Below are 57,671 nucleotides of genomic sequence, written 5' to 3'. Positions count from 1 at the left end.
CGATGGCGGAGCCGGTGTACGGCGCCAGGTACTTGAAGCCGGCCGGGTCGGACGCCGGGGCGGCGACGATCGTCGTGTACTCGAGCGCGCCGGCCTCTTCCAGGGCGCCGCGAACGGACGCGATGGTCGAGCCCTTCTGGCCGACGGCGACGTAGATGCAGCGAACCTGCTTGTTCACGTCGCCCGAGCGCCAGTTGTCGCGCTGGTTGATGATCGTGTCGACACACAGCGCGGTCTTGCCGGTCTGACGGTCACCGATGATCAGCTGACGCTGACCACGGCCGACCGGCGTCATGGCGTCGACGGCCTTGTAGCCGGTCTCCATCGGCTCGTGCACCGACTTACGGGCCATAACGCCCGGGGCCTGCAGCTCGAGGGCGCGGCGGCCCTCGGTCGCGATCTCGCCGAGACCGTCGATCGGGTTGCCGAGCGGGTCGACAACGCGGCCGAGGTAGCCCTCACCGACACCGACGGAGAGGACCTCGCCGGTGCGCTGCACCGACTGTCCCTCCTCGATACCGCTGAACTCGCCGAGGACGATCGCACCGATCTCGCGCTCTTCGAGGTTCAGCGCGAGGCCGAGGGTGCCGTCCTCGAACTTCAGCAGCTCGTTCGCCATGGCCGAGGGAAGACCCTCGACCTTCGCGATGCCGTCACCGGCCAGGCTGACCGTGCCGACCTCCTCGCGCGAGGCCGCGTCCGGCTGGTACGACTGGACAAAGTTCTCCAGTGCGTCCCGGATCTCCTCCGGCCGGATCGTGAGCTCCGCCATCTGGGTTCCCTGCTCTCCTTGTTGGGCCCGAAGTTTCTTAAGGGGTCTGGGGGCCGACCCCCAGGAATCTTCTGCAATCTCTGCACGGCCCAACCGGGCCGCTGGTGATGCTGTGATGCTTTTTGCTGTGGTGGCTACAGCCGTCAGCCGGCCAGTCGCCGGGTCGCCTCGCCGAGGCGCTCCGCGATGGATCCGTTGATGACCTCGTCGCCGACCTGCACCGTGATCCCGCCGAGGACCGCCGGGTCCACGTCCAGGTTCAGGTGCATCTCCCGGCCGTACAGCTTGGCCAGGACGGCACCGAGTCGCTGCTTCTGCTGGTCGGACAGCGGCACCGCCGAGGTGACGACGGCGACCATCCGGTTCCGGCGCGCCGCGGCGAGCTTGGAGAGGGACTCGAGTCCCGCTTCCAGGCTACGTCCCCGGGGCTGGGTCACCAGACGGACGACCAGACGCTCGGTGGTCGCGTTGGCCTTGCCGCCGAGCAGGCTGCGGAGCAGCTCGCCCTTGGCGGTGGCCGTGGCGGCCTTGTCCGTCAGCGCCGAGCGGAGCTCGGGGCTGGAGGACACGATCCGGCCGAACCGGAACAGCTCGTCCTCGACGCCGTCGAGCGCGCCCGCCTTCTGCGCCGCGGTGAGGTCGGCGATGTTCGCCAGTTCCTCGGCCGCATCGACCAGGTCGCGCGAGGACGACCAGCGGTTGCGCACCATGCCCGAGACCAGGTCGACGGTCTCGCCGCCCACCTGACCGGTCAGGAGTCGCTGCGCGAGCTCGGCCTTGGCCTCGCCCGACTGCGCGGGGTCGGTCAGGACACGGCGCAGCGACACCTCGCGGTCGAGGAGCGCGGTGACGGCGGCCAGCTCGTCCGAGAGCTTCTTCGCGTCGACCGAGGTGTTGTCGGTCAGCGCGTCGAGGGACTCGCGGGCGGCGGACAGTGCCTCGCGGCTCGCTCCGTTCATCGGACGGCCTCCGCCTTCTCCTCGAGCTCGTCGAGGAAGCGGTCGATCGTCCGGCTCTGGCGGGCGACGTCCTCGAGGGACTCGCCGACCAGCTTGCCGGCCAGGTCGGTGGCGAGCTTGCCCACGTCCTGACGCAGCGACGCGGACGCGGCCTTGCGGTCGGCCTCGATCTGCGAGTGGCCGGCCGCGATGATCTCCTCGCGCTGGCGCTGGCCTTCCGCCTTCATCTCCTGGATGATCGCGGTGCCCTGCTCCGTCGCCTCCTGGCGAAGACGCGCGGCCTCGTGGCGGGCCTCGGCGAGCTGGGCCTTGTACTGCTCCAGCACACTCTGAGCCTCGATCTGGGCCGACTCGGCCTTCTCGATGCCGCCCTCGATGGCCTCGCGACGCTCGTCCAGAACCTTGTTGATGTTCGGGAGGAGCTTCTTGGCGAGGAAGCCGAAGACGATGACGAAGGCGATCAGGCCGATGACGAGCTCGTCAAGATGCGGGATCAGAGGAGGCTGGGGCTCCTCCGCCTGCGCAAGAAGCAGCGCGTTCACATCAGTGCCTTCCGTAAAAGAATCGGGCTGTCGGTCCGGCTTACTGGTAGACGAAGCCCATGACGATGCCGATGAGGGCGAGCGCCTCACAGAAGGCGAAGCCCATGATCTGGTTGGTGCGGATCAGACCGGCGGCCTCGGGCTGGCGGGCGAGGGCCTGCGTACCGTTACCGAAGATGATGCCGACGCCGACGCCGGGGCCGATCGCGGCGAGGCCGTAACCGATCGAGGCGACGTTGCCGACGACGTTCTCCTTGGCGCCGGCGGCGAGGTTGACCATGTCGAGAGCAGCGGACATGCCGTTACTTCCTTCTCTTTCAATGACCCGGTGGGGGTTGGCCACCGGACGACTGTTGGTTTCGGGGGTGGAGCTACGGGGCCGGAACGGCTCAGTGGTGCTCGGAGAGCGCGCCCTGGATGTAGCTGCAGGCCAGGAGGACGAAGACGTACGCCTGGACGGCCTGGATGAAGAGCTCGAAGGCGGTCATCACGAGGACCATCACGAAGGAGGCGCCGGCGTAGACGAAGCCGAGGCCGTTCATGAGGTACCAGGTGGCCAGCGAGAACATCACGATCAGCAGGTGACCGGCGAACATGTTCGCGAACAGTCGCACCGCGTGCGTGAAGGGCCGGATCAGGAGGTTCGAGAAGAACTCGAGGACGACGACCATCGGGAGGATGGCACCGAGGGACTTGTCGTAACCGACGATGTTCTTCCAGCCGCCCACGAAGCCGTGCTTCTTGAAAGTGAGCGAGATCCACATGACGTAGACGATCAGCGCGAGACCGGCCGGGAAGGCGATCAGCGAGGTGACCGGGAACTGGGCGAGCGGAATGATCGACCAGAGGTTCATGATCCAGACGAAGAAGAACAGCGACACCATGAAGGGGACGTACTTCTCGCCGTCCTTCTTGCCGATGATCTCGTAGACGATGCCGCGGCGCACGAAGTCGTAACCGGCCTCGCCGACCATCTGCATCTTGCCGGGGATCAGCTTGGGCTTGGCGAAGGCGGCCCAGAAGAACCCGACGACCACGATCGACCCGAGCACCGCGAGCAGCATCGGCTTCGTGATCTCGATGCCGGCCACCGTGGCGATGGGCTCGTACATGAACGTGTGCAGGCCCGGCGCCGGGAAGCCGCATCCACTGAAGATGTGGCAATCCGGGTCGAAGGCAAGCGTCTGGTCAGCACTCACCGCGGGCTCCTTCAGCGTGGCGCATAGGTACGGCAACCTCGTTGTGTCGGCGCGGCACGCAGCCGCGGGTCGGCACTGGACTGGTCTTACGGATAAGGGGGCGGCGGTTCGGCATCGAGCCTCGCGCTGGGACAGGCGTCTCGGATGCCCGCGCCCGCAGTGCCGCAGTTGGCACCGGACGATAGCAGGAAGCCGAACGCGGCTTTATCCCGGCCCTACCCTTCACGACTTCGACCCCGTGTTTCCGGGGTCGATGTAGTTGATCTTGGCCTTCATGTAGGCACGGGCCTGTGCGGCAACCCACACCACGGTCGTCGCGAGCAGCGTGAAGGCGAAGGCCTTGAAGTCGAACAGCGTGGTGTTCTTGAGCAAGGCGAGAAAGATGAACAGCACCAGCAACTGGGCCGTGTAGAGCATGAGCCCCATGGCCTGGAAGAGGTGCGGAAGCGACTTCGCCGTCCGCTGCAGAACCAATTGCCCGATGCCCATGAAGAGGATCACGACCAGGGTGCCGACGACGGCGCCGATCGCTCCCTTGCCACCGGCGACGACGCCACTGATGACCGTGGCGACTGCGCCGACGACAGCGGTGGGAACGGCGGTGTGCAGAAGGATGCGTGCGTCGTTGGACGGCATGGCGGTGTCTCCGCTTGCTGGAGGGGGCGATGGTGTCGTCGAGGACGAGCGTAAGCCCGGTCCGAGGTGGGTCTCGGGGCCAACAGACCGTCGCACTACGGTCTTTCGGCACTGTCGCCGGGTCTCGTGAACGGTATCACAAACTATTTGAGTAGTTCTTTACCCGTAGGGTGTGCCAACTGTCACACATGAGAGTTACTCCGCGCGTGTGTGCACGACACCGGGGTGACTTGTCTGGTAATGGCCGCCGAAGCGGCTTTCGTCAACTCGGCGTTCCGGCCTTCCGCCGATCGGTGAAGCGCTCCCGGTTGCCGATGGCGGTGGCCCCGTGGAGCCCCGCGGGCACCGGCACCCGTTCTTCTGTCAGGTCCGCGCCCACGCCCTCCGGCACCGGGGCCGGCTTGCGGCGGCGGTAGCGCGGCGGGACGACGGCCTGCGCCCAGCGGGGTGCGCGCGGCGTGAAGCGCGGCAGCAGGAGCAGGACGAGGCCGATGGCGCTCAGCACGGTGATGCCGAGGACGATCCACATCGAGGCCGAGTGGACCGAGTACGCCAGCGTCCCGAAGGCGATCAGCGCCGACCAGAAGTACATGATCAGGACGGCCCGGCTGTGCGAGTGGCCGATCTCCAGGAGCCGGTGGTGCAGGTGCCCGCGGTCGGCCGCGAACGGCGACTGGCCCTTCCACGTACGGCGCACGATCGCGAGGATCAGGTCCGCCATCGGGATCGCGATGATCGTGAGCGGCAGCACCAGCGGGATGAAGACGGGCAGGGCCGCGTGGGTGGCCTCACGGGTCGAGCCCTCGAAGATCTTCAGCGCGTCGGGGTCGACCTGGCCGGTGATCGAGATGGCCGAGGCGGCCAGGATCAGGCCGATCAGCATCGAGCCGGAGTCGCCCATGAAGATCCGCGCCGGGTGCATGTTGTGCGGCAGGAAGCCCAGGCACATGCCCATGAGGATGGCGGTGAAGAGCGTCGCGGGGGCGGCCGCCTCGATCGTGTAGCCGTACCAGAGCCGGTAGGCGTACAGGAAGAAGGCCGCGGCGGCGATGCAGACCATGCCGGCGGCGAGGCCGTCGAGGCCGTCGACGAAGTTGACGGCGTTGATGGTGACGACGACCAGGGCGACCGTCAGGAGCGTGCCCTGCCCGGGGGTCAGGGAGACGACGCCGACGCCGGGGATCGGCAGCCACAGGATCGTCAGACCCTGCGCGACCATCACGCCCGCCGAGATCATCTGCGCGCCCAGCTTGATGAGCGCGTCCAGCTCGAACTTGTCGTCGAGGACGCCGATCAGCCAGATCAGCGCGGCGCCGGAGAGCAGCGCGCGCGGTTCGTTGGACAGCTCGAAGACGCTGCTCAGGTTCTGCAGGTGGTCGGCGACGAGCAGACCCGTGCACAGCCCGAAGAACATGGCGATGCCACCGAGCCGCGGAGTCGGTTCTCGGTGTACGTCGCGGGCGCGGATCTCCGGCATCGCCCCGGTCGCGATGGCGAACTTCCGCACCGGACCGGTGAGCAGATAGGTCACCGCGGCCGTGACACAGAGCGTCAGCAGGTAATCACGCACGGGCTGCCCCACAGGAATCGCTGGCCATCTCAGCCCCACACCCTAGCCGTGCCGTCCATGTGCTTGGAGACACGCGGGCCGCCCGAACGGTTGCGCTCGGACTTTCCTCAGCGTCCATACGGGGGAAATCGGCCGGTCAGGGCACGTACTTCCGCCCTCACACGGGCCGTCTCGGCGGGATCGTCACGCAGCGCGGAGGTGAACAGTGCGGCAATTCTCGCCATCTCCGGGGCGCCCATGCCCTGGGTCGTGACGGCGGCCGTCCCGAGTCGGATGCCGCGCCCCTCCCCGTAGGGCAGGGCGCAGGTGTCGAGCACCAGGCCGGCGGCGGCCAGCCGGGCGCGGGCGGTGCGGCCGTCGACGCCGAGGGGTGCGGGGTCCGCGGTGATGAGGTGGGTGTCGGTGCCGCCGGTCGTGAGGGCGAAGCCCTCTGCGGCGAGCGCGGCGGCGAGCACCCGTGCGTGTTCCACCACCTGATGGGCGTACGTGGCGTACGCCGGAGTGGACGCCTCGCCGAAAGCCACCGCCTTGGCCGCGATCGTGTGCATCTGGGCGCCGCCCTGGGTGAACGGGAACACCGCCCGGTCGATCCGGCCCGCGAGCTCCGCACCGCACAGGACCATGCCGCCGCGCGGTCCGCGCAGGACCTTGTGGGTGGTGGCGCAGACGACGTCGGCGTACGGGACGGGGCTGGGGGCCGCTCCCCCGGCCACCAGGCCGATGGGGTGGGCCGCGTCGGCGATCAGGTACGCGCCGACCTCGTCGGCGATCTCGCGGAACAGCCGGTAGTCGAGGTGGCGGGGGTAGGAGATGGAGCCGCAGACGATCGCCTTGGGGCGGTGGTGCCGCGCGAGGGCGGCGACCTGCTCGTAGTCGACGAGTCCGGTCTCGGCGTCGACCCCGTACGGCACGAAGTCGAACCACCGGCCGGAGAAGTTGGCGGGTGAGCCGTGCGTGAGGTGCCCGCCGTGCTCCAGGCCCATGGCGAGGACGGTGTCCCCGGGCCTCAGGAGGGCCGCGTAGGCCGCCAGGACGGCCGAGGAGCCCGAGTGCGCCTGGACGTTCGCGTGATCGGCTCCGAAGAGCGCGGTGGCCCGTTCCACGGCGATCCGCTCGGCGGCGTCGGCGTACTCGCAGCCGCCGTGGTGGCGGGCGCCGGGGTAGCCCTCGGCGTACTTGTTCGCGAGCGGGGAGCCGAGGGCGGCGAGGACGGCGGGCGAGGCGAAGTTCTCGGCCGCGATGAGCTGCAGGCTGTCGCTCTGCCGCCGCACCTCGCCGAGCAGCACGTCGGCGATCTCCGGGTCCTGCCGGCGCAGGACGTCGAGATCCTCATCGGGGGGCGCGGTGACCGGCATGCCACCAATGTAGGCACGCACCCCGGACGGCGCGCGCCGACGGCGCGGCCGGATGCGGCCACGCGGCCGCGTGGCCGATGCGGGCGCGGCCGCGCCCCGTCAGTCGCGGGCGGCCACGCCCGTCAGGGCCGTCACGACGGCGTCCAGGGCCTGGTCGAGCCCCGCTCCCGATGCGCCCCTCGCACCCCTCGGCCCCGAGGGGCCTCCGGGGCTTCGGGTCGCCGCGGCGGCCTCCGACCGCCGGACGGTGCCGGAGCCGGGCACGCTCGCGTGCGTTCAGTCGCGGGCGGCCACGCCCGTCAGGGCCGTCACGACGGGGTCCAGGGCCTGGTTGATCTCGTCGCCGATCGAGCGGAAGAAGGTGATCGGGGCGCCGTACGGGTCGTTGACCTCGTCCGCGTCCACCGAGGGGGCGAGGAGCCACCCGCGTAGAGCCGCGGCAGCGCGGACCAGGGCGCGGGCGCGTTCGACCATGCCCTCGTCGCGCGGGTCCGGGAGCGTGGCGGGGTCGATCGCGCGGACCAGGCGGGTGAACTCCTTCAGCGTGAAGGTGCGCAGGCCCGCCGAGTGGCCCATCGAGATGACCTGCGCCCGGTGGTCACGGGTCGCCGTGAGGACGAGGTCGGCCCGGATGACGTGCTCGTCGAGGAGCTCGCGGCCCACGAAGCCGCTGTAGTCCGCGCCGAAGTCCGCGAGGACCAGTTCGGCGTTGGCCTCCATGGGGGCGCCCTCGTGCCCCCAGGTGCCGGCGCTCTCCACGACCAGGCCGCCGCCGAGAGGGTCGCCGAGGCGGTCGCACAGGGCATGGCGGGTCAGCCGCTCGGTGATCGGCGAGCGGCAGACGTTGCCGGTGCTGACGTGGAGGATGCGGAAGGTGCTGCTGTCGTCGAACCCCGCTATGCCACGCCCCTCAGGGGCGGTCAATGTGCCACCTCGAGGTCGGGTACGACCTTCCGGAGCTCCTCCGGGGAGAGCGCGCCCTCGCGGAGCAGCACCGGCACCTTGCCCGTGACGTCGACGATGGAGGACGGGACGATGCCGGGGGTCGGGCCGCCGTCGAGGTAGACGGAGACGGAGTCGCCGAGCATCTGCTGGGCCGCGTCGCAGTCCTCCGGCGACGGGTGGCCGGTGAGGTTGGCCGAGGAGACGGCCATGGGGCCGACCTCGGTGAGCAGCTCGATCGCGACCGGGTGCAGCGGCATGCGGATGGCGACGGTGCCGCGGGTGTCGCCCAGGTCCCACTGGAGGGACGGCTGGTGCTTGGCGACGAGGGTCAGGGCGCCGGGCCAGAAGGCGTCGACGAGCTCCCAGGCGTGCTCGGAGAAGTCCGTGACCAGGCCGTGGAGGGTGTTCGGGGAGCCGATGAGCACGGGCGTGGGCATGTTGCGGCCCCGGCCCTTGGCGGCCAGCAGGTCCGCGACGGCCTCGCTGCTGAAGGCGTCCGCCCCGATCCCGTACACGGTGTCGGTGGGCAGCACGACCAGCTCGCCCCGGCGGACGGCGGACGCGGCCTCGCGCAGGCCCGTCACACGATCGGTGGCCTCGTTGCAGTCGTATCGCCGTGCCATCAGTTCCCGGCCTCCTCGTTCGCGTGGTTCGTCGTCGCAGTCATGGCGGTCATGGCATTGCCTTGCGGGCGGTCGCGAAGCGCGGCCGGTTGTTCAGGTCCGGGTGGTCGGCGGCGTCGGCCCAGCCGGCCTCTTCGTTGAAGATCCACGGCACCTGTCCGCCCTGGGTGTCCGCGTGCTCGATGACGACGAGGCCACCGGGGCGCAGCAGCCGGTGGGCGGTGCGCTCGATGCCGCGGATGGTGTCGAGGCCGTCCTCGCCGGAGAAGAGGGCCATCTCCGGGTCGTGGTCGCGGGCCTCGGGTGCCACGTACTCCCACTCGGTGAGCGGGATGTAGGGCGGGTTGGAGATGACCAGGTCGACCTGGCCGTCCAGCTCCGGGAGGGCGGTCAGCGCGTCGCCCTGGTGGACGGTGACGCGGGAGCCCTCGGCGTTCTTCCGGGTCCAGACGAGGGCGTCGTCGGAGAGCTCCACCGCGTGCACGCGCGAGCGCGGCACCTCCTGCGCCATGGCGAGGGCGATGGCCCCGGAGCCGGTGCAGAGGTCGACGATGAGCGGTTCGACGACGTCCATGGCGCGTACGGCGTCTATGGCCCAGCCGACGACCGACTCGGTCTCGGGGCGGGGCACGAAGACGCCGGGCCCCACCTGGAGCTCCAGGAAGCGGAAGAACGCCCGGCCGGTGATGTGCTGGAGCGGTTCACGGGCCTCGCGGCGGGCGATCGTCTCCCAGTAGCGGGCGTCGAAGTCCGCGTCCTTGACGTTGTGCAGCTCCCCCCGCTTGACGCCGTGCACGAACGCGGCGAGCTCCTCCGCGTCGAAACGCGGTGAGGGAACGCCGGCGTCGGCCAGCCGCTGGGTGGCCTGGGCCACCTCGGCAAGCAGCAGGTTCACGCTGGTCCTCCGTGGTGCGGGGTGGGGCTTACGGAACTTACGCCACTCAGGCCGCGGCGAGCTTGGCGGCCGAGTCGGCGTCGACGCACGCCTGGATCATCGCGTCCAGGTCGCCGTCGAGCACCTGGTCGAGGTTGTACGCCTTGAAGCCGACGCGGTGGTCCGAGATGCGGTTCTCCGGGAAGTTGTACGTCCGGATCTTCTCGGAGCGGTCGACGGTGCGGACCTGGCTGCGGCGGGCGTCGGCGGCCTCGGCCTCGGCCTTCTCCTGGGCGGCCGCGAGGAGCCGGGAGCGCAGGATGCGCATGGCCTGCTCCTTGTTCTGGAGCTGGCTCTTCTCGTTCTGGCAGGAGGCGACGATGCCGGTCGGCAGGTGGGTGATGCGGACGGCGGAGTCGGTGGTGTTGACCGACTGGCCGCCGGGGCCCGAGGAGCGGTAGACGTCGATGCGCAGGTCGTTGGCGAGGATCTCGACCTCGACCTCCTCGGCCTCGGGCGTGACGAGCACGCCGGCGGCGGAGGTGTGGATGCGGCCCTGCGACTCGGTGGCGGGGACGCGCTGCACGCGGTGGACGCCGCCCTCGTACTTGAGGCGGGCCCAGACGCCCTGGCCGGGCTCGGTGGCGCCGTTGCCGCCCTTGGTCTTCACGGCGACCTGGACGTCCTTGTAGCCGCCGAGCTCGGACTCGGTGGCGTCGATGATCTCGGTCTTCCAGCCGACGCGCTCGGCGTACCGGAGGTACATGCGGAGCAGGTCGCCGGCGAAGAGCGCGGACTCGTCGCCGCCCGCGCCCGCCTTGATCTCCAGGATGACGTCCTTGTCGTCGCTGGGGTCGCGCGGGACGAGGAGCAGGCGGAGCTTCTCGGTGAGCCCCTCCCGGTCCTTCTCCAGCTGCTTGACCTCGGCGGCGAAGTCGGGGTCGTCCTGTGCCAGCTCGCGGGCGGTCTCGATGTCGTCACCGGTCTGCTTCCAGGAGCGGTAGGTGGCGACGATCGGGGTCAGCTCGGCGTAGCGCTTGTTCAGCTTGCGCGCGTTCGCCTGATCGGCGTGGACCGAAGGGTCTGCGAGCTTCGTCTCCAGGTCGGCGTGCTCGCCGACCAGGTCCTCGACCGCCTCGAACATCGGGGGCTCCTGGGTCTTTCGTCAGTTGCTACGGGGACGGCAAAGCGCCGGTCCCGGCCACCCGCGCGGGGCGACCGTGGACCGGCGCAGGGGCTCGCTACTTGGCGGAGCCGGCCTTGCCGAAGCGGGCCTCGAAGCGGGCCACGCGGCCGCCGGTGTCGAGGATCTTCTGCTTGCCCGTGTAGAACGGGTGGCACTCGGAGCAGACCTCGGCACGGATGGTGCCCTCGGTCAGGGTGCTACGAGTGGTGAACGACGCACCGCAGGTGCAGCTGACCTGGGTCTCGACGTACTCGGGGTGAATCTCGCGCTTCAAGGTGTCTCCTAGTTTCGGGAGGGCTCCGGGTCGCCGCCGCGGTGTTGCGGACAGCGTGAACCGGGGCCGACGTACCAGTCTGCCAGGACCGGCCGCATCTCCCCAAACCGGGGTGCGGCCGGAAGTATTCCCCGGCTGTCCCGGCAGCTACTTCACGACCCCTTCGGCCTTGCCCGTGGCCGCGTCCTTCGTCGCCGAGGCCGGGATCGGCCGGTCCGTCTTCAGGGCCTTCCAGACCTGCTGGGACTGGGCCTCCAGCGGGACGACGCGGTTGGGGTCGGCGGGGTCGTACTCGACCGGCAGCGTGATCATGTGGACCTTCTCGGGGCCGATGCCGGAGAGGCCCTTGGCGAAGCCCATGAGCTCCTGGACGGAGTCGAGCTCGGAGTCCGGGGTGATGGCCTTGGTGGCCGCGTCGGCGAGGTCGAGGAGCTTCGTCGGGCTGGTGAAGACGCCGACGTCCTTGACCTGGTCGATGAAGGCCTTCATGAAGGCCTGCTGGAGCTGGATGCGGCCGAGGTCGCTGCCGTCGCCGACGCTCTTGCGGGTGCGGACGAGGCCGAGGGACTGCTCGCCGTCGAGGGTGTGGGTGCCCGGGCCGAGGTCGAGGTGGCTCTTGGAGTCCTTGATCGGCTGGGTGGTGGTGATCTCCACGCCGCCGAGTTCGTCGATGAGCTTCTTGAAGCCCGTGAAGTCGACCTCGATGTAGTGGTCCATGCGGATGCCGGACATCGCCTCGACGGTCTTGACGGCACAGGCCGGGCCCCCGACCTCGTACGCGGTGTTGAACATCGCGCGCTTCTCGCCGGGGACGGACGTGCCCTTGCTGTCGGCGCACTTCGGCCGGTCGACGAGGGTGTCGCGGGGGATGGAGACCACACTGGCCTTCTTGTGGCCCTCGTAGACGTGGACGACCATCGCGGTGTCGGAGCGGGCGCCGCCCTCGTCCTCGCCGTACGCGGCGTTGTCGCCGGCGCGGGAGTCGGAGCCGAGGACGAGGATGTCCATGGAGCCGTTGTCGACGTCGTCGGGGCGCTCGGTGCCGAGCTGGGCGTTGATGTCGACGCCCTCGATGTTGCCGTCGAGCTTGACGTACACGTATCCCAGACCGGCCCCGCCCAGCACGAGGACCGCGGCGGCCCCGGACAGGAGGATCGTCAGGCGGCGTCGTCCCTTGGCGGGCGGCTTGCGGCGGCGGCCGCTGCCCGCGCCAGGGGGTCCCCCCACGCCCCAGGGGCGTCGGGGGCGTATTCGGCCGCTGCTGTTCTGCTCGGTCATCGTCATCCCTCGGGCCCTCGGTTCACCATATGTGACGGTGAAGCGCCCGAAAGAGTTGCATATGGACCTGTGAGGTTTGGACGGGCGAGGCACCGGCGACGCACCGCGCCCACCGTGCGGGGCACGGTGGGCGCGGTGGTTTACGCAGGTCACGACAGGGTTACGAGACCGAGGCCTCGCTCCGGCGGCGTGACCGATGCGTGACGCAGGTCACACATCAGTCGTCGTTCTTGCCGCCCGGCGTCGTCTTCTGGATCTGGAGCAGGAACTCGCCGTTCGACTTCGTCTGCTTCATCTTGTCGAGGAGCAGCTCGATCGCCTGCTGCTGGTCGAGCGCGTGCAGCACGCGGCGCAGCTTCCAGGTGACGGCGAGCTCGTCGGCGCCGAGCAGGATCTCTTCCTTACGCGTACCCGAGGCGTCGACGTCGACGGCCGGGAAGATGCGCTTGTCGGCGAGCTTCCGGTCGAGCTTGAGCTCCATGTTGCCGGTGCCCTTGAACTCCTCGAAGATCACCTCGTCCATGCGCGAACCGGTGTCGACGAGCGCGGTCGCGAGGATGGTCAGCGAGCCGCCGTCCTCGATGTTGCGCGCCGCACCGAAGAAGCGCTTCGGCGGGTAGAGCGCGGTCGAGTCGACACCACCGGACAGGATGCGGCCGGAGGCCGGCGCCGCGAGGTTGTACGCGCGACCCAGGCGGGTGATCGAGTCGAGCAGGACGACGACATCGTGACCCAGCTCCACGAGGCGCTTGGCGCGCTCGATGGCGAGCTCGGCGACCGTGGTGTGGTCCTCGGCCGGACGGTCGAAGGTCGAGGAGATGACCTCGCCCTTGACCGACCGCTGCATGTCGGTGACCTCTTCCGGACGCTCGTCGACCAGGACGACCATCAGGTGGCACTCGGGGTTGTTGTGCGTGATCGCGTTGGCGATCGCCTGCATGATCATGGTCTTGCCGGTCTTCGGCGGGGCCACGATCAGACCGCGCTGGCCCTTGCCGATCGGCGACACGAGGTCGATGATCCGCGTGGTCAGCACGCCCGGGTCGGTCTCCAGGCGGAGCCGGTCCTGCGGGTAGAGCGGGGTCAGCTTGTTGAACTCCGGGCGGCCACGGCCGGAGTCGGCCGCCATGCCGTTCGCGGAGTCCAGGCGGACCAGCGCGTTGAACTTCTCGCGGCGCTCGCCGTCCTTCGGCTGGCGCACGGCACCGGTGACGTGGTCACCCTTGCGCAGGCCGTTCTTGCGGACCTGGGCGAGGGAGACGTACACGTCGTTCGGGCCGGGCAGGTAGCCGGAGGTCCGGATGAACGCGTAGTTGTCGAGGATGTCGAGGATGCCCGCGACGGGGATCAGGACGTCGTCGTCGGAGACCTGCGGCTCGCCGGCCTGGAAGTCGTCACGGCCACGGCGGCCACGACGGTCGCGGTAGCGACCGCGACGGCCGCGACGGCCGCCCTCGGCGTCGTCGTAGTCGTCCTGCGGACCGGCCTGCTGGCCGCCCTGCTGACCCTGGCTCTGGCCCTGACCCTGCTGGCCCTGACCCTGGCCCTGGCCGCCCTGGCGCTGACGCTGACCGCCCTGGCCCCCGCCCTGCTGCTCGTCGCCCTTGCCGCGCTCGCGCTGACGGTCACGGCGGTCACGGCGGTCGCCGCGCTCCCCGCGCTCGCCGCGGTCGCGACGGCCACGGCCCTCGGCGCCGTCGACGGCGGCCTCGGCCTTGGCGTCGGCCTGCGTGTCGGCCTTGGCCTCGGTACGGGTCTCGGTGCGCGCCTCGGCCTTGACGGCCTGGGCGGCCTCGGCCTTGGCCTCGCCCTCCGGCGAACCGGCGGGGGCGGTGGCCCGACGACGACGGCGCTCACCGGCCGGCTGGTCGTCGGAGGCCGGCTGGCCCGGGATGTCGATCTGCTGCTGGGCGACGGCCTTCTCGGCCTTCTCCGCCTGGGGCGCGGCGGCCTCGGCCGCGGTCTCGCCCGTACGGGTCTTGGCGGTGGCGCGGCGCTTCGGCTTGGTCTCGACGGCCTCGGCGGCCTTGGCGGCCTTGGCGGGCGCGGCGGTTCCGCCGCCGGCCTGCGCCTCCTTGATGACCTCGATCAGCTGGCTCTTGCGCATCCGCGCAGTGCCCCTGATGCCGAGGCCGGACGCGACCTGCTGCAGCTCGGCCAGGACCATGCCGTCGAGGCCGGTGCCGGAGCGGCGGCGCCGTGCGGTGCCGCCGGTGGCAGCACCTGCGGCGGGCGCGGCGGCGTCGACACTGCTGTCGGCAGTCACGCCCATCAGATCGGTGGTGTCGCTCACGAAGGGTCCTTCCCTGGAGCGGACGTCGGCCATCTGGCTCGGCGACCGGTTGTGCTGTCCGGACAGGGTCCTGGCTTGTGGACCGTGTCCGGGGCGGTGGTCCCGCCGGGTACGGCGGAGAGAGAAACGTGCTGTGGGTCCGGCCCGAGGCCCCCTGCTCGGCCCTCACCGGAAAAAGCGAGGGGTGTCGCGCCGGTTCCGGAGCGTGCTCAAAACTGCTCAGGCAGGCTGCTCAGGCAGTTGAGGAGGCTCCCGGAAGAATGGTGGTCCCTGATGGGGACACTCCGCACCGCTCCACAAAGAGGTCGGGTGCAGACTTGAGGTTAACACTACCGGCTCCAACAAACATTCCCCCTCTCCCTCACCGGCAATCTCTTGTCCGGCTGTCGTCCGCGGCGCCGCGCCGTTCGGAGCGCCGCGTGGACCGGAACCGCGGAAGGGGGGCGCTGCCCGGCGCCCCCCGCCGCCGCGGCGCGCCCTAGGGCGCCAGCGGCAGCACGCTCGCTCCGGGCGCGTCGAGGTCGAGCCGGTTCGCGGCCCAGCCCTCGCCCGCCAGTCGGGCGACCTTGTCGGCCGTCCCGTGTTCGGCCAGCGCGAGCACCGTGGGGCCCGCGCCGGAGATGACCGCGGGGACGCCGTCCGCGCGCAGTCGGTTCACAAGGGCGATGCTCTCCGGCATCGCGGGGGCCCGGTACTCCTGGTGCAGCCGGTCCTCGGTGGCCGCGAGCAGCAGCTCGGGGCGACGGGTCAGGGCCTCGACGAGGAGGGCGGCGCGCCCGGCGTTGGCCGCGGCGTCCACATGCGGGACGGTGCGCGGCAGAAGTCCGCGGGCGGTCTCGGTCAGTACCGGCTTCCCGGGCACGAAAACCACCGGAACGATGGAATCGGAAGGATCCATCCTGATCGCCCGCGCGGAGCCGGACTCGGTCCAGGCGAGCGTGAATCCGCCGAGGAGACAGGCGGCGACGTTGTCGGGGTGGCCCTCGATCTCGGTGGCCAGTTCGAGCAGGGCGGCCTCGTCGAGCTTCGCGTCCCCGCCTATGGTCACGGCACGGGCGGCGACGATGCCGGCGCAGATGGCGGCGGAGGAGGAGCCGAGGCCGCGGCCGTGCGGGATGCGGTTGGCGCAGACGACCTCGAGGCCGCGCGGCTGCCCGCCGAGCAGGTCGAAGGCGGTGCGCAGGGAACGTACGAGCAGGTGGCTCTCGTCGCGCGGGAGGGTCTCCGCACCCTCGCCCGCGATGTCGACGTGCAGCCCCGAGTCGGCGACCCGGACGACGACGTCGTCGTAGAGACCCAGCGACAGGCCGAAGGCGTCGAAGCCCGGGCCGAGGTTGGCGCTGGTGGCGGGGACGCGCACCCGTACGGCGGCGGCGCGGAACGCTGGACCGGCCATCGCTCGATGACTCTCCTTGATTGCGACAACGGTGTTTCAGACAGCGGGTGTTGCGGTCTTCTGGTGGTGCTTGCTTCGGTCGCTGCGGACAGCGGGTGGTGCGGACTGCGTGTGTTTCGGACAGCGGGTGCTCACGACGGGTGTACGGGGACCCGGGGTCCGTTTCGGCCTGGAGGCGACAACGGCAACAACACCGCGCATATGCGTCGGGGCGGGTCGGTACAGCCTATCGAAGGAAGGTTCTGTGGCGACATAGGGCGCACAGGAGGCGCACGATGCGTGTCGCGAGCCAACCTGTGCGCCTATGTACGTTCCTGATCGGGTTTCGATCAGTACTTCGCCCCGCGCGGAGGGGTGGGATCAGGCCAGACCGAGGCGCTCGGCGGCGGCCGCGGCGTCGACCGGGACGGTCACCGGCTGCGGCGCGCCGGCCACGGCCCAGTCGGGGTCCTTCAGGCCGTTGCCCGTGACCGTGCAGACGATCCGCTGACCCGGGTCGACCTTGCCCTGCTCGGCGGCCTTCAGCAGACCGGCGACCGAGGCGGCCGAGGCGGGCTCGACGAAGACGCCCTCCTGCGCGGCCAACAGGCGGTAGGCGCGCAGGATCTCACGGTCCGTCACCTCGTCGATGAAGCCGCCCGACTCGTCACGCGCGGCGATCGCGTAGTCCCACGAGGCCGGGTTGCCGATGCGGATCGCGGTGGCGATCGTCGACGGGTCCTTGACGACCTCGCCGCGCACGAGCGGCGCGGAGCCGGAGGCCTGGAAGCCCCACATGCGCGGCCGGTGCGTGGACAGGGCGTCGGCGGCGTACTCGGTGTACCCCTTCCAGTACGCCGTGATGTTGCCGGCGTTGCCCACGGGCAGCACGTGGATGTCGGGGGCGTCGCCCAGCATGTCCACGATCTCGAACGCGGCGGTCTTCTGGCCCTCGATGCGGACCGGGTTGACCGAATTGACCAGCGCCACCGGGTAGTTCTCGGAGAGGCTGCGGGCCAGCGTCAGGCAGTCGTCGAAGTTGCCGTCGACCTGGAGGATCTTCGCGCCGTGCACGAGGGCCTGGCCCATCTTGCCGAGCGCGATCTTGCCCTGGGGCACGAGGACGGCCGAGACCATGCCGGCCCGCACCGCGTAGGCCGCGGCCGAGGCGGAGGTGTTGCCGGTGGACGCGCAGATGACGGCCTTCGCACCCTCCTCCTTGGCCTTGGTGATGGCCATGGTCATGCCCCGGTCCTTGAAGGAGCCGGTGGGGTTGGCGCCCTCGACCTTGAGGTGCACCTCGCAGCCCGTGCGCTCGGACAGGACCTGAGCGGGGACGAGCGGCGTGCCGCCCTCACGGAGCGTGACGACGGGCGTCGTGTCCGTGACCGGAAGGCGGTCCCGGTACTCCTCGATGATGCCGCGCCACTGATGGGTGCCCTTGCTGGTCATGGGTCCTTTACTCCCCTTCAACACGCATGATGCTGGCGACACCGCGCACGGTGTCGAGCTTGCGCAGCGCCTCGACGGTCCCGGAGAGGGCGGCGTCGGGCGCGCGGTGGGTGACGACGACGAGAGAGGCCTCGCCGTCCTTGCCCTGCTGGCGCACCGTATCGATGGATACGCCGTGCTCGGCGAAGACCGTCGCGACCTGGGCGAGGACGCCCGGCTTGTCGGCCACGTCGAGGCTGATGTGGTACCGCGTCACCACGTCGCCCATGGGGCTCACGGGCAGCTGGGTGTACGCGGACTCGCCGGGGCCGGTGGCCTCGTTGAGCTTGTTGCGGCCCACGGCGACGAGGTCGCCGAGGACGGCCGAGGCGGTCGGCGAACCGCCGGCGCCGGGACCGTAGAACATGAGCTGCCCGGCGGCGTCGGCCTCGACGAAGACGGCGTTGTACGCCTCGCGGACGGAGGCCAGCGGGTGGGTCAGCGGGATCATCGCCGGGTGCACGCGCGCGGTGACGGACTCGCCGTCGGCGGCCCGCTCGCAGATCGCGAGCAGCTTGATGGTGCAGCCCATCTGCTTCGCCGAGGCGAAGTCGGCGGCGGTGACCTCGGTCATGCCCTCGCGGTAGACGTCGTCGAGCCGCACGCGCGTGTGGAAGGCGATCCCGGCGAGGATGGCGGCCTTGGCGGCGGCGTCAAAGCCTTCGACGTCGGCGGTCGGGTCGGCCTCGGCGTAACCGAGGGCGGTGGCCTCGTCCAGCGCCTCCGAGTACCCGGCGCCGGAGTTGTCCATCTTGTCCAGGATGAAGTTCGTCGTGCCGTTGACGATGCCCATCACCCGGTTGATCTTGTCGCCGGCGAGCGACTCGCGGAGCGGCCGGATGAGCGGGATGGCCCCCGCGACGGCGGCCTCGTAGTACAGGTCCTGGCCGTGCTGCTCGGCGGCGGCGTAGAGCGTCGCGCCGTCCTGGGCCAGGAGCGCCTTGTTCGCGGAGACCACGGAGGCCCCGTGCTCGAAGGCGGTGGTGATGAGGGAGCGGGCCGGCTCGATCCCGCCGATGACCTCGACGACGACGTCGATGTCGCCCCGTTTGACGAGGGCGGTCGCGTCGGTGGTGATCAGCTCGGCCGGGATGCCCCCGCGGACCTTGTCCGGGCGGCGGACGGCCACGCCGGCGAGCTCGACCGGGGCGCCGATGCGCGCGGCGAGGTCGTCGGCGTGCGTCGTCATGATGCGCGCCACCTCTGAGCCGACCACTCCACAGCCCAGCAGCGCCACCTTCAGCGGACGCGTACGCATCATCCGACCTCGTTTCTCGTACTGCTTCGTCGTCGTATCTCTACGGTTTTCTACGGTGCAACCAGTCTCACTCACCGGACGGGGGTTTCCGCCCCCTGTCCGGATCCTGAGACATCTATTTCATCACTCGGCTGCGACTCGACTATTTCATCAGCCGACGTCGAGACGCAGAAGATCTTCCTCCGTCTCGCGCCGGACGATCACCCGGGCCTCGCCGTCCCGGACGGCGACGACCGGCGGCCGGAGCGCGTGGTTGTAGTTGCTGGCCATCGAGCGGCAGTAGGCGCCGGTCGCGGGCACGGCGATGAGGTCGCCGGGGGCCAGGTCGGCGGGGAGGAAGGCGTCCCGTACGACGATGTCACCGCTCTCGCAGTGCTTGCCGACGACCCGGGAGAGCATGGGCTCGGCCTCGCTGGTCCGCGAGACCAGGCTGACGCTGTACTCGGCGTCGTACAGGGCGGTGCGGATGTTGTCCGACATGCCGCCGTCGACGCTCACGTACGTGCGCAGGCCTTCCAGGGGCTTGACCGTGCCGACCCGGTAGAGCGTGAACGCGGTGGGCCCGACGATGGCGCGCCCCGGCTCGACGGAGATCCGCGGCGTCCGCAGCCCCGCGGACTCGCACTCCCGCGTGACGATCTCGCTGAGCGCCTTGGCGATCTCGTGCGGCTCGCGCGGGTCGTCCTCGGAGGTGTACGCGATGCCGAGGCCACCGCCCAGGTCGATCTCGGGGAGCTCGACGCCGTGCTCGTCCCGGACCTCGGCGAGCAGCTGCACGACGCGCCGCGCGGAGACCTCGAACCCGGCCATGTCGAAGATCTGCGACCCGATGTGCGAATGAATACCGATGAGCTCGAGCCCGTCGAGCTTGAGCGCCCGTCGCACGGCCTCGGCGGCCTGCCCGCCGGCGAGCGCGATGCCGAACTTCTGGTCCTCGTGCGCGGTGGCGATGAACTCGTGCGTGTGGGCCTCGACGCCGACCGTCACACGGATCTGCACGCGCTGGCGCTTCCCGAGGGACTGCGCGATGTGGGCGACCCGCACGATCTCCTGGAAGGAGTCGAGCACGATCCGCCCGACGCCGGCCTCGACGGCCGTCCGGATCTCTTCCTCGCTCTTGTTGTTCCCGTGGAAGGCGATCCGCTCGGCGGGCATCCCGGCCGAGAGCGCCGTGGTGAGCTCGCCGCCGGAACAGACGTCGAGATTCAGCCCCTCCTCCTTGAGCCACCGCACGATCGCGCGGGAGAGGAACGCCTTGCCGGCGTAGAACACGTCGGCGTCCTTGCCGAAGGCCTCGGCCCAGGCGCGGCAACGGGCACGGAAGTCGCTCTCGTCGAGGAAGTAGGCGGGGGTGCCGAACTCCTCGGCGAGCGCGTCGACGCCCAGCCCCCCGACGGTGGCGACACCTCGCTCGTCCCGCGTCACGGTCCGGGCCCACACCTTGGGGTCGAGGACGTTGAGGTCGGCGGGCGGCGCGGAGTAGTGGCCCTCGGTGAGGACGTCGGCGTGGCGGGGGCCTGCGGGGTGGGCGGAACGGCTCATGTCTGGTCTTCTGCTCTTTCAGGTCCGGTCGGGTGCGCTGATGCCGAGCACGGAGAGGCCACCGGCGAGCACCGTCCCGGCGGCTTCGGCGAGCGCCAGCCGGGAACGATGGGCGGCCGAGGGTTTCTCGTCGCCGAGCGGCAGGACGGTGTGCTGGAACGCGAGCAGCGCGTCGGCGAGGGCCTCCAGGTGCCGGGCGACCCGGTCGGGAGCACGGTGGCGGGCGGCGGCGAGCAGGACGGCGGGGTGGTCGCCGAGCAGGCCGAGAAGGGCGGGAGCGTCCACGAGGACCTCCCACTCGGGGCGGACCCCGAGCTGCTCCCCGTTGACGAGCAGCCGCCGGACGCGGGAGTACGCGTACTGCACCCGGAAGAGGGCGTTGCGCTCGTGCCGGGCGAGGAGGGCCGCCCCGTCGAGGGGCCGGTCGTGCGGCGCGGCACGCAGCAGGGCCCACCGGGCGGCGTCGCGCCCGAGCCGCTCGACGTCGTACGCCCCGGGATGCACGTACACGCGCTCGCCGTCGCCGCCGTCCGCGCCGGCCTCGGCACCCTGCGAACGCAGCAGCCCCACGACGACCTCGGTCACGAGCACGGCCCGCGACTCTGTCACCTCGGCGAAGCGGACGGTGGTGCCCGCGAGCGCGGCGCCGTGCCCGTACGAGCTGCCGGCGTCACGAATACGTCGGACGACCCCGCCGCCCGCGTCACCGCGCAGGACGAAGTTCAGGAACCCGGGGCCGGTGATCTCGACGCCACGGAGTCCGGGTGCGTCACGGAGCCGTTCCTCGATGATCCCGGCGACCTCACGGGCGCTGCGCCCGGCGGACCTGGCGAGGGTGAGGGCGACATTGCTGGCGTACTCCCCGGCACCGCCGGGGCGGGCCCGCTCGACCTTGATCGTCGGGGGCACCTCGACCCGCAGCGCACCGTCGTCGACCGCACGGCGCACGGCGTGCAGCACGGTGAGGGAGAGGTCCGCGGGGGTCACGGGACAAGCCTAGGGGAGGAGGGGGGTCAGAACGCGAACCGGTTTCGCCATGCGGGCACCTGTCCCGGCCCGGCGAGCTCCTCAATGACCGCCGGGCGCGCCATGGGCACGGCAGGTGCCCTCCGTGACGTCCTGCGCCCCGTCACGCCGAGCACCCTCGCGGGCGTCATCCCGGGAGCCTTCCCGGGGATCCACTCGGGCCTCCACCCGGGATCCGAGCCGCCCGTCGGCTGCGGGCGGCTCCTCTCCCCCCTCCGGCCCGGCACCCTTCCGGGGCGCGCGGCGCTCGTGGTGCATCAACTGCCGCACGACACGGACGAGCTCGGAGGGCTCGAAGGGCTTGGCGAGAAAGGCGTCGACACCGGAAGCGACACCACCGGCCGCCTCGTGCTCACCGCAGGCACTGATGATCGCCACCGGCAGATGTCTGGTCCGCGGGTCGGCCCGCAGCCGCTCGGCCGTCTTGATCCCGTCCAAGCGGGGCATGACGACATCAAGGGTGACGACATCAGGACAGACCTGATGAACGACATCCAGACACTCGGCACCATCGGCCGCGGTCACGACCTCGAACCCCTCGAGTTCGAGATTGACCCTGATCAACTGCCGGATCACCTTGTTGTCGTCGACAACGAGCACCCGACCGGACATGCCTGACACACGAACGAGAGTAGGACGCCCCGATGAGCTGCGTCCGGGTTTTGCCCACTTCCGACCCGTGCGGGGGAACCAGCCCCTGGTGACACCACGGAAATACCTGTTCACAGGCACGCCCCACGAGCTGGTAGGGTTCTACCCGTCGCCGCCGAACGCGGCGGACGCCCCCGTAGCTCAGGGGATAGAGCAACGGCCTCCGGAGCCGTGTGCGCAGGTTCGAATCCTGCCGGGGGCACTTCGCAGGAAGTGCCACACAGACCCCGTGATCAGCGGAAACGCTGAGAACGGGGTCTTGTTGTATGTGCAGGCGTGTGCAGCGCTGAGCGGCCGTATGTCGAGGTCTGTGGACGAGGCGTGGACGGGATCTTGGGGCATCGCCGCAGGTGGCGGCATGGCGATGGTGACCGCCTAGCAGTGCTGTGGGGTCACCCTGGCGAGCGGGAGGCCGTGGATGCACTCAGGCAGTGCCGGCGTGCCGCGAAGAGTCTGGTCCCGTGAGGCGAAGATCGGAGGCTGAACTGAGGCTGCCAGGCGGACATACGCGCAGCGGCAAACTCGCCTTCCGTATATGGCTGTTCGTCTGACAAAAGGCCGAACTGGCAAGGTTCACAAAGTTAGACTCCGTCGCGACGGAGTCAGCGACGGACGACACGGAGGACGAGAATGAGCGCGAGCGGGACCCGCACTTGCTCTTTGTGCGGCGAGGGAGGGCACGACAGGCGGTCGTGCGACGTCTCTCCCAACGCGGGGAAGTGCAGCGTGTGTGACTACCGCGGGCACGACAAGCGAAACTGCCCTCGCAAGTGAGGAAGCACCACCGCAGGTAGGGCTTGGAACGAGGAAGGCCCCAGACGAAACGCCTGGGGCCTCAGTCTTGTGACGGGACGACTCAGTCGTACTCGCGGAGCAGGTCCTCAATGCGCCGGTTGGCGACGTCCTGGCGCCCGTCGAGGCACTTCGCGTAGCGGGTCAGCAGGACCTCCACGCTGTTGCCGGCGCGCTCCGCCACCTCGGTCGGGTCGACGCCCGCGTTGAGCCAGGTCGACAGCGCCGAGTGCCGAAGGTCGTACGGCCGACTCGCGAGCGGCGAGGCTGCGACGGCCGGCGGAAGCGCGAGGAGCCGGGCCTCCTACCACACGCGGTAGTAGGTCGAGGAGGGCACGACAGAGCCCTTCTCGCTGAAGAACAGGCGCCCATCGTCCGCCGTGCCGAAGGTGGCCAGGTGCTCACGGAGAACGGTAATCAGGTGCGGCGGAATGGGCACCCGACGAACGTCCTCAGTCGGTCGGTTTTTCAGCCCGCGGTCGTCGTGGGTCTCCCCCGAAAGTGCATGCCGCTTCCCGCTTCGCCTGGGAATACGACTTCAAGGTCCCTGACTCGGCCAAGGACAGGAACGACCAGCAGTGATCTCTACTCAGGACTGGGCCGACACGGAGCGCCTGTGGGACTACCACTAGATGGGCCACACGCCCCGGCCCTGCTCAGTGGCGATCGGGCTCGGCAGCCACGACCTGGGCGTGGCCGACGCCGCAGTCGACCTGTACAAGCGCGGCATGGCCCCAGTCCTCGTGTTCACCGGGGCGACCAGCCCGACGACACGCGAACGCATGCCCCGCGGCGAAGCCGTGCACTACCGAGAGCGGGCGATCGAACTCGGCCTCCCCGACTCGGCGGTGATGGTGGAGCCGAGGGCTCGCAACACCGGCGAGAACATCCGCTTCTCACGGGACCTCCTTGCCGAGGCCGGCATCAAGGTGTCCTCGGTCCTGCTGATCAGCAAGCCGTACGAGGAGCGGAGGGCGTACGCCACCGCGCGGAAGCTGTGGCCCGAAGTCGAGATCGTCAGCGCTTCGAGCCCCATGACGCTCCAGGATTACGTCGACTCGATCGGCGACGTCCGCATGGTCATCGACATGCTTGTAGGCGCACTCCAGCGACTGCTGATCTATCCGGACCAGGGCTTTATGGTCAGCCAGCAGGTGCCCAGCGCCGTGGTCGACGCGTATGAACGCCTCTGCCGAGGGGGCTTCACGAGCCGGCTGGTCCGGGACGAGGAAGGTCACATCCTCCGCCAGGCTCGCCGGTGACGAGCGACGGTGTAGACGGCCTCCACTTGTTCGGCTGTGAGCCTGCCAGTGAGAGGGCCAAGCGCGGCGACCTCTCGTTCCTGATAGACGCGGACGGCGTACTGGGTGGCCGTGCGCTGTAAGCGTTCGACGCCGACGAACACAAGCACCGGCTCCACAGGCACATCGAAATCGCAGTACCGTCCCAACACCCCGCGCACGTAGTCGGCCTCAGCCTTGCTCGCGGCTGCGTACGGGTGAGGCTTCCCGCCATTGACCTTGGCCATCGTGTCGCCGACCCAGACCGAAGCACCGCGATGGGTCTTGGTGTTGATGCTGAACACGCCGCCGGGACCGATCAACAAGTGATCGATGTCGCCCCCGTTGCTCTTCTCAATGCCATGCAGGGCCCGCCAGCCGAGTGGCGACAAGCGCTTCAGCTCTCGTCCGACCCGCCGTTCTCCTTCGAGCCCTAGGTACCAGCTGTCCCAGTCGGATCTCCGGCGCAGCAACTTCGCCATCCAGCGTTGAGCGGTCGAAGGGCCTCGCTCAGCCATCAAGCGGAGGATGCCGGCACCAGGGCGGTTCTCTGCCAGGTCCTCGATGGGCGAGAGAGGGGGGAGGGATGCCGGCCGCGCTGGGGTGGGGCGTTTCGGAGCCGGTGACGCTGGTTGTTGAGCGCGAGGCTCAGGAACCGAGGCAGGAGCACGGGCAGATGTGTGGCCGACAGTAACGCCGTCTCCGAGATGTCTGCCGAGGAGGGCTAAGGCCTCATCCCGGTACTTCTGATTCTTGATCGTCACGACCTTGGTAGCTCGGTCTGCCCATGCCACAGCATCCCCGTTCGGCAGGTTCACATACAGCCGATCCTTGCCATGCCGCTTCCACGGACTCACCGTCAGATCGCCCATCGGGTCCCCCCATGCAGCTATGCCCGAGATACATGCCAGCAGCTAGCGGCTAGGTCGGCAAGACCGCCTTGTCAGGACGAGCTGTTACAGGTTTCTCTACCTCATCAAGGCACCCGCCGCGCACAGCGCGGCGCGCGCGGCCCGTCGCCCGGGCCTGCGCTCCTGTCTACGCCCCGCTCCAGCCCGGCCGCCGTCCGCACGCCTGACAGCTTGGGTTGATGGGCGTCGAACCAGGGACGGCCACAGCGCCCGGGCCAAGACAGTGCCTCCGGCGGGGGCGCTCAGGCTCCGGGATGGCGGGGGCTCCGTACGCGGGTGCCGGCCCGTGGGGTGTGGCGGTGGGGAACTCCCATCCCGTCTGCCATCGCCCCAGGCAGAGCCGAGCAGACACGGCACCGGGCGTCCAGGTCGTTCGTACAGTGGCGCGCTCCACCTGGACGCCCGGCACCGCGCCCGCTCCACATACGTGTGGGTCGACGGCAGACGGGATGGGAGTTGGAGAAGGCTTGTGGTTGAGGCGATCAGAGCGCAGGAGGCAGGAACGCCTACATGCCAACGACACAACCCAGGGCGATCGAAAGAGACGCGCTGACCAGGAATCGCCACGTCCGGAACGGGCGACGGAACCCCTTAGCGTCCACGTACACCACCCCCCAAGCGCCAATAACAGCGCAGAGCGCTCCCGCAGCGGCTACCCCCATGCGCTGATCCGTGAGGGCAAGGGACAGGCGGATGGTCCCTCCGGCCTGAACGACCCAGGCTGCCAACGTCAGAGCCACATATAGGCCAGCCCTCCGCTCCCTGGCTTCCATTTCGGGTGTGACGATCTTGACGCGGACGTAACGCGGCACGGGTCTCCAACTCAGACTGGATCACGGGGCGATCGACCCAGACACAGTAGATGCCAGTCCCTTCCGACCTCCACTGTCGATGTTAAGAATTGCCAGATGTATGCGGTCTCTGGCGTGAAACTCCGAGCAGCTGCCGCTGCCCCACGCGCGCCCGGCTGCGGTACCTAGCATGCTGATCGCCGTGCCACTCGTGTGCCAGATCGGGAGGGGAGCCACGGGGAACGAGAGGCGTTGGCGGGTCCTGGGCTGTGAATCAGCTTGCTTGATATCTGCGCAGGTCTCCAGCCCGTAGAACACGGCGAGGAACGGGAGGCCGGCGGACTGGCTGAATGACTCGCCTGTCGGCCGATCTTCCGCAATGCGGTGTGTTCCAGAAGCCAGACCTACGCATCGCCGACCGACTCAACTAACTACAAAGAGCAGGGCAGGATGCAGCTCGATCCGGATGATTTCTAGAGGTTCCAGACCCGATCCAACGCATCGTCCGCCAGGAAATTCGACCTCTTCTCAATTTGGGCGTCAGATGGAGATCCTGGGGAACTTGCATCCCACGACCCGAGCTCCGGATCGAAGTACGCACTCCCCTCCCTAAGTTCATCGATCTTGGATGACAATGGAGCGTCTCCAAGAGCACTGTTTAGGCTCTCGGTGAGTAGCGTTAGATTGCCAATCGAGTAGACAGGATCGCGATAGTCCAACGATGCCATCGACTGAGGCTTAATGTGCTCGATCGACCAGGTTGCGAGATTTTGCCCCGCCGGAAGCAGGCGTTCCAACTTAGCGAACGACATTAGAACATAGGCAATGAAAATCTTGCGGGACCGGAGCACCTGTGCTCGCGTCAGGTTAACCTTCGGGGCATAGAACAATGAGCGAAATGCGAGATGAGCCTTCGCGCGATCGGGCAAACTGTCATGAAGCTTCTTCTTCAGGTCGGCAATAGCTTCTGCTACTTCTGAAGTCGATTTCGCGTTCTCCAGGCGAACAGCGAAGCGGTTATACCGAGCTCGCGTGCCACCAGTGGAAGTGCTAGCGGTTAGCGCAGTGTATTGAAAATGGAAAGATTCCACGAGCTTCAAAACCTTAACGACCTGAGCTTGCTTAATCAAACCTGTTTCTTTAAACTTACGAACTACGGCAAAGATTGTCGAGTTGGCTACGGTCACATTGAAGATTGCCAACGCGCGAACACTGTCAACGAATTCCGGAATCGCAAATGCATTCCGCGCCCCAGTAACCTTTCCCTGAACCTGCACATTTTCGGAATCTAGCCATCTATAGGCGTCCGCATCCGTTTCGAGTTCTTGCAAGTAGTCCAGGTGTGCGGCTGCGTCGATGCTCACGAGATGGCTAATTGCCTTAAACAGCTCGGGCTCCTTTACGGCCGTCCTCCTAGAATTCCAGGACTGCCAAATGAACCTGTCGACGACATCTATGTTCGAGTTACCGTGCTGAACCTGCTCAACGACTCGCCGCCAACGTTCCGCAATCGTGTTCCGATCTGCAGTTTCTGTAGAGCCACCACGAATCAGAAGATTCTTAACAAGATCCGACAGTCGCAGGTCCGTTCCTCTCGTATTAAGCGTCTCGAAGACTAGGAATCCGTCCTCCTCGGATGCCAGCTCAACCTGAATTACGCGCGCCTTCAGCGCGTTCGATCGAATCACCTTCAGGCGCTCAACCTGCCCATTTGGAGCCAACTCCTTAATCTCAGCGGTGACCTTTGCCTCGAAGAATGAGCGCGCCTTGCCAATCTGTCGGGCACTTCCATTCCACTCCACTTTGGACGGAATGGCGTTTGGGTTTTGGACAACTTCGTAGAACATTTCCTCATCACGGCGAAGGACGGGATAGCTTTTACCGTCGTCATCTTTTACGATCAGGTACTTTTGAGTCGCAGTTGCCTGACTGCGAGCTGCATCTGGATCAAAGCCGGCAAGGCCGGAAAACGAGGAAGCCACTTCATAAAATGCGTCACGCACGACGGACAGCAGGATTGCACTCGTGGTTAGCCTTTGCTGGCCATCGATAATTGAGTAAGTGTCGTTGAAGAGTTCCCTCTTCTCGCTCACCCACGTCACCGTGGACCCGAAAAAGAAATCACCCTTCGCCAGAATGACGTCATCCCAGAAATCGGCCAACTGTTCCTCGGACCAACTGTAGGGTCGCTGAAATTTGGGAACGTCATACAGGCACTGCTGAAAGCAATTCTGTATCGTCTTCGTCTGGCTCTTGATCGGAATTAGCTCATTGCTTGAAGCACCCTCGGGCATTTCAGGCTCCCACCGCATCTCGTTCCGACTTACGCAGCCTGAACAGTAGCGCAAGCGCACAAGCCACGCATGCGGATGCTGAGCATCAACTTGCCGTGCTTGCAATCCTGGTGACGTTCCCCCAGGTCACCTGTCCGTGACCAACAACAAGCTCAGCCCTGTACCCTCCAGCGCAGTGCCAGCCACATCACCCAGTGCACTGTGCCAACCGCGTTACCGGAGCAGGTACAGCCTTCTCAACCTTCTTCGCACAACTGCGATGGCATCGCACACGAAGATGACGAGACTCGGCAAGGCGCGGGCCGTACGCACACATGCGCCCGGTTGGGAAGGCCCGACCGATCTCCCGCGCGCCGGAACGCGACTGCGCATTCGATGGATGCCAACTCCTCGCCGCGCGACGGGGTCTACCAACGGCCCCCAGGGTTGTCGCCTGTAGAAGGCCAGACAAGCGTGGCCGATCTGTGGACCGGTCGACGGCAAGCATATGAGTCTGAAGCTCTGACCTGCTGAGATGTGCGAAGCGCACGCGCCCTCCGGAGCCGTGTGCGCAGGTTCGAATCCTGCCGGGGGCACTTCGCAGGAAGTGCCACACAGACCCCGTGATCAGCGGAAACGCTGAGAACGGGGTCTTGTTGTATGTGCGGGTCGCAAAGCCCCGCCCCTCTTGGGTGGTTCTGAGGGGGGGCTTGGCGGTGCGGGTTACTTGACGTTGATGGCCGTCCAGGCCTTGGCGACTGCCGTGTATTCCGGGCTGTTCGCGCCGTAGAGGTCGGTGGCCGCGGAGAGGGTGGCCGTGCGGGCGCCGGCGTAGGTGGTGGAGGAGGTCATGTAGGTGGAGAGGGCCTTGTACCAGATCTTGTAGGCCTTCGTGCGGCCTATGCCCGTGAGGGTGGAGCCGTCGTAGGTGGAGGAGTTGTAGGTGACTCCGTTGATCGTCTTCGTGCCGCTGCCCTCGGACAGCAGGTAGAAGAAGTGGTTCGCCGGGCCCGAGGAGTAGTGGACGTCGAGGCGGGCGACCTTGGTGGACCAGTAGTCGGCGGAGTTGCCGTCCCTGCTGGGGGTGTCCATGTAGCGGAGCGGGGTGCCGTTGCCGCGGATGTCGATCTTCTCGCCGATGAGGTAGTCGCCCGCGTCGGTGGCGTTCGCCGCGTAGAACTCGACCGCGGTGCCCAGGATGTCCGAGGTGGCCTCGTTGAGGCCGCCCGACTCCTTGCTGTAGCGGAGGTTCGCCGTCGCGGCCGTCAGGCCGTGGGTCATCTCGTGGCCCGCGACGTCGAGCGAGGTGAGCGGCTTCGCGTTGCCCGCGCCGTCGCCGTACGTCATGCAGAAGCAGGAGTCCGACCAGAAGGCGTTGACGTACGCGTTGCCGTAGTGGACGCGTGAGTAGGCGGCGACGCCGTCGCCCCGGATGCCGTTGCGGCCGAGTTCGTTCTTGTAGAAGTCCCAGGTGACCGCCGCGCCGTAGTGCGCGTCCGCGGCGGCGGTCTCGCGGTTCGACGCCAGGCCGTTGCCCCAGGTGTCCGTGCTGTTCGTGAAGAGCGAGCCGGTGCCGTTCGTGCCGCCGTTCAGGTCGTACGTCTTGTGGCCGCCCCGGGCCGTGTCGGTGAGCGTGTACGAGGGGGCGGTGCCGAGCGTGACCTGGCCGCTGTACTGGGTGTTGCCCGTGCCGGTCTCGATCGCCTCGTAGGAGTAGAGCTCCTTGCCCGTGCTCGCATCGGTGATCACATGGCGCTCGCTCGGCGTGCCGTCGTGCTGGACGCCCGTCACGACCGTCTCCCAGGCCAGCGTCGGCTTGCCCGTCGCCGCCCAGATCACCTTGCGGGCCGTGCTCCTCGCCGTCGCCGCCGGGGCCTCCGCCTCCGTCGTCGGCACCGAGATCCGGGCCCCGGTCGCCTTCGTCGTCGCGCGGGCGCCGTTCTTCCTCTGGTGCACGACCAGGTCGCCGCCGAGGACCGGCAGGCCTTCGTACGTGCGCTCGTAGCGCGTGTGCACGGTGCCGTCGGCGTCCTTGACGACGTCCCGTACGAGCAGCTTCTCCTGGGCGGAGAGGCCTATCGCCCTGGCGGTCGCGGCGGCTCCCGCCTGCGCCTCCTGGACGGCCGCCGCGCGCTGCGGGCCGGTGAGGACGAGCGCGGTGGCGCCGGCCTCCCGCTGGGCGTCCGCGCTGGCGGATCCGGTCTGGACACCGACGGCGATCATGGCCGCCGAGGCGATGAGCGCGGTCGAGAGGGCTGTGCGGCGGTGCGAGGACTGCTGGCGGATCACGCGGGCTCCTTCGCTGAAGCACGTGGGGGTCGTGGGGGGGTGGCGCGGCTGTGAGCGTGCCAGCGAAGGAAGGTTTTTGGCAGGTCTACGACAAGGATTTGACCATCTGTTGTCCGAAGGTCGGTTATCCCTGTCCGGTGTGCGGGGAGTTGGGACCGGGCTCAGCGGCGGGGACCTCGCATGCCTGAGGCCCCCGGAGCTGGTGCTTCCGGGGGCCTCAGGGTGGTTGGTGGTGGGGCGTGGTGTGCGGGATGGAGTGTGCGGGGTGTGGCGTGCGGGGTGCGGGGTGTGGGGTGATCGTGGTGATCACGCCGGGCGTTTGTGGGTGGTCTTCTTTGCCGTTGCCTTCTTTGCCGTTGTCTTCTTTGCTGTCGTCTTCTTTGCCGTTGTCTTCTTCGTTGCGGACTTTGACGCTGTGGACTTCTTCGCGGGTGTCGCCTTCTTCGTCGCCCGCGGCTTCAGTTCCGTCACCTCCGCGCCCTCCCCCCGCGCCTCCTTCGCCGCCCGCACGCTGCTCTCCAGCGCCGCCATCAGGTCGATGACCTGTCCGCCTCCGCCCTCCTCGCCGGGCGTCGGGGGTGCCACCGCCTCGCCGCCCTCCGCCTTGGCCGCGATCATCTCCTCCACCGCCGTGCGGTAGTCGTCGTGGAGGGTGCCGAGGTCGACCTCGCCGAGCGTGGCCATCAGGGCGTCCGCCAGGTCCAGTTCGGCGTCGCGTACCGTCACCGGGGTCTCCGGGGCCACGCCCTCCGGGGCCCTGATCTCGTCCGGCCAGAGCAGGCCGTGCATCGCGATCACGTCGTCCACGACCCGGAGCATGCCGAGCCGCTCCCGCCCGCGCAGGGCGAACTTCGCCACCGCCACCTTGTCGCTCCGCTTCAGGGCTTCGCGGAGCAGGGTGTAGGGCTTCGCGGCGGGTACGCCGTTCGCCGAGAGGTAGTACGCCGCCTCCATCTGGAGCGGGTCGATCTCCCCCGCCGGTACGAAGGCCACGATCTCGATCGTCTTCGCCGTCGGGAGCGGCAGCGCGGCCAGGTCCTCGTCGGTGATCGGGATCATGGTCCCGTCGGCCTCCTCGTACGCCTTGCCGATGTCCGCAGCCGCGACCTCCTCGCCGTCGAGCTCGCACACCTTCTTGTAGCGGACCCGGCCGCCGTCCTCGGTGTGGATCTGCCGGAAGGAGACGGACCGGCTCTCGGTGGCGTTCACCAGCTTGATCGGGATGCTGACCAGCCCGAAGGAAATGGCACCGTTCCAGATGGATCGCACGGTTCTCCTCTTTCGCGGAGGAATGCCGGGAAAACGTGGGATTCTCATCGTATGACGCCCATCACAGAGGTGGAGGGGCGGCGCCTGGCGCTCAGCAACCTGGACAAGGTGCTCCACCCGCTCACCGGCACGACGAAGGGCGAGGTGCTCCACTACTACGCCACCGTCGGGGCCGCGATCCTGCCGCATCTGCGCGAGCGGCCCGTCTCCTTCCTGCGCTATCCCGACGGGCCGGACGGGCAGCTCTTCTTCACCAAGAATCCTCCGCCCGGCACACCCTCCTGGGTGACCACCGCCCCCGTTCCCCGCTCCGAGGACCCGCGGGCGCGGCAGGTCGTGGTCCAGGACCTGGCCTCCCTGATGTGGGCGGCGAACCTCGTCGTCGAGTTCCACACCCCCCAGTGGCGGACCTCCTCCCCCGCCGTCGCCGACCGGCTCGTGTTCGACCTCGACCCCGGGCCGCCCGCCACCGTCGTCGACTGCTGCCGGGTCGCACTCCACCTGCGCGAGCGGCTCGCCGCCGACGGCCTGGAGGCCTTCGCCAAGACCTCCGGGTCCAAGGGGCTCCACCTGCTGGTCCCGGTCGTCCCGACCCCCTCCGAGCAGGTCTCGGCGTACGCGCGACGGCTCGCCGTCGAGGCCGAGGCGAGCCTGCCCCGGCTCGTCGTCCACCGGATGGCCCGCGCCCTGCGCCCCGGGAAGGTCTTCGTCGACCACAGCCAGAACGCCGCCGCCAAGACCACCGCCACCCCTTACACCCTGCGGGCCCGGGCCCTGCCCGCCGTCTCGGCGCCCGTCACCTGGGAGGAGGTCGAGGCAGGCGCCGCACCCTCGGCCGGACCCGAGGAGCTCGTCTTCCTCATGGACGACATCACGCCACGTCTGGAGCGGTACGGGGACCTCCTGGCGCCCCTTTTCGCGCCCGGGAGCGCCGGGGGCCTGCCGTGAACGGGCCTGCCGCGAGCGGGGGCGCGGGGCCGGCGGTGGTGCTGCCGCCGCCCGTCGACGTCATGCGGCCGCGGGCCGCCGACGAGATCCCCGGGCAGGCGGAGCCGCCGCGGGAGCTCCAGTACTCCCTCAAGCTCGACGGTTTCCGCGCCCTCGCCTTCGTCCTCGACGGACGGGTCTTCCTCCAGTCCCGCTCGCGGCGCGACCTCGCTCCCGAGTTCCCCGAGATCGCCGCTCACCTGCGCGATCAGCTGCCGCCCGGGATCGTGCTCGACGGCGAGCTGTGCGCCTACCGGGACGGGCGGCTCAGCTTCACCGACCTGCTCCGCTCGCACGCCGACCGGGCCCGGGCCGGGGTGCCCGTCTCGTACATCGCCTTCGACCTCCTCGCCGTGCCCGGCCGGGACGTACGCGCACTGCCGCTCCGCGACCGGTGGGAGCTGCTCGGAGCGGCACTCCAGGAGGCGGAACCTCCACTTCAGCGGGTCCTCGCCACCCTGGACGAGGAGACCGCCCGGGGCTGGTTCCGCGATCTGCGGGCCGCCGGTGTCGAGGGGATCGTGGCGAAGTCGCTCGGCTCGGCCTACCGGTCCGGCGGCACCTGGGCCTGGCGCAAGATCCGGCACGCCGACACGAGCGACGGTGTGCTGCTCGGGGTGACCGGCCCGCCCGAGCGACCTCGCGACCTGCTCGTACGCCTTCCCGACGGCCGTACGGTGACGACCTCGCCCCGACTGACCCCCGCGCAGTCACGTCAGGTCGGCGCACTGGTCGCCGAGCGGGCCGGCGCCCTCGCCGAGGACCCGGAGCACGGGCCGGTGCGGTGGGTGGACCCTCCCCTTCCGGTCGAGCTGCGACAGCTCGCGGGGCGGCACGAGAACGTCGCGTTCGTCCGCGTCCGGTCGGAGGGGTGAGGGGTGAGCAGCGGGGGTGATCCGGGTGGCCACCCAGAGCAACCACCCTGCTCCTCCCCGTACATGGCGCAAAGAGACCGCAACCAGGCCCCCGCGCGCGGCCGGTGGCGTCAGCACGGCCTTGTCGCCCCTCCTGTGGTGCACACTTGCTCACTGGTACAGCGCTCACGGGGGAAGGTGGCCTGGCAATGCTGACGGGGATCGAGGAGGTCGACTGGGCCTCGCTGGGGCACGCCTACGGCCCCGCGGACGACGTGCCGGCACTGCTCCGCGGACTCGCCTCCGCCGATTCCGCAGAGCGCGAGACCGCCCTCGACGGCATGTACGGCGCCGTGCACCACCAGGGCGACGTCTACGACTCGACGCTCGCCTGCATCCCCTTCCTCATCGAGCTCGTCGCCGACCCCGCCGTCCAGGACCGGGGCGGCATCGTCGAGCTGCTCACCAGCATCGGCGGGATCGAGCTGGACGACGACGAGGAACTGGACGAGTTCGACCCGGACGACGAGGAGTTCATACCCGCCGCCAACTACGCGATGGCCGCGGCCGCCATCGCCGCCGGGGCCGACGTGTTCGTCGGGCTCGTCGGGGACCCCGACCCCGAGGTACGGCTCGCCGCGCCCTGCGCGCTCGCCTCGCTGCACCCCGAGCCGGGGCGCGTCCTGACCCTGCTGCGGGAGCGGCTCACCGTCGAGCGGGACACCGAGGTGCGGCTGGCCCTCGTGGCCGCGGTCGGGCGGATCGCGCTGCGGCACGCCTCGCTGCGCGCCGAGACCGTCGAGTGGCTCGGCTGGCTCGCCCGCGCCGCGCAGGACCCCGGGCTCCGGCTCGCGTCCCTCGCCCAGCTCGCGCGCTGCGCGCCCGGCGAGATCCCGGACGACATCGTGCGGTGGGTGACGGAGCTCCTGGAGGAGATCCGGACCCTCCCGCTCCGGACGGGTCGGGGCAGCGGGGGCCTGGGAGGCGGCATGGACGCCGCCCTGGACGACGTGCGCGACGGCGGAGGCGTGGGCGGCGGCTGTCCCGGGGCGGACGGCGCCTGGCCCGGTGTGCCCTCGCTCGCCGGGCAGGTCCGGGAGTTCCTGGAGGAGCACGTCGCGAGCCGGCCCGCCCCCTGGACCGAGGAGCTCCTCCGGACCCTGCACGCCGCGCTCGACGACCGCGTCGACGACCGGATCGCGCTGATCACCGCCCAGCTGCGCAGCCCCGACCGGTGGCAGCGGTCGGACGCGATCTGGCTGTGCGGCGGGCTGATCCGGGTGTGGCGCGGGCGGTACGAGGAGATCGTCCGGCTCGTCGGCACACAGCTCCACGATCCGGAGCCGAGGCTCCGGGAGGCCGCCACCTCGTTCCTGGAACGGCTCTTCGAGCTGGGCGGGCCCGCCACGGACGCGCTCGTGATCCGGCTCGCGGGCGACCCGGCCCTGCCCGGTGCCGCGCGGGACGGCTTCGGCGGGCTCGTCGGGCGCTCCGGGCGGGACGGGGCGCTCCTCGCGCTGGCCCGCGCCGGGGACACCCGCGCTGTCCCGCTGCTCGCCCGCGCCCTGGAGGAGCCCGACGTACGGCGCGAGCTGCTGTACGCCATGGACGGCCTCGGTCCGGCCGCGGGCGGACTCGCCCCGCTGCTGCGACGCCGGCTCGCCGAGGTCGAGCTCGACGAGGGGCTCTTCGACCGCGCCGCGCCCCTGCTGTACGCCCTCGGCGCCGTACGGGGCGCACAGGCGCTCCCCGAGGTGCTGCGGGTGCTCCGCGGCGCGCCGGAGCACCGGCGGGACTGGGTCCGGGAGGCGGCTCTGCGGACCCTGGCCGCCTTCGGGCCGGCCGCCCGGGAGGCCGTACCGGAACTGCGCGGGCTGCTGACGGCCGACTCGGCCGCCGTCTCCTCGGCAGCCGCGCGGGCGCTGTGGGCCGTCGAGGGCGACGAGGGGGACGTGCTGCCGGCGCTGGAGCGCTGGCTGCGGCCCGGCTCCTCGGCCCCGGAGTGGTGCTGCGCGGCGCTGGCCCTGGGGGCGATCGGCCCGGCGGCGGCCGGTTCGGCGGCCGTCCTCCGGCCCGGTCTCGCCTCGCGGGACCTGTGGGTACGGGTGCGCAGCGCGACGGCCCTGTGGCGGGTCACCGGCCGCGTCGACCTGGCGCTCCCGGTGCTGCTCGCGGCCTGGGAGGAGAACCGGCACGCGCGCGTGGACATCGCGGAGTGTCTGGCGGAGATGGGCCCGGCGGCGTCGGAGGCCCAGCTCACGATCCTCACCGAGCTCACCCGAAGACGCCGCCACAACGCCCGCGAGGGCGGCTCGGGCAGCCATGACATCCACCAGGACGAGAAGCTCATGACCCTGTGCAGGGCGGCGCTGGCGCGGATGGAGCGGGGGGTGTTCTAGGAGGGCTTCCGGGGCTTCCGGGGCTTCCGGGGCAGGCGTTCCGGGTCGGGCCTTCCGGGCTTGTCGGAACGGTCGGGCCTTCCGCGCTTGTCGGAGCGGTGGGCTTTCGGAACGGCCGGGCTTTTCGGAGCGGCCGGAACGGTTGGGGCTTCCGGAGCGTCCAGGAGTTGTGGACGGCCGGGACTTCTCCGCGGCTCCTCGGGGGCGCTGCGGTCCGGGGTGGGCCGGGGCGACTCGGCAGGTGAACAAATCGGGCGTCCCGTTGAATAAGGTCTGTGGGGAGAGCCCCGTCCAGTCCGTCCGCCCGTGCCGGTCCCGTCAGCCCCGGCGTACCGCCGTCCGCCCCGAGGAGCCGTGTGAGACCGCACCACGTGCAGCTCGTCGCCGCCCTCGGTCTGCTGTGCGCACTCCTGCTCACCGGCTGCGGCAGCGGGGAGGGCGGGCTCAAGAGCGCCGGGCCCACGCCCACCGCCGTCGGGCCCGTAAGGCTCTGGCCCGATCTGCCGCCCGCCACCGATCCGCCGATCGACTACGGCGAGTCGGACACCCAGCGCGTCCCGGGCGTGAAGGTGCCGGACAACGACGTCCACTCCGTCATCCCCGCCGCCGTCGTCCTCGCCGAGGTGCGCGCGCACCCCGACACGTACTCCGGCCCCGACGGCCTGTACGAGGAGACCGCCCGGGCGATCGAGGCCTGCGCCACGAAGCCCGCCGGGTGCCCGGTCCTGCGGCCGTACTACCGCGACCTCACCGGAAACGGCCGCGACGAGCTGATCGTCGGGATCCGCATGCCCGACCAGCAGGTCGGGGTGCGCGTCTACCTCGCCGAGAACGGCGGGCTCACCCGCATCATGTCCACCGTCGACCAGGTCATCAGCGTGGAGCTGGCCGGCCGGGACCTGATCATGCGGGTGAGCTCGGCCGGCATTCCCGGGTACGAGTACCGCACCGCCTGGTCCTGGGACGAGCAGCAGCACAGCATGCTGCCCACCCGTGACGAGATCATCCGGGTGAAGCCACCCGGCACCGGGGCGGCCTCCCCCGTGCCGCCCGCGCCCCGCCTCGTGAGCCCCGCGCCCACCGCGGGAGAGGGGGCGGTGCCGCCCGTCCCCGCCCCCGTACCGACTCCCGCCCCGCTCTCCCTGGAGCCGGGTCCGTGAGTGCGCGCCGGCTCCGGCTGCCCGCCTGGACCGCGACCCTCACCTGGAAGGCCGCCGTGTTCATCGCGGTGATGTGCTGCGCACTCGCCGCGCTGCTCGGCGTCCTCGTCCATGTCTCGGTGACCGGCCAGACCGTGCACGACGCCCGCGAGAAGGCCCTCACCCGGCTCACCGAGGTCACCCGGCTCTACGAGGCCGGCGAGCCGCTCCCCCGGTTCTCCGGCATCGACCCGGAGGGGCTCCCGGCCTCGCTGCGGGCGCTCGCCGCGCGGGGCGAGCACGGCACGATGGTCGCGAACCACGAGGGCCGGCCGACGATGTGGGCGGCGGGCCCGGCGGACGGCCGGGCGCTCGCCGTCCGCTTCGACTACACGCAGAGCGCCGAGACGATCGACGCGCTCGACCGGTCGATCCTCGGCTCCTCCGTCCTCGCGATCGGCGCGACGCTGCTCGTCGGCGCCTTCGCCGTCACCCGGGTCACGCGCCGGCTGCACCTCACCGCCCAGGTCGCCCGCCGGATCAGCGCCGGGGACCTGGACGCGCGCGTGAACGACCCCCGTACCGAGGACCCCACGCGCCCCCAGGACGAGGTGGCGACGGTCTCCGGGGCGCTCGACACGATGGCCTCCTCGCTCCAGCGGAAGCTGCAGAGCGAGCAGCGGTTCACCGCCGATGTGGCGCACGAGCTGCGGACGCCGCTGACCGGGCTGTCGGCCGCCGCCGAGCTGCTGCCGGACGGGCGGCCCGCGGAGCTCGTCCAGGACCGGGTGAAGGCGATGCGCGACCTCACCGAGGACCTCCTGGAGATCTCGCGGCTCGACGCCCGCAACGAGACCGTGGACCTCGCGGTGCACGAGCTCGGCCCGCTCGCCGCGCGAGTGGTCCGCGCGTCGGGGACGCCGGCGGAGGTGCGGGTCGTGCGGGACGCCACGGTGGAGACGGACCGGCGGCGCCTGGAGCGGGTCCTCGGCAATCTGATCGCCAACGCGCACAAACACGGGGCCCCTCCGGTGGTGGTGACGGTCGACGGGGCGACGGTGACCGTGCGGGACCACGGGCCCGGCTATCCCGCGTATCTGCTCGCCTCGGGGCCGCAGCGGTTCCGGACGGAGAGCGGAGGCAAGGGGCACGGCCTCGGGCTGACGATCGCCGTGGGGCAGGCAGAGGTGATCGGTGCGGAGCTGGTGTTCGCGAACGGCGGGGGCGAGGAGGACGACGGGGGCGAGGAAGACGGCGGGAGCGAGGAAGACGGCGGGAGCCGGGAGGACGGCGGGAGCGGGGAGAGCGGGGTGCGCGACGAGGACGGCGGGAGCGAGGAAGACGGCGGGAGCCGGGAGGACGGCGGGAGCGGGGAGAGCGGGGTGCGCGACGAGGACGGCGGGAGCGCGGGCACAACGGACGGCCGGGACACGGAGAGCGGCGGGGGCGTGAGCGGGGGTACGGGCGCCGTCGCGCGGTTGCGGCTGCCGGAGTACGTACGCCTCGCCGAGCCGCCCGCAGCGGAGGACCGAGCGGCACGGCACGACGGGCACGGCACGGCACACCGTCACACAAAAGGGACATAGGGCATACCGCTTGCTACGTTGCGGACCATGACCACTCCGCGCTCGGACGCTCCCCCGCCCGGGGTCCGCATCCCGAAGCGCCGCGGCGTCGAACTCTCCCTGCTCGTCTGCGCCGTCCTCATCTCCGTCTCCGGTTACGCCGCCGTCGGCCTCGCCCGCAGCGGCGCCGTGCCGCCGGACGCCGCCCGCTACGGCGCCGGGCTCGGGCTGCTCGCGCTCGTCGCCCATCTCGCGGTCCGCTTCCGCGCCCCGTACGCCGATCCGCTCATGCTCCCGATCGCGGTCCTGCTCAACGGCCTCGGCCTGGTCCTGATCTACCGCCTCGACCTGGAGACGCCGAACGACCAGGCCGCGACGACGCAGCTCGTCTGGTCCACGCTCGGGGTCGCGCTCTTCATCGTGGTCGTCCTGCTGCTGCGCGACCACCGCACGCTCCAGCAGTACGCGTACGTCTCCGTCGCCGCCGCGCTCGCCCTGATGATCCTGCCGATCTTCTTCCCCGCCGTGAACGGCGCCAGGATCTGGATCCGGATCGGCGGGCTCTCCTTCCAGCCCGGCGAGTTCGCGAAGATCCTGCTCGCCGTGTTCTTCGCCGCGTACCTCTCCGCCAACCGCAACGCCCTCGCGTACACCGGCCGCCGGATCTGGAAGTTCCAGTTCCCCACGGGGCGGGTGCTCGGGCCGATCGTGGCGATCTGGCTGCTCAGCGTCGGCGTCCTCGTCCTGGAGCGGGACCTCGGCACCTCGCTGCTCTTCTTCGGCCTCTTCGTGATCATGCTGTACGTGGCGACCGGCCGGACCGGCTGGATCGCGGTCGGGCTCGTCCTGGCCTCCGCCGGGGCCTTCCTCGTCGGCTCGCTCGAACCGCACGTGCACAGCAGGGTGGAGGACTGGCTCGACCCCTTCGCCTCGATCCGGGCGGGCGACGGACCGGGACAGCTCGCGCAGTCGCTGTTCGCCTTCGCCGCCGGCGGGATGCTCGGCACGGGGCTCGGTCTCGGCCATTCCGTCCTCATCGGCTTCGCCGTGAAGTCGGACTTCATCCTGGCGACGGCGGGCGAGGAGCTCGGGCTCGTCGGCCTCACCGCGCTCTTCCTGCTGTACGCGCTCCTCGTCGCCCGCGGCTACCGCGCCGGCCTCTCGCTCCGCGACCCCTTCGGGCGGCTGCTCGCGATCGGACTCGCCTCGATCGTCGCGCTCCAGGTCTTCGTGATCGCCGGCGGGGTGATGGGGCTGATCCCGCTGACCGGCATGGCGATGCCGTTCCTGGCCCAGGGAGGCTCGTCGGTGGTCACGAACTGGGTGATCGTGGCGCTCCTCATCCGGGTCAGCGACTCGGCCCGCGCGCCGCAGCCCGACTCCGCCGACACCGGGACGCTCGCCCCGGTCCGGGAGGACGCGCGCTTCCGGGAGGGCGCCCCGTGATCCGGTACATCCGGCGGGCCGCCGCCCTCTGTCTCGTGCTCCTCGCCGCCCTCCTCGTCAACGCGGCCCGCGTGATGGTCTTCGAGGCCGGGGAGCTCGACGACAACCCGGCCAACCGGCGGATCGCCGTCGAGCGGTACGCGAAGCCGCGCGGCGAGATCGTCGTCGACGGGAAGCCGGTGACCGGCTCCCGCGACAGCGGACAGCAGCTGCGGTGGGAACGCACCTACCGGCAGGGGCCGTTGTACGCGCCGGTGACCGGCTACGCCTCCCAGACGTACGGCACCACGCTCGTCGAGCACGCCGAGGACTCCGTCCTCTCCGGGACCGACCCGATGCTCGCGCCCCTCCCCCTCTGGAACGACCTCACCCGGGGCCGGCAGCCCGGCGGCGACGTCCTGACGACGGTCCGCGCCCCCCTGCAGGAGGCCGCCTACCGGGGGCTCGACGGCAAGCGGGGCGCGGTCGTCGCGATCGAGCCGTCGAGCGGCCGGATCCTGGCGCTCGTCAGCTCGCCCTCGTACGACCCCGGGGTCCTCTCCGGGACCGGCACGAAGGTGAAGGACTCCTGGAAGCGGCTCAACTCCTCGCCGAACCAGCCGATGCTGAACCGGGCGCTGCGCTCGACGTACCCGCCGGGCTCCACCTTCAAGATCGTGACGGCCGCGGCGGCCCTGGACGCGGGGGTCGTCCGGGACGTGGACGCGCCGACCGACACCCCCGACCCCTTCGTCCTCCCGGGCACCCGGCAGGTCCTGCCGAACGAGGCGAAGGGCTGCGGCAACGCCTCCCTCGCGTACGCCATCCAGTGGTCGTGCAACACGGTGATGGCCGGGCTCGGGGTGGAGGTCGGGCTGACGGGGATGGTCGAGGCGGTGGAGAGGTTCGGCTTCGACGACACGGGGCTGCGGGTGCCGTCCTGGGTCGCGAAGTCCAACTTCGACCGGGAGATGAGCCCGGACCAGCTGGCCCTGTCGTCGATCGGGCAGTTCGACACGACGGCGACCCCGCTCCAGATGGCGATGGTCGCGGCGGCCGTGGCCAACAACGGGGAGATCGCCCACCCGTACCTCGTCGAGCGCACCACGACCTCCGGCGGGACGACGGTGGACCGCACGGGCCGGCGCACCTACCGGCAGGCGATGAACCCCTCGACGGCGATCCAGCTCCAGCGGCTGATGGTGCGGGCCGTGGAGGAGGGCACGGGCACGAACGCGGCGATCCCGGGGGCCCTGGTCGGCGGCAAGACCGGCACCGCGCAGCACGGCTTCGGCAACACGGGCACCCCGTACGCCTGGTTCATCGCCTGGGCGCAGGCGGAGGGCACGGCCCAGCCCGCGGTCGCGGTGGCGGTCGTCGTCGAGGACGCCGAGGCGTCCCGTACGGACATCAGCGGGGGCGGCAGCGCGGCGCCGATCGCCCGCCGGGTGATGGAGGAGGCGCTACGGCTGGAGGCGGAGGCGCGAGGGTAGGGCAGGGGACGCGGGGGCAGCGGGCGCGCCCGACCGCCCGGCTACTCCGCGGCCGCTCCCTCCGCGATCGCGTCCGCGACCTCCGTCACCCGCGCCCGCTCCTCCGCCGCGAAGCGCTCCGCGTCGAGCCGCTCCGCGATCTCCTCGTCCTGGGTCATCAGCAGGTCGAGGTTGGAGTCGCCGAGGTCGAAGACGCCCATGTCGAGGTAGGCCTTCTGGAGCCGCTCGCCCCAGAGGCCGATGTCCTTGACGCAGGGGACGATCCGGCTGAAGAGCAGCTTGCGGAAGAGGTGCAGGAACTCGCTCTGCTCGCTGAGCTCCTCCGCCTCTCGCCGGGGGATGCCGAAGTTCTCCAGGACCTCGACCCCGCGCAGCCGGTCGCGCATCAGGTGGCAGCCCTCGATGACGAACTCCTCGCGTTCCCGGAGCTCCGCGTCCGAGAGCTGGCGGTAGTAGTCGCGCAGGGCCATCCGGCCGAAGGCCACGTGCCGGGCCTCGTCCTGCATGACGTACGCGAGGATCTGCTTGGGGAGCGGCTTGTCGGTGGTGTCGCGGATCATGCCGAAGGCGGCGAGGGCGAGGCCCTCGATGAGGACCTGCATGCCGAGGTAGGGCATGTCCCAGCGGGAGTCGCGCAGGGTGTCGTCGAGGAGGCCCTTGAGGTTGTCGTTGATCGGGTAGAGCATCCCGATCTTCTCGTGGAGGAAGCGGCCGTAGATCTCGGCGTGGCGGGCCTCGTCCATGGTCTGGGTGGCCGAGTAGAACTTGGCGTCCAGGTCGGGGACGGACTCGACGATCCGGGCGGCGCAGATCATGGCGCCCTGCTCGCCGTGGAGGAACTGGCTGAACTGCCAGGAGGAGTAGTGCCGGCGCAGATCGCCCTTGTCCTTCTCGGTCATCTTCGCCCAGTGGCGGGTGCCGTAGAGGTTCAGGACCTCGTCGGGGGTGCCGAGCGGGTCGTACGGGTCGACGTCGAGGTCCCAGTCGATGCGGGTGGCGCCGTCCCACTGCTTGTCCTTGCCCTTCCGGTAGAGGGCGAGGAGGCGCTCGCGGCCGTCCTCGTACTCCCAGGAGAACCGCGCGGAGCCGGCCGCCGGCACCTGCCAGGTCGGGGTGGACGGGGCCGTGGTGTAGAGGTCGCGCGTCGACACTGACGCCTCCTTGGGGGTCGGATGGCCGTTCCCTTGGTGCGAGTCCTGCGTACGAGTTGCGCCGTGAGGCCCACTCAGGCTCACACGGTGGTAGACGAGTCGTCAACAAGTGGCGCACAGGGGATTGACGGGCTTGCTGACGCGCAGTCTGATAGCTGGTGACCCCCGGTAACGTAACGCGACGGCGAACACAGCGAGGTGCGTCCGCATGCCCCCCTTCCGCGAGTCCCCCGGGCCCGACTTCCGTCTCCTCCGGGACGCCCTGGGCCCGCTGCGCGACCGCGAACAGGTCGCCGAGCGGCTCCTGGAGTCCTCCCGCAAGCACTCGTACGACCCGGACACCGAACTCGACTGGGACGCGCCCTTCGAGGACGGCAAGTGGTTCTGGCCGCCCGAGCTCCTCTCCCTCTACGACACCCCGCTGTGGCGCCGGATGTCCGAGGAGCAGCGGATCGCGCTCTCCCGCCACGAGGCGGCCTCGCTCGCCTCGCTCGGCATCTGGTTCGAGATCATCCTGATGCAGCTGCTCGTCCGGCACATCTACGACAAGTCCCTGACCAGCCATCACGTCCGGTACGCGCTCACCGAGATCGCCGACGAGTGCCGGCACTCGATGATGTTCGCCCGGCTGATCCAGCAGGGCGGCACCCCCGCGTACCCGGTGCCGAGGATCTACCACAACCTCGCGCGCGTCCTGAAGACCGTCTCCACGACGCCGGGCTCCTTCGCCTCCACCCTCCTCGGCGAGGAGATCCTCGACTGGATGCAGCGGCTGACCTTCCCGGACGAGCGGGTGCAGACGCTCGTCCGCGGGGTGACCCGGATCCACGTGGTGGAGGAGGCCCGGCACGTCCGGTACGCCAGGGAGGAGCTGCGCCGCCAGATGGTGACCGCGCCGCGCTGGGAGCAGGAGTTCACCCGGCTGAGCTGCGGGGAGGCGGCCCGCGTCTTCTCCACCTGCTTCGTGAACCCGGGGGTGTACGAGGCCGTGGGCCTGGACCGGCGCGAGGCGGTGGCGCAGGTGCGGGCGAGCGGGCACCGCAGGGAGGTCATGCAGTCCGGCGCGAAGCGGCTGACGGACTTCCTCGACGACATCGGGGTGCTGCGGGGGGCGGGGCGCCGCCTGTGGCGGTCCTCGGGGCTTCTCGCCTGACGGGGGCGGGCTCCGTGCCGGGGGCGCTCCTGGCGGGGGTCGTTCCTGGCGGAGGCACTCCTGGCATGGCCCCGCCTCTGGCGGGGCGCACTCCCGGCAGGGTGCACTCCCGGCAGGGCGCACTCCCAACGGGGTGCACTCCTGGCGCGGCAGGGGCGCGATCCTCACGGCCGGGGGTCGGGCGCCTGGTTCCGGCCGGTTTCGGACCTCCCGCCTGACCGGCCCGTTCCGCGGTTACGCTGCGGGACATGACGAGCGCCGCCACACCCGCGTACCGCAGGCTCAGTGTCGAGGAGCGGCGCGGGCAGCTGCTCGACGCCGCGCTGGAGCTCTTCGCCCACCGGACGCCCGAGGACGTCTCGCTCGACGACGTCGCCGAGGCGGCCGGCGTCTCGCGGCCCCTCGTCTACCGCTACTTCCCCGGCGGCAAGCAGCAGCTGTACGAGGCCGCGCTGCGCTCCTCCGCCGACGCCCTCAACCGCTGCTTCAGCGAGCCGCCGGTCGGCGCGCCGACGGAGCGGCTCGGCCGGGTGCTCGACCGGTACCTGGCCTTCGTCGACGGGCACGACGCCGGGTTCAGCGCCCTGCTGCGGGGCGGCAGCGTCGCCGAGACCTCCCGGACCAGCGCGATCGTGGACGAGGTCCGGCGGGCCGCCGCCGAGCAGATCCTCGTCCACCTCGGGGCGGAGCGGCCGGGCCCCCGGCTCTCCATGCTGGTGCGGACGTGGATCGCGGCGGTGGAGGCCGCCTCGCTCATCTGGCTCGACGAGGGGAAGCAGCCCCCGGCGCGCGAGCTCCGGGAGTGGCTGGTCGACCATCTCGTCGCCCTCCTCGCCGCGACCACCGCCAGCGACGCGGAGACGGCGGCGGTGGTCGGGCGGCTCCTCGCGCAGGAGACCCCCGAAGGGCCGGTCGCGACACTCGCCCGCAAGGTGGTCCCGGTGGTGGGCGAGGCGGCCCACCTGCTGTGAACCGGGACGGCGGGAGAGACTGGAGGGGTGAGAAGCGAGAACACGCCCTTCCGCGGCGGCCCCCTCGACGGCCACGTCCTGCCGATCCTGCTCGGTCCGACCGGCCACCCGCCGAAGTGGTACGAGGTGCCGGTCCCGGCCCATGACGGACGCCCGCCGATGCTGCACGCCTACCGGCGAGAGCCGGCCGGGCACACGAAACGGCTCGGCATCCAGCGCGGCTGGGTCTACGAGTACGTCCCCGAGGGCCGCGAGCGGCGCGAGCTGAAGTGGCCGTGGTCCAAGCCGACCGGCACTGCGCCGAACGAGTGAGTACACCGAGCGCCCGCCGATTCGTACGGTAATCACATGAAGTGACACGTCATCATCCCCGTGGAGGTGGTGACGTGTCGCGAAGGCTGCTGCGCACGGTCTGCACGGGGGCGCTGGCCGTGGTGACGGCCCTCACGGGGGTGGTCCCGGCCGCGGGAGCCGGGCCGACGGACCCGCCCGCGGACCCCTCGGCCGAGGCCCCGATCGCCTGGGCGGACCCGGCGGCGGAACCGGTCGGTCCGGTGGATCCGGAGGCGGGGACGGAAGCGGGGACGGGGACGGGGACGGGTGCCGGGACCGCCCCGGAGACTGATCCCGGGACTGATCCCGGGACTGATCCCGGCCTTGATCCCGGGTCGACCGACCCGGGAGACCCGGCAGACCCGGCCGATCCGGGAGACCCGGCAGACCCGGCCGACCCCGCCGCCGGTGTGGGCCCCGTACCCCCGACCGTCGGCGCAGCTCCGGACGCGCCCGACACGCTGAACGACCCGGCCGTTCCCACCGACCCGGCCGACCCCACAGACCCCACCGATCCCGCCACCCCGGCCGACCCCCTCGACGACGCCGCCGCGCTACCCCCGTCCGGCGGAGATTCCGTCAGCGCGCTCCTCACCCGGCTGCGGACGCTGTACCAGCGCGCCGAGGAGGCCACCGAGCGGTTCAACGCCGCCGACGAGGCGCTCAAGCTCCAAACCGCCGACACCAAGAAGGTCACGGCCCGGCTCACCACCGCCCGGACCGACCTCGCCCGCGGGCGGGCCCAGGCCGGGCGGCTCGCCAGGGAGCAGTACCAGGGCAGGGCCGTGCTCTCGTCGCTCCCCTCCTCACTCCGGATGCTCTTCGCCGAGGACCCCCGGGCGGCTCTGGATCAGGGGCGCCTGCTCGCCCGTGCGGCTCGCGACCGGGCCGGCACCGTCGCGCGGCTCGAAGGGGCCGAGCGCCGGGCCGACGCCCTCGCGAGCGCGTCCCGCAAGGCCCTGGACCGGCAGCAGTCCCTCGCCGCTACGCAGCGCGGCCGGCGCGACGAGGTGACGAAGCAGCTGCGCGAGGTCGAGAAGCTGCTCGCGTCCCTCTCGCCGACGCAGCTCACCCGGCTCACCGAGCTGGAGCGCGTGCAGACCGCGGGCGCCCAGCGCGAACTCCTCGACTCCGGCGTCCTGGACGGCCCCCGCACCCCGTCGCGGGCGGGCGCGGCGGCCCTGCGCTTCGCGGTCGGCCAGATCGGCAAGCCGTACGTGTGGGGGGCCGAGGGCCCGGAGTCGTACGACTGCTCGGGGCTGACCCAGCAGGCGTGGGCGGCGGCCGGGCGGGAGCTCCCCCGGACGAGCCAGGAGCAGTGGGCGACGCTGCCCCGGGTGCCGCTGCCCGAGCTCCGGCCGGGCGACCTGGTGGTCTACTTCCCGGGCGCCACCCATGTGGCGCTCTATCTCGGCGAGGGCCTGGTGGTGCAGGCGCCCCGGCCCGGCGGGAAGGTGAAGGTCTCCCCCGTCGCGGCGAACCCGCTGCTCGGGGCGGTCCGCCCCGATCCGGGCGGCGAGGCCCTGGAGACGTACGCGCCGCCGGAGCTGCCCACGGGGGCCAGGGACGGCGGCGACGAGGGGTACGACCGCGACTCCTGAACCCGAATCCCGAACTCCCCCTCGCCGCAAGCACCTTGCCCAGGCCGCCGGGCTCGCCGCCCGCGCCGCTGATCCGGCACTACGGAGGAGACCTGCCGCAGGAGTTCTCACCGCTCAGTCGAAGAGCGAGACGACGCCCAGGACCCAGACCGTCACGAAGGCGATGGCGCCCACGGCGCAGCCGGTAGCCGCGAGCACCCCGGCGACGGTCCACGGCTCGTCGGGCGCCTCGTACTCCTCGTCCGCGTCCTCGTCGTAGGAGGCAGGGTCGTCCCAGTCGACCGGTCGCCCCAGCTCCTCGGCGCGGGCGGTGCGCACGGCGACGAGCCGCTCCTCGGCGAAGGCCGTGGCGGCCAGCGCCTCCGGGCCGCGCCAGGCGAGGGCCTTCATGCGCCGGGCGGGAGATCCGTACCGCTCCTCGAAGGCCGTCGTCTCGTCCGCGTCCCGGTCCTCTTCGAGGTACGTCCAGCGCCCCGCCTCCGCGGCGTCGCCGTACAGCCGGTACACCTCGGCGAGGCGGCGGCGGAGGGTCAGGTCGTACGGGTAGGACGAGACGAGGCCGCGCAGGCGCTGGCGCGCCATCGGCACGCGGCCGGCGGCCAGGTCCGCGTCCACGCAGGCCAGGGTGTTCGAGACGGGCATGCCCACATCATCGGACACCCCGGTACGGCCCAGCGACCGGATTTCGCCGCCGCCACGGCCGATACCCGGTTCGGCCCACCGGTGCGTCTATCCAGGTCACCTCGGGAGGTCACCCGAGCGAGCGGCGCTCGGCGGGGGTATGTCGTTTCGCGCAAGGTACCCCTGGGACCCATGAGGAGATCAGCCATGTACACGGTGATTCGGCGATACGAGGGAGTCACGGACTCTGCCGAGGCAGGGCGTCGGGTGGACGAGGGATTCGTGCCCCTCCTCCGCCGGGTCCCCGGCTTCGTGTCCTACTACTTCGTGGACGCCGGGGACGGAGTGATGGTCTCCGTCAGCGTCTTCGAGGACCGGTCCGGGGCCGAGGAGTCGATCGAGCGGGCGGCCGACTTCGTCAGGGAGAACCTCGCGCCGCTGCTCCCCAACGCTCCTCAGGTCACCGCCGGCCCGGTCGTGGCCGCCGGGTAGCGGCAGGGCAGGCGACACGTCCGGCCGTACGTCGCCGGTGCGGACGGGTGCGTACACGCGAGAGGAGCACCCGGCGCGGGGGCGGGGGTGCTCCTCTTGCTCGTGCCGTCTGCCGGGCCGCCGCTGGTTCGCGGGTCAGCGGCGTATCACCCGGCGGACACCGAGGCCAGGTACGCGTTCGTCTTCTCGGGGTCGAAGAAGAAGTTCTCGAAGTCGGCCGGGTCGTTGAAGCCGTTCGCGAAGCGGTCGGCGACCGGCTGGAGCTCGCCCGCCGCGCCGATCAGGTTCAGGACGTGCTCCGGCGGGACGCCCAGCATCGCGTTCGTCCACTGGGTGACGTGCTGCGCGGTCTCCCAGTACCGGTCGAACGTGGCCTGCATCCAGGCCTCGTCGAAGGGCTTGTCGCCGTGCTCGACGATGGCCGCGAGGTACGCGGCCGCGCACTTGGAGGCCGAGTTGGAGCCCTGGCCCGTGATCGGGTCGTTGGCGACGACGACGTCGGCGACACCGAGGACCAGCCCGCCCCCGGGGAGCCTGCCGACGGGGTGGCGGACGGTCGGCGCGTACCGGCCGGCGAGGGTGCCGCCCGCGTCGGTCAGCTCGACCTTGGTGGCACGCGCGTACTCCCACGGCGTGAACTTCTCCATCAGCTCCAGCGTCAGCGCCAGGTGCTCGGAGGGGTCCTTGATGCCCTGGAAGACGTCGACCGGGCCGCCGGGGACGCCCTCCCAGAAGAGGATGTCGGCGCGGCCGCCGGTCGTCAGGGTCGGCATGACGAAGAGCTCGCCGACGCCCGGGACCAGGTTGCAGCGGACCGCGTCGAAGTCCGGGTGCTCGGGGCGCGGGCCGAGGCCGTGCACGTACGCCACGGCGAGCGCCCGCTGCGGCTCCGCGTACGGCGAACGGGACGCGTCCCGGCCGAACATGGAGACCAGCTCGCCCTTGCCCGCCGCGACGAGCACCAGGTCGTAGTTGCGGGAGAAGTAGTCGAGGTCGCTCACGGCCGCGCCGTGGATGACGAGCTGGCCGCCGCGCTGGGCGAAGGTCTCCATCCAGCCGGACATCTTCACGCGCTGGTCCACGGACTGCGCGTAGCCGTCGAGCCTGCCGACCCAGTCGATCGCCCTGCCACCGTCGGGGGCGGCGACGGAGACGCCGAGGCCCTCGGTGCGGGGGGCCTGGGACTCCCAGAAGTTGAGGCCGAGGTCCCGCTCGTGCTGGAGGGCCTTGTCGAACATGCACTGCGTGGACATGACGCGCCCGGCGCGGATCTCGTCCGCCGTCCGGTTCGACATCAGGGTGACCTCGTACCCCTGCGTCTGAAGTCCGAGGGCGAGCTGCAGACCGGACTGGCCGGCGCCGACTATGAGTATCTTCCGCATGGGTGGTGCTCCTGCGACTGGTGCGACGGTACGGGCTATTCGGGGGTGGCTTCGAGTGCGTGCGCGACCATGGAGAGCAGGGTCTCGACGACGCTGTAGCGCTTGCGCGCGTCCATGATCACCACCGGCACGTCCGGGGAGACCGTCAGCGCCTCCCTGACGTCCTCCGGCTCGAAGCGCTCGGTGCCCTCGAAGTGGTTGACGGCCACGATGTACGGCAGGCCGCAGCTCTCGAAGTAGTCCAGGGCCGGGAAGCAGTCGGTCAGCCGGCGCGTGTCGGCGAGCACGATCGCACCGATCGCCCCGCGCACCAGGTCGTCCCACATGAACCAGAAGCGCTGCTGCCCCGGCGTACCGAAGACGTACAGCACGAGGTCGTTGTCGAGGGTGATCCGGCCGAAGTCCATCGCCACCGTGGTGGTGAGCTTGTCCGGGGTGGACGTGAGGTCGTCGGTGTCCTCGCTCGCCCGGGTCATCAGCGCCTCGGTCTGGAGCGGGGTGATCTCCGAGACCGCGCGGACGAAGGTGGTCTTGCCGACGCCGAAGCCGCCCGCGACCACGATCTTCGTCGCGATCGGGGCCCGGGTGTGGTCGAGCTGCCAGTCCTGGGCGCCGTCCTCGGCGTCCGGTCCGGGTTCCCCTTCCGGGGCTATGTCCGCTTCCGGTTCGCGCGGATCGCCCTTCGGCTGCGCGGGGATGCCGGCGGCGACCGCCGGGGCGCCGGCCGGAGCCTCCGCCGGAGCGGCGGTTGCGGCTTCGGAGACGGCGGTGGCGTCAGAGACGACGGAGTCCACTCAGCACCCTTTCGAGGAGCGCGCGGTCGGGCTGGCCGGTGCCGTGACCGGTCCCGTACACACGGATCTTTCCCTGGTCGGCCAGGTCGCTGAGCAGCACCCGGACGACCCCCAACGGCATCTTCAGGAGCGCCGAGATCTCCGCGACCGTCCGCATGCGGCGGCAGATCTCGACGATGGCCCGCATCTCCGGCATCAGACCGCGGGCGGCGGGCCCGCCGTCCGTGAGGACCTTGCGCGCCGGGGCCGCTCCGAGGGCGGCCACGAACGTCTCGACGAGCAGGACGTGACCGAAGCGCGTACGGCCTCCGGTCAGCGAGTACGGGCGTACGCGCGCGGGGCGCCGCCCGTCCCCGCGCACCGGCAGCTTGCGGGCGTGAAAGGCCGCGGACGCAGACGTCACTGGGTGCTCTCCCTCACTGGGTGCTCTCCATCGATTTACGCAGCTCGCTGCGGACTTCGGGGGTGAGTACGTGCCCGGCGCGGCCCACGAAGAGCGCCATGTGGTACGCCACGACGCTCATGTCGCAGTCGGGTTCGGCGTGCACGCCGAGCAGCGAGCCGTCGCTGATCGACATCACGAAGACGCTGCCGTCCTCCATCGCGACCATGGTCTGCTTGACCCCGCCGCCGTCCATCAGCCGGGCGGCGCCGATGGTGAGGCTGCCGATGCCCGAGACGATGGTGGCCAGGTCGGCGCTGGATCCGCGCGGCCCCCCGGGGCGGGCGGCGTCGGCCGTCGCCTCGGCCTGCTGGGCGGCCGGGTCGGACGAGAGCAGCATCAGTCCGTCGGAGGAGACGACGGCGACCGAGCGGACTCCCGGTACCTCCTCCACCAGATTCCCCAGCAGCCATTGCAGGTTGCGGGCCTCCGTGCTCAGTCCGAACGTTCCCGTCGCGGTCAACTGCGTGCCTCCTCGACTGTGTCCCCCGTCATCTCCTCTGTACGTGCAGGCCTTGCGGCGGCTATCCGCTCCGCCGCGTTCGTCTCCAGCTCCGTCTCCATCTCCGCCTCCACGTCCCGGCGGCCGGCCTTGGCCCCCTGGTGGAAGCCGCCGAGCCGGCGGCGCAGGGCCTCGGCGTCCACGCTTCCCGTGCGGGGCGCGGCGGTGGCACCGGGCTGACGGACCACCTGCGGGGTGCGCTTGGGCAGTCCCTTGTCGGTGACCCGCTCCCACTGGGCGGCGCGGGGCCCCGGAACCGGCTGGTCGGAGACCGGCTCGGGGGCGGCGGGCGCGGCGGGCGGCGCGGCGTGGGCGGCCGGGGGCGCGGCGGCGACGGTTTCCTCGTCGGCGGCGCGCTCGTGGGCGTCCGGTTCGGGCTGCGGGTCGGGCAGCCGGACCTGGAGCGTGGTCTCGGAGACGGACTCCCCGAGCCCTGCGGGCTCGGCCTGGTACGCCTCCACGGGCGCGGGCGCCGGGGCGTGGGCGGTCGGGGCGGCCTTCGTGTCCGTCGCTTCCGCTTCCGCTTCGGGTTCGGCTTCCGCTTCCGGGTGCGCCGCTGCCTCTGCGCCCGCATCTGCCTCGGCGCCCGCCCCTGCCTCGGCCGCGCGGAACGCGCGCTCCGCGGCTTCCACCAGCGGGTCGCGGTGACGGGACGGCAGGGTGTTGGAGTTGGCCTCCGCCGCCGAGCCGGGCAGATGGAGCGTGGGCGCCGCGCCCGCCACCCGTACCGGCTCCGACACCACGGTCGGCGGGGCCGTGGGCAGCAGGGGCAGCGGCAGGACCACGACGGCCGCGATGCCGCCGGACTTCTGCTCGCGCAGCTCGACGCGGACCCCGTGGCGGGCGGCGAGGAGGGCGGTCACCCGCATGCCCAGCCCCTCGCCCTCGAAGGCGTCCGGGTCGGCCTCGGCGAGGCGGGCGTTGAGCTCGGTGAGCCGGGAGTCGGTCATGCCGATGCCCGCGTCCTGGACGGAGAGCATGACCTCGCCGCTCTCCAGGAGCCAGCCGGAGAGCTGGACCTCGGCGTCGGGCGGCGAGAACGACGTGGCGTTCTCCAGGAGCTCGGCGACCAGGTGGCTCAGGTCGTCGGCGGCGAAGCCCGCGACCTGGGCGTGCGGCGGCAGGGACTGGATGGTGACCCGCTCGTACCGCTCGATCTCGCTGACGGCGGCGCGCAGCACGTCGACCAGCGGGACGGGCCCGGCGTGGCCGTGGACGTGCTCGTGGCCGGCGAGGACGAGGAGGTTCTCGCTGTGGCGGCGCATGACGGTCGCCAGGTGGTCGAGGCGGAAGAGCGTCGCGAGGCGGTCCGGGTCCTGCTCGCGCTCCTCCAGCTTCTCGATGACGCCGAGCTGCCGCTCGACGAGCCCGAGGCTGCGCAGCGAGAGGTTGACGAAGGTGTGGTGGACGGTGTCCTTGAGGCGTTCCAGGTCGGCCGTGAGGAGCGCGACCCGGCTCTGGAGGTCGGCGCGCTGGGCGGCGAGGTCCGCGGCGAGGGACTCCTTGGCGGTGGCGAGTTCGGCGTTCTCGCCGGTGAGCCGCACGCCGTGGGCGGCGAGGCCCGCGAGCTTGGCGTGCAGGGTGTTGAGGGAGCGGACGGCCTGGGCGAACTCGTCGTTGCGGCCGGTGAAGCGGACCGGCTCCTCGGTGTGCGGCTCGGGTGCGGCGGCGAGCCGGGCGGCGCCGATGCGGAGGACGGCGAGCGGCCGGGTGAGGGTGCGGGCGACGTAGGTGGAGATGCCGACGGCGAGGAGGAGGCAGCCGCCGAGGTAGGCGATGCGCAGTTCGAGGGCGGTGACGTCGTCGTCCCGGAGGGCGGCGAAGTGCTCGACCCGCTCGGCGGCGAGCCGGGACTCGACGCCGCGCATCTGCTCGATGCGGGCGGACAGCGCGGCCTCCAGGCCGGCCGCGTCGGTCCCGCGCTCGGCCTCGGTCAGCCGGGGCTGGTCGGTGAGCGTGGCGAGCGAACGCTCGGCGCTCTTGACGTCGGGGCCGGTGACGGTCGTGGCGATCGCGTCGCGGGCGGCGGCGCCTGCGGCCTGGTCGAAGTCGCCGAGGGCGGCGAGCTCGCGGACACGGGCCTGCTGGGCGGCGGCGGTGAGGGCGTCGCGGGCGCGCTCGGCCTCGTCGGCGCCCTCGGGCACGTCGGGGACGTAGGTGCCGGTGGTGGGGTCGTAGTGGACCTCGCCGGTCGGCTCGGGCTGCGGCACGGCGAGCGCGGCGACGAGCAGGCCGCGGGTGGCGGAGGCCTGTTCGACGGCGCGGCCGAGCGCGGCGGGGGCGCGGGTGCCCTCGGTGAGCGCGGTGCCGGCGGCGCGGGGCGGGGTCTGCTCGGCGAGTTCCTCGGAGAGGGCCTGGAGCTTGCTTATGACGTCCGTGTACGCCTTGTGGGCCTCCAGGGCCGTGCCCTTGCCGGTGAGGGCGGCGCGGCGGATGGAGGGGACGCCGGCGAGGTCACGGCGGAGCTCGGTGGCGGCCGCGGGCCGGATCTCGTCGATCTGGCGGTCGACGCGGGTGGCCCGGGTGTCGGTGATCTGGCGCTTGCCCTTGGCGTCGCCCGTCTGCGCGTCACGGCCGGCGGCGATGTACGCGACGACCTCGTCGCGCTCGTCGGCGAGGGAGTGCGCGAGGGTGACGGCCTGCCGGTCGAGTTCGGCGAGGGTGACCAGGCGCTGGGCGTCGGTCAGGTCGGCGGAGGCCGCGAGGATCGCGGGGGCGCCGGCGGCGAGGACGGTCACGCCCACCAGGGCGACTCCGGCGACCAGGCGGTTGCGGACGCGCTTGGAGCGACCGGCGGGGGGCTGCGGGGCGGGCGTCGCGGCGGGCTCCGAGGGCCGGCCGCCGGTGGGCGCCGCGGTGGGGGTGCCGACCGGGGTCGCGCCGGGGGTCTGACTCCGCGCGCCGTTCTTGCTCCGAGGCCGCTTCTTCTCCACCGGTGCTCGCATTCTTGACTCGTCCGCCCACAAAGCAGAGGTGACGGCCGGTCACGTGGAGCGCCCCCACCCCTGGTACGGCTTCCGACCATTCCAGCGCTTCTGGGAAGGGGGCGCGCATCGGCCGCTCCGCCACCCGAACGAGTGAACAACACTCCTGAGTTGGCGAACAACTCCCCGGGGCGGGGCCCACGGCCCCCGACCGGCCCTCGGTTGGATCTTCCGCGCGGGCTTTGGCAGGATGCCCGCCCGCAGCTCGACGGAGGTCCTGGTTCCGCCTCTCGCGCCGCCTCCGCCGGGTTGGTACAGGCCATTTCCGGCTGTTTGGAGGTGCCGTGAAGGAGTGCGGCGGGGCGGGCACACTGGGGATCATGCGCAGCGATGTCGCCACCCTCCCCGGCAGCCCCGAACGCCCCAATGAGGACTGGGCAGCCGCAGCTCTGCCCGCCTCGGGCGCCGGGGGAACGGTCGTCCTCCTCGACGGCGTCACGCCGCCGACGGGTGATGACGGTTGTGTGCACACCGTGCCGTGGTTCACCGCTCGCCTTGGCGGGGCTTTGACCGAACTGTCCGCTTCTCGCCCGGACATGCCCCTGGCGGAGGTCCTGGCCGAGGCAATCCGGCGCACCGCGGACGCCCACCGCGGCACCTGTGACCTTTCTCACGTGCGCACGCCCCAGGCGACGGTGGTCCTCGCGCGCTGGGACGGGGACTCGGTCGAGCATCTCGTCCTCTCCGACTCGGCCCTCCTCCTGGAGGCTCCGGACGGGGCGGTCCGGGCGGTCCTCGACGACCGGCTCGACCTGGTCCCGGACGAGATCCGGCGCTCGCTCGCGGCGACGGACCGGCTGCGGAACCGGGAGGGCGGCTTCTTCACGGCGGCCGCCGACCCGTCGGTCGCCGGGCGGGCGGTGACGGGGACGACCCCGCGCGCGGAGGTACGGGCCCTGGCGGCGCTCACGGACGGGGCGAGCCGCTGGGTGGAGCTCTTCGGCGCGGGCGACTGGGCGGCGTGCTTCGGCGTCCTGCGCGCGGAGGGCCCGACGGGCCTGCTCCGGCGGGTGCGGGCACTGGAGGCGGCGGACACGGAGGCGGGCGGGAAGCACCGCTGGAAGACGCACGACGACGCGACGGCGGTGTACGCGGAACTGCGCCCCTTCCCGTAGGCGCACCCTCCCGTAGGCGACGTCCCCGCCCGAACGCACCCCGTGTGCGCCCTCCGGCAGGTCCGTAGGCGCACCCTCGCCACAGAGCCCCCGCCCGCGGCGTCAGCCCTCGGAGCGGACGTTGAAGTGGTGGAGAAGCCTGGCCAGTTCGGCCACCTCGGCGCGGTCCCAGTCGACGAGCTTGCGGACGTACCGCTCGCGGCGGGCGTCCCGGACGTGCCGGAAGCGGTCCCGGCCCTCCTCCGTGAGCCGGACGAGCGAGGCGCGCCCGTCGGCGGGGTCGGGGTCGCGGACGACGAGCCCGAGCATTTCGAGGGCGCGGAGCTGGCGGCTCATGGTCGCCTTGCCCACGCCGAAGTACCCGGCGAGTTCGGTGGCCCGCTGCGGACCGGCGTCGTCGAGGCGTACGAAGAGCCCGTAGGCGGCGGGCTCCAGCTCGGGGTGCACCTCGCGGGCCATCTCGCCGGACTGGGCGCGGGCGCGACGCAGGAAGACCGCCAGCTCCCTTTCGAGAGCAAGGAATTCCGGGTCCACCCCGGGCGGCGGAACGGCCCGGCCTTCACTTCCCGTACCGCTTCCGTGCACGTCAGCACCTCCCACGCGTTCTCCGGCGAGTTCCCGGCCGCTGAAAGTTTCTTCTCTCCACGGCCATCGCCGCAGCTCCTTCAGTATTTCGCAGGAGTAGACCAACGGCGGTATCCGGCCCCCCTTCCGCCGGACGGGTCTACGTGCGTAGCGTCATAAATGACATGTCCACACCAGGCATGTCATCCGGTCCCCCACCGCCTTTCGGAGGCACGCATGCGTGTGCACAGATCCGGAACGACCCTCGCCGGCGCCGCCCTCGCGGCCCTGGCACTCCTCCTCCCCCTCGCCGGCTCCGCCGGCGCCGCCCAGGATCCGGGCGCCCGGCAGGTGCCCGTGCGGGGCTCCGCCTCGATGGGCATGGGCGTCCTGAAGCACGACGGCCGCGGCGGCGAACCCGGCGGCATCTCGACGCAGGCCGTCCAGACGGAAGGCGTGGACGTCTCCTCGCACCAGGGGAACGTCGCCTGGTCCACGCTGTGGAACAGCGGAGTCAAGTGGGCCTACGTCAAGGCGACCGAGGGCACGTACTACAAGAACACCTCCTTCACGCAGCAGTACAACGGCTCGTACAACGTCGGCATGATCCGGGGCACGTACCACTTCGCCACCCCGGACACGACGACCGGCGCCGCCCAGGCCGACTACTTCGTCAACAACGGCGGCGGCTGGTCGCCGGACGGCAGGACCCTGCCGGGCGTCCTCGACATCGAGTGGAACCCGTACGGCGCGACCTGCTACGGCAAGACCCAGTCCGGGATGGTGACCTGGATCCGCGACTTCCTGAACCGGTACAAGTACCGGACCGGGCGGGACGCGGTCATCTACACGGCGACGAGCTGGTGGACCCAGTGCACGGGCAACTACTCCGGCTTCGCCGCGACGAACCCGCTGTGGATCGCGCGGTACGCCTCGACCGTGGGCGAACTCCCGGCCGGCTGGCAGTACTACACGATGTGGCAGTACACCTCCACCGGCCCGACGGTCGGCGACCACAACCGCTTCAACGGCGACTACTCGCGCGTCCAGGCACTCGCCAACGGCTGACCGCCCCCCTCCCGCCCGACGGCGGCTCTCCGGGGGTGCGGCACCCCGGGGGGCCGCCGCGGCTTTTTCCACCCACCCTCTTGCTCATTGGTATGGACCAATGCGAGGCTCTACGGCGGTCGCCCGGAATTCAACTCCCGCGTACCCAGCGCGCGTTGCTCGTTCCGTACTCCCCCACGCACGAGAGAGAGCCCCCGCATGCCCTCGTACCGCCGCACGTCCGCCGTCGCCGCCTCCGCCCTGTCCGCCGCCGCCCTCGTCGGCCTCACCCCCGCCACGGCCGGTGCCCACGGCGCCGTCTTCAACCCCGTGAGCCGAGTGGCGGCCTGTTACGCCGAAGGCCCCGAGACGCCCAAGTCGCAGGTGTGCAAGGACCTCGTCGCCGATTCCGGCACCCAGCCGCTCTACGACTGGAACGAGGTCAACATCGCCAACGCCGACGGGCAGCACCAGGCCCTCATCCCGGACGGCAAGCTCTGCTCGGCGAACCGCGCCAAGTACCGGGCGCTGGACTGGGCGCGCACCGACTGGCCGGCGACGGCGGTCTCGGCCGGCTCCTTCGACTTCAAGGTCCGGGTGACGGCGCCCCACTCCGGCACGATGACGGTCTACATCACCAAGCCGGGCTTCGACCCGACGCAGCCCCTGAAGTGGTCCGACCTGGACGCGGCCCCGGTCGCCGTCCTCAACACCACCCGGACGGCCACGGACGGCTTCTACAACTTCACGGGCAACCTCCCGGCCCGCACCGGCCGCCACATCATCTACAAGGTGTGGCAGCGCAACGACAGCCCCGAGGCCTTCTACAGCTGCTCGGACGTCACCTTCGGCGGTACGGCGGCGGCGCAGACCCAGCTGAAGGCCCAGGCCCCGACCGAGGCGAAGATCGCGGCGGGCGCCGACCTGTCCACCGTCAGCCACGCCGGCCACGGCGGCGACGAGCAGGCCCCGGCGCTCTCCGCCGAGGCCGCCGGCGCCCCCGCCTCGCCGCTCCCCCTGGCGCTCGCGGGCGCGGGCGCCCTCGCGGCCTTCGCCGGGGGCACCCTGCTCCTGGGCCGGCGCCGGAACTCGTCCGCCTCCTGAGCCCCTAGATGAATGAGTCCGATGTCTTCAGTGGTCATAGGCGATCAGTGAGCGTTTGACTGCGGCGCCGGTGGTCCAGTTGTGCCAGATGCCGGCGGC

The 57,671-nt window shown here is 70.9% G+C and carries 48 protein-coding genes, 2 tRNA genes and 3 pseudogenes (1 of these 53 running past the window's edge); 19 read left to right on the top strand and 34 right to left on the bottom strand.

Translation table 11 applies throughout. The features are described 5' to 3' along the window. From atpA to ACF08F_RS25435, 21 genes are all read right to left on the bottom strand, one after another. Nucleotides 1-772 carry the 5' end (the start) of a F0F1 ATP synthase subunit alpha gene (atpA, locus tag ACF08F_RS25535; protein WP_150266031.1) on the bottom strand. It extends 827 nt beyond the left edge of the window, so 772 of the gene's 1,599 nt are visible here — the first part of the coding sequence; the start codon lies at nt 770-772; its stop codon lies off the left edge, out of view. Nucleotides 773-915: 143 nt separating this feature from the next. Continuing rightward, nucleotides 916-1,731 carry a F0F1 ATP synthase subunit delta gene (locus tag ACF08F_RS25530; RefSeq protein WP_392300862.1) on the bottom strand — a complete coding sequence of 272 codons (816 nt, stop codon included), beginning with the start codon at nt 1,729-1,731 and terminating at the stop codon, nt 916-918. Next, on the bottom strand, nt 1,728-2,273 hold the full coding sequence (locus ACF08F_RS25525; protein ID WP_150266034.1) for a F0F1 ATP synthase subunit B: 546 nt from the start codon (nt 2,271-2,273) through the stop codon (nt 1,728-1,730). The genes ACF08F_RS25530 and ACF08F_RS25525 overlap by 4 nt, the downstream gene beginning before the upstream one ends. A 40-nt stretch (nt 2,274-2,313) precedes the next feature. Further along, nucleotides 2,314-2,571 carry an ATP synthase F0 subunit C gene (gene atpE / locus ACF08F_RS25520; protein WP_093874070.1) on the bottom strand — a complete coding sequence of 86 codons (258 nt, stop codon included), beginning with the start codon at nt 2,569-2,571 and terminating at the stop codon, nt 2,314-2,316. A 91-nt stretch (nt 2,572-2,662) separates the two neighbouring features. After that, a complete protein-coding gene (gene atpB / locus ACF08F_RS25515; protein ID WP_317599159.1) occupies nt 2,663-3,472 on the bottom strand; it encodes a F0F1 ATP synthase subunit A in 810 nt (269 codons plus the stop codon). A gap of 222 nt (nt 3,473-3,694) precedes the next feature. Continuing rightward, nucleotides 3,695-4,108 carry a hypothetical protein gene (locus ACF08F_RS25510; protein ID WP_392300861.1) on the bottom strand — a complete coding sequence of 138 codons (414 nt, stop codon included), beginning with the start codon at nt 4,106-4,108 and terminating at the stop codon, nt 3,695-3,697. A 262-nt stretch (nt 4,109-4,370) separates the two neighbouring features. Next, nucleotides 4,371-5,678, bottom strand: coding sequence for an MraY family glycosyltransferase (locus tag ACF08F_RS25505; RefSeq protein ID WP_392300860.1), 1,308 nt, complete (start codon nt 5,676-5,678; stop codon nt 4,371-4,373). A 107-nt stretch (nt 5,679-5,785) separates the two neighbouring features. After that, a complete protein-coding gene (gene glyA / locus ACF08F_RS25500; protein WP_392300859.1) occupies nt 5,786-7,033 on the bottom strand; it encodes a serine hydroxymethyltransferase in 1,248 nt (415 codons plus the stop codon). Between the two features lie 276 nt (nt 7,034-7,309). Beyond that, a complete protein-coding gene (locus ACF08F_RS25495) occupies nt 7,310-7,957 on the bottom strand; it encodes a protein-tyrosine-phosphatase (protein ID WP_392300858.1) in 648 nt (215 codons plus the stop codon). After that, entirely contained in the window at nt 7,954-8,601 is a 648-nt protein-coding gene (locus ACF08F_RS25490; protein ID WP_024761921.1) for an L-threonylcarbamoyladenylate synthase, read from the bottom strand. The genes ACF08F_RS25495 and ACF08F_RS25490 overlap by 4 nt, the downstream gene beginning before the upstream one ends. Nucleotides 8,602-8,650: 49 nt before the next feature. After that, on the bottom strand, nt 8,651-9,496 hold the full coding sequence (prmC, locus tag ACF08F_RS25485) for a peptide chain release factor N(5)-glutamine methyltransferase (RefSeq protein ID WP_392300857.1): 846 nt from the start codon (nt 9,494-9,496) through the stop codon (nt 8,651-8,653). A 46-nt stretch (nt 9,497-9,542) separates the two neighbouring features. After that, complete coding sequence (gene prfA / locus ACF08F_RS25480; RefSeq protein WP_392300856.1) at nt 9,543-10,619, bottom strand: peptide chain release factor 1; 1,077 nt, start codon at nt 10,617-10,619, stop codon at nt 9,543-9,545. Between the two features lie 97 nt (nt 10,620-10,716). Next, nucleotides 10,717-10,935: a 50S ribosomal protein L31 gene (rpmE, locus tag ACF08F_RS25475; RefSeq protein ID WP_030321069.1), complete on the bottom strand. Its 219-nt coding sequence runs from the start codon at nt 10,933-10,935 to the stop codon at nt 10,717-10,719. Between the two features lie 147 nt (nt 10,936-11,082). Continuing rightward, nucleotides 11,083-12,213, bottom strand: a complete 1,131-nt coding sequence (locus ACF08F_RS25470) for an LCP family protein (RefSeq protein WP_392300855.1) — start codon at nt 12,211-12,213, stop codon at nt 11,083-11,085. A 217-nt stretch (nt 12,214-12,430) separates the two neighbouring features. Then, a complete protein-coding gene (gene rho, locus ACF08F_RS25465; RefSeq protein ID WP_392300854.1) occupies nt 12,431-14,506 on the bottom strand; it encodes a transcription termination factor Rho in 2,076 nt (691 codons plus the stop codon). 478 nt (nt 14,507-14,984) lie between these two features. Then, a complete protein-coding gene (gene thrB, locus ACF08F_RS25460) occupies nt 14,985-15,902 on the bottom strand; it encodes a homoserine kinase (RefSeq protein WP_392300853.1) in 918 nt (305 codons plus the stop codon). Nucleotides 15,903-16,262: 360 nt separating this feature from the next. Beyond that, entirely contained in the window at nt 16,263-17,333 is a 1,071-nt protein-coding gene (thrC, locus tag ACF08F_RS25455; protein ID WP_392300852.1) for a threonine synthase, read from the bottom strand. A 7-nt stretch (nt 17,334-17,340) separates the two neighbouring features. Next, nucleotides 17,341-18,630: a homoserine dehydrogenase gene (locus ACF08F_RS25450; protein ID WP_392300985.1), complete on the bottom strand. Its 1,290-nt coding sequence runs from the start codon at nt 18,628-18,630 to the stop codon at nt 17,341-17,343. 150 nt (nt 18,631-18,780) lie between these two features. Beyond that, nucleotides 18,781-20,172: a diaminopimelate decarboxylase gene (gene lysA, locus ACF08F_RS25445; protein WP_392300851.1), complete on the bottom strand. Its 1,392-nt coding sequence runs from the start codon at nt 20,170-20,172 to the stop codon at nt 18,781-18,783. 18 nt (nt 20,173-20,190) lie between these two features. Beyond that, nucleotides 20,191-21,159 (bottom strand): ArgS-related anticodon-binding protein NrtL, encoded by a 969-nt coding sequence (gene nrtL, locus ACF08F_RS25440; protein ID WP_392300850.1) that lies wholly within the window; start codon nt 21,157-21,159, stop codon nt 20,191-20,193. An 81-nt stretch (nt 21,160-21,240) separates the two neighbouring features. Next, nucleotides 21,241-21,810, bottom strand: a complete 570-nt coding sequence (locus tag ACF08F_RS25435) for a response regulator (protein ID WP_392300984.1) — start codon at nt 21,808-21,810, stop codon at nt 21,241-21,243. 169 nt (nt 21,811-21,979) lie between these two features. Here ACF08F_RS25435 and ACF08F_RS25430 point away from each other — a divergent pair. Further along, nucleotides 21,980-22,051: transfer RNA gene (locus ACF08F_RS25430), tRNA-Arg, on the top strand. A gap of 654 nt (nt 22,052-22,705) precedes the next feature. Here ACF08F_RS25430 and ACF08F_RS25425 read toward each other — a convergent pair. Next, nucleotides 22,706-23,158: pseudogene (locus ACF08F_RS25425) on the bottom strand (site-specific integrase); the annotation flags it as partial. On the opposite strand from ACF08F_RS25425, the pseudogene ACF08F_RS25420 reads away from it, so the two are divergent. Both ACF08F_RS25420 and ACF08F_RS25415 read left to right on the top strand, forming a co-directional pair. Then, nucleotides 23,143-23,223: pseudogene (locus ACF08F_RS25420) on the top strand (GntR family transcriptional regulator); the annotation flags it as partial. The pseudogenes ACF08F_RS25425 and ACF08F_RS25420 overlap by 16 nt on opposite strands. Nucleotides 23,224-23,273: 50 nt before the next feature. Continuing rightward, nucleotides 23,274-23,903, top strand: coding sequence for a YdcF family protein (locus ACF08F_RS25415; protein ID WP_392300849.1), 630 nt, complete (start codon nt 23,274-23,276; stop codon nt 23,901-23,903). Here the strand turns inward: ACF08F_RS25415 and ACF08F_RS25410 are convergent. Together ACF08F_RS25410 and ACF08F_RS25405 are read right to left on the bottom strand one after the other, a co-directional pair. Next, nucleotides 23,876-24,403, bottom strand: coding sequence for a nuclease-related domain-containing protein (locus tag ACF08F_RS25410; protein WP_392300848.1), 528 nt, complete (start codon nt 24,401-24,403; stop codon nt 23,876-23,878). The two genes, ACF08F_RS25415 and ACF08F_RS25410, sit on opposite strands and share 28 nt — an antisense overlap. A 1,693-nt stretch (nt 24,404-26,096) precedes the next feature. Beyond that, nucleotides 26,097-27,917, bottom strand: coding sequence for a DUF262 domain-containing protein (locus ACF08F_RS25405; protein WP_392300847.1), 1,821 nt, complete (start codon nt 27,915-27,917; stop codon nt 26,097-26,099). Nucleotides 27,918-28,424: 507 nt separating this feature from the next. On the opposite strand from ACF08F_RS25405, the gene ACF08F_RS25400 reads away from it, so the two are divergent. After that, nucleotides 28,425-28,489, top strand: a tRNA-OTHER gene (locus ACF08F_RS25400). A gap of 130 nt (nt 28,490-28,619) precedes the next feature. Here the strand turns inward: ACF08F_RS25400 and ACF08F_RS25395 are convergent. Beyond that, nucleotides 28,620-30,119, bottom strand: coding sequence for a M4 family metallopeptidase (locus ACF08F_RS25395; RefSeq protein ID WP_392300983.1), 1,500 nt, complete (start codon nt 30,117-30,119; stop codon nt 28,620-28,622). Nucleotides 30,120-30,491: 372 nt separating this feature from the next. Next, a complete protein-coding gene (locus ACF08F_RS25390) occupies nt 30,492-31,454 on the bottom strand; it encodes a Ku protein (RefSeq protein WP_392300846.1) in 963 nt (320 codons plus the stop codon). 51 nt (nt 31,455-31,505) lie between these two features. On the opposite strand from ACF08F_RS25390, the gene ligD reads away from it, so the two are divergent. The 7 genes and pseudogenes from ligD (at nt 31,506) to ACF08F_RS25355 (ending at nt 41,316) form a co-directional block, all read left to right on the top strand. Continuing rightward, complete coding sequence (gene ligD, locus ACF08F_RS25385) at nt 31,506-32,402, top strand: non-homologous end-joining DNA ligase (protein WP_392300845.1); 897 nt, start codon at nt 31,506-31,508, stop codon at nt 32,400-32,402. Next, nucleotides 32,399-33,316: an ATP-dependent DNA ligase gene (locus ACF08F_RS25380; RefSeq protein ID WP_392300844.1), complete on the top strand. Its 918-nt coding sequence runs from the start codon at nt 32,399-32,401 to the stop codon at nt 33,314-33,316. The genes ligD and ACF08F_RS25380 overlap by 4 nt, the downstream gene beginning before the upstream one ends. Before the next feature lie 188 nt (nt 33,317-33,504). Next, the gene (locus tag ACF08F_RS25375; protein ID WP_392300843.1) at nt 33,505-35,694 is read left to right on the top strand and encodes a PBS lyase; all 2,190 of its coding nucleotides are present in this window, start codon (nt 33,505-33,507) and stop codon (nt 35,692-35,694) included. 356 nt (nt 35,695-36,050) lie between these two features. Beyond that, entirely contained in the window at nt 36,051-36,854 is an 804-nt protein-coding gene (locus ACF08F_RS25370; RefSeq protein WP_392300842.1) for a hypothetical protein, read from the top strand. Then, nucleotides 36,851-38,077 (top strand): annotated as a pseudogene (locus tag ACF08F_RS25365) (histidine kinase dimerization/phospho-acceptor domain-containing protein); the annotation flags it as partial. The gene ACF08F_RS25370 and the pseudogene ACF08F_RS25365, both read left to right, overlap by 4 nt. Before the next feature lie 369 nt (nt 38,078-38,446). Further along, complete coding sequence (locus ACF08F_RS25360; protein WP_392300841.1) at nt 38,447-39,844, top strand: FtsW/RodA/SpoVE family cell cycle protein; 1,398 nt, start codon at nt 38,447-38,449, stop codon at nt 39,842-39,844. Beyond that, nucleotides 39,841-41,316 carry a penicillin-binding transpeptidase domain-containing protein gene (locus tag ACF08F_RS25355; protein ID WP_392300840.1) on the top strand — a complete coding sequence of 492 codons (1,476 nt, stop codon included), beginning with the start codon at nt 39,841-39,843 and terminating at the stop codon, nt 41,314-41,316. Before ACF08F_RS25360 ends, ACF08F_RS25355 begins: the two co-directional genes overlap by 4 nt. Nucleotides 41,317-41,357: 41 nt before the next feature. On the opposite strand, the gene ACF08F_RS25350 is transcribed toward ACF08F_RS25355, so the two are convergent. Further along, nucleotides 41,358-42,467, bottom strand: a complete 1,110-nt coding sequence (locus ACF08F_RS25350) for a ferritin-like domain-containing protein (protein WP_392300839.1) — start codon at nt 42,465-42,467, stop codon at nt 41,358-41,360. Between the two features lie 208 nt (nt 42,468-42,675). Here ACF08F_RS25350 and ACF08F_RS25345 point away from each other — a divergent pair, with 208 nt between their 5' ends. The 4 genes from ACF08F_RS25345 (at nt 42,676) to ACF08F_RS25330 (ending at nt 46,525) form a co-directional block, all read left to right on the top strand. Next, entirely contained in the window at nt 42,676-43,620 is a 945-nt protein-coding gene (locus tag ACF08F_RS25345) for a diiron oxygenase (protein ID WP_392300838.1), read from the top strand. Nucleotides 43,621-43,868: 248 nt separating this feature from the next. Continuing rightward, entirely contained in the window at nt 43,869-44,591 is a 723-nt protein-coding gene (locus tag ACF08F_RS25340) for a TetR/AcrR family transcriptional regulator (protein ID WP_392300837.1), read from the top strand. 27 nt (nt 44,592-44,618) lie between these two features. Next, nucleotides 44,619-44,903 (top strand): hypothetical protein, encoded by a 285-nt coding sequence (locus ACF08F_RS25335; protein ID WP_392300836.1) that lies wholly within the window; start codon nt 44,619-44,621, stop codon nt 44,901-44,903. Nucleotides 44,904-44,977: 74 nt separating this feature from the next. After that, nucleotides 44,978-46,525: an NlpC/P60 family protein gene (locus tag ACF08F_RS25330; protein ID WP_392300835.1), complete on the top strand. Its 1,548-nt coding sequence runs from the start codon at nt 44,978-44,980 to the stop codon at nt 46,523-46,525. A gap of 114 nt (nt 46,526-46,639) precedes the next feature. On the opposite strand, the gene ACF08F_RS25325 is transcribed toward ACF08F_RS25330, so the two are convergent. Beyond that, the gene (locus ACF08F_RS25325; RefSeq protein ID WP_392300834.1) at nt 46,640-47,167 is read right to left on the bottom strand and encodes a DUF6584 family protein; all 528 of its coding nucleotides are present in this window, start codon (nt 47,165-47,167) and stop codon (nt 46,640-46,642) included. A 261-nt stretch (nt 47,168-47,428) separates the two neighbouring features. Here ACF08F_RS25325 and ACF08F_RS25320 point away from each other — a divergent pair, with 261 nt between their 5' ends. Further along, complete coding sequence (locus ACF08F_RS25320; RefSeq protein ID WP_392300833.1) at nt 47,429-47,638, top strand: hypothetical protein; 210 nt, start codon at nt 47,429-47,431, stop codon at nt 47,636-47,638. 146 nt (nt 47,639-47,784) lie between these two features. On the opposite strand, the gene ACF08F_RS25315 is transcribed toward ACF08F_RS25320, so the two are convergent. From ACF08F_RS25315 to ACF08F_RS25295, 5 genes are all read right to left on the bottom strand, one after another. After that, entirely contained in the window at nt 47,785-49,020 is a 1,236-nt protein-coding gene (locus ACF08F_RS25315; RefSeq protein ID WP_392300832.1) for a styrene monooxygenase/indole monooxygenase family protein, read from the bottom strand. A gap of 35 nt (nt 49,021-49,055) precedes the next feature. Further along, nucleotides 49,056-49,673 (bottom strand): ATP/GTP-binding protein, encoded by a 618-nt coding sequence (locus ACF08F_RS25310; protein WP_392300982.1) that lies wholly within the window; start codon nt 49,671-49,673, stop codon nt 49,056-49,058. A 121-nt stretch (nt 49,674-49,794) separates the two neighbouring features. After that, complete coding sequence (locus ACF08F_RS25305) at nt 49,795-50,217, bottom strand: DUF742 domain-containing protein (RefSeq protein ID WP_392300831.1); 423 nt, start codon at nt 50,215-50,217, stop codon at nt 49,795-49,797. Nucleotides 50,218-50,230: 13 nt separating this feature from the next. Beyond that, nucleotides 50,231-50,719, bottom strand: a complete 489-nt coding sequence (locus tag ACF08F_RS25300; RefSeq protein WP_392300830.1) for a roadblock/LC7 domain-containing protein — start codon at nt 50,717-50,719, stop codon at nt 50,231-50,233. Continuing rightward, a complete protein-coding gene (locus tag ACF08F_RS25295) occupies nt 50,716-53,703 on the bottom strand; it encodes a nitrate- and nitrite sensing domain-containing protein (RefSeq protein WP_392300829.1) in 2,988 nt (995 codons plus the stop codon). The genes ACF08F_RS25300 and ACF08F_RS25295 overlap by 4 nt, the downstream gene beginning before the upstream one ends. Before the next feature lie 359 nt (nt 53,704-54,062). Here ACF08F_RS25295 and ACF08F_RS25290 point away from each other — a divergent pair, with 359 nt between their 5' ends. Next, nucleotides 54,063-54,857, top strand: a complete 795-nt coding sequence (locus ACF08F_RS25290; RefSeq protein ID WP_392300828.1) for a hypothetical protein — start codon at nt 54,063-54,065, stop codon at nt 54,855-54,857. 102 nt (nt 54,858-54,959) lie between these two features. Here ACF08F_RS25290 and ACF08F_RS25285 read toward each other — a convergent pair whose 3' ends face one another. Then, nucleotides 54,960-55,442 carry a MarR family winged helix-turn-helix transcriptional regulator gene (locus ACF08F_RS25285; protein ID WP_392300827.1) on the bottom strand — a complete coding sequence of 161 codons (483 nt, stop codon included), beginning with the start codon at nt 55,440-55,442 and terminating at the stop codon, nt 54,960-54,962. 216 nt (nt 55,443-55,658) lie between these two features. Here ACF08F_RS25285 and ACF08F_RS25280 point away from each other — a divergent pair, with 216 nt between their 5' ends. Then, nucleotides 55,659-56,489, top strand: coding sequence for a lysozyme (locus tag ACF08F_RS25280; RefSeq protein WP_392300826.1), 831 nt, complete (start codon nt 55,659-55,661; stop codon nt 56,487-56,489). A 198-nt stretch (nt 56,490-56,687) separates the two neighbouring features. Further along, nucleotides 56,688-57,572 carry a lytic polysaccharide monooxygenase gene (locus ACF08F_RS25275; RefSeq protein WP_392300825.1) on the top strand — a complete coding sequence of 295 codons (885 nt, stop codon included), beginning with the start codon at nt 56,688-56,690 and terminating at the stop codon, nt 57,570-57,572. Nucleotides 57,573-57,671: the final 99 nt, after the last annotated feature.

The organism is Streptomyces sp. NPDC015130 (assembly GCF_043080005.1).
In the GTDB taxonomy this organism is placed as follows: domain Bacteria; phylum Actinomycetota; class Actinomycetes; order Streptomycetales; family Streptomycetaceae; genus Streptomyces.
The sequence above is the reverse complement of the archived record's forward strand: the minus strand, read 5'-3'. Positions and strand labels throughout refer to the sequence as shown.

What these genes read in the sequence shown, in the direction of transcription:
- thrB (WP_392300853.1), bottom strand. Translation starts at nt 15,902, where the DNA reads ATGGCCGGTCCAGCGTTCCGCGCCGCCGCCGTACGGGTGCGCGTCCCC.
- lysA (WP_392300851.1), bottom strand. Translation starts at nt 20,172, where the DNA reads ATGAGCCGTTCCGCCCACCCCGCAGGCCCCCGCCACGCCGACGTCCTC.
- ACF08F_RS25395 (WP_392300983.1), bottom strand. Translation starts at nt 30,119, where the DNA reads ATGATCGCCGTCGGTGTCCAGACCGGATCCGCCAGCGCGGACGCCCAG.
- ACF08F_RS25450 (WP_392300985.1), bottom strand. Translation starts at nt 18,630, where the DNA reads ATGCGTACGCGTCCGCTGAAGGTGGCGCTGCTGGGCTGTGGAGTGGTC.
- ACF08F_RS25410 (WP_392300848.1), bottom strand. Translation starts at nt 24,403, where the DNA reads ATGGCGAAGTTGCTGCGCCGGAGATCCGACTGGGACAGCTGGTACCTA.
- prfA (WP_392300856.1), bottom strand. Translation starts at nt 10,619, where the DNA reads ATGTTCGAGGCGGTCGAGGACCTGGTCGGCGAGCACGCCGACCTGGAG.
- ligD (WP_392300845.1), top strand. Translation starts at nt 31,506, where the DNA reads ATGACGCCCATCACAGAGGTGGAGGGGCGGCGCCTGGCGCTCAGCAAC.
- ACF08F_RS25405 (WP_392300847.1), bottom strand. Translation starts at nt 27,917, where the DNA reads ATGCCCGAGGGTGCTTCAAGCAATGAGCTAATTCCGATCAAGAGCCAG.
- ACF08F_RS25275 (WP_392300825.1), top strand. Translation starts at nt 56,688, where the DNA reads ATGCCCTCGTACCGCCGCACGTCCGCCGTCGCCGCCTCCGCCCTGTCC.
- ACF08F_RS25360 (WP_392300841.1), top strand. Translation starts at nt 38,447, where the DNA reads ATGACCACTCCGCGCTCGGACGCTCCCCCGCCCGGGGTCCGCATCCCG.
- ACF08F_RS25470 (WP_392300855.1), bottom strand. Translation starts at nt 12,213, where the DNA reads ATGACCGAGCAGAACAGCAGCGGCCGAATACGCCCCCGACGCCCCTGG.
- ACF08F_RS25530 (WP_392300862.1), bottom strand. Translation starts at nt 1,731, where the DNA reads ATGAACGGAGCGAGCCGCGAGGCACTGTCCGCCGCCCGCGAGTCCCTC.
- ACF08F_RS25345 (WP_392300838.1), top strand. Translation starts at nt 42,676, where the DNA reads ATGCCCCCCTTCCGCGAGTCCCCCGGGCCCGACTTCCGTCTCCTCCGG.
- ACF08F_RS25415 (WP_392300849.1), top strand. Translation starts at nt 23,274, where the DNA reads ATGGGCCACACGCCCCGGCCCTGCTCAGTGGCGATCGGGCTCGGCAGC.
- ACF08F_RS25510 (WP_392300861.1), bottom strand. Translation starts at nt 4,108, where the DNA reads ATGCCGTCCAACGACGCACGCATCCTTCTGCACACCGCCGTTCCCACC.
- ACF08F_RS25295 (WP_392300829.1), bottom strand. Translation starts at nt 53,703, where the DNA reads ATGCGAGCACCGGTGGAGAAGAAGCGGCCTCGGAGCAAGAACGGCGCG.
- ACF08F_RS25375 (WP_392300843.1), top strand. Translation starts at nt 33,505, where the DNA reads ATGCTGACGGGGATCGAGGAGGTCGACTGGGCCTCGCTGGGGCACGCC.
- glyA (WP_392300859.1), bottom strand. Translation starts at nt 7,033, where the DNA reads ATGCCGGTCACCGCGCCCCCCGATGAGGATCTCGACGTCCTGCGCCGG.
- ACF08F_RS25435 (WP_392300984.1), bottom strand. Translation starts at nt 21,810, where the DNA reads ATGTCCGGTCGGGTGCTCGTTGTCGACGACAACAAGGTGATCCGGCAG.
- thrC (WP_392300852.1), bottom strand. Translation starts at nt 17,333, where the DNA reads ATGACCAGCAAGGGCACCCATCAGTGGCGCGGCATCATCGAGGAGTAC.
- ACF08F_RS25280 (WP_392300826.1), top strand. Translation starts at nt 55,659, where the DNA reads ATGCGTGTGCACAGATCCGGAACGACCCTCGCCGGCGCCGCCCTCGCG.
- ACF08F_RS25340 (WP_392300837.1), top strand. Translation starts at nt 43,869, where the DNA reads ATGACGAGCGCCGCCACACCCGCGTACCGCAGGCTCAGTGTCGAGGAG.
- ACF08F_RS25290 (WP_392300828.1), top strand. Translation starts at nt 54,063, where the DNA reads ATGCGCAGCGATGTCGCCACCCTCCCCGGCAGCCCCGAACGCCCCAAT.
- ACF08F_RS25325 (WP_392300834.1), bottom strand. Translation starts at nt 47,167, where the DNA reads ATGCCCGTCTCGAACACCCTGGCCTGCGTGGACGCGGACCTGGCCGCC.
- atpE (WP_093874070.1), bottom strand. Translation starts at nt 2,571, where the DNA reads ATGTCCGCTGCTCTCGACATGGTCAACCTCGCCGCCGGCGCCAAGGAG.
- ACF08F_RS25315 (WP_392300832.1), bottom strand. Translation starts at nt 49,020, where the DNA reads ATGCGGAAGATACTCATAGTCGGCGCCGGCCAGTCCGGTCTGCAGCTC.
- ACF08F_RS25490 (WP_024761921.1), bottom strand. Translation starts at nt 8,601, where the DNA reads ATGGCACGGCGATACGACTGCAACGAGGCCACCGATCGTGTGACGGGC.